We start from the raw sequence: 56,672 nt of genomic DNA, 5'->3' as shown, positions 1-56,672 counted from the left end.
CCAGTTGCTGGATGAGCTTCTGGTAGAACTCCACGCGACCCGGGTTCACGTCCGAGAAGGCCACCAGTTCGGCGGTGTCCGCGTGCTTGCCGTAGATGGCACGGATGTACATCTCGGAACGGCCGCCCGTGCCGATCAGGGCGATGCGGGTCTTCCCGCCGTCCTTGGCAGTGGCCTGCGCGGCAGCTGCGGCCGACGTCGTCTCGGCTGTGTTGACCATGGGGTCCCTTTCGAAAGCTCATTTACGGCCGTAGGAACGGCGCCTGTGGATCAGCGGCGGCACTCTGCTGCCCCGATTGGAAAGCCAGGCGAGAAAGCGTTTTCTCAGTTGTCTCTAAAAGTTGTACCAACCCGGCGAGGCATCCGTCAACCATTTCCGGTACTGGAGGAAAGCGCTTTCTTCCCAGCCGGCTCGGATCCCCGGCCGCCGGGCGGGGAACATGGCTGGGAAAAGCATAGAAATCGCTTTCCTGCCCCCGTATATGCTGTCATTCAAAGCAGGTTGCCATCACGGCCGGCCGCCCGGACACCAACTGGTCGCGGCAGCCCCGGCGGATGGCGCGAACGAAGGGTTCCCATGGCCAGGAAATCGGCAAGCGGCCGGATCGGCATCGCTGATGTCGCAGCCAAGGCGGGGGTTTCCCATGCCACGGTCTCGCGTGTCATGAACGGCAACTTCACCGTGGACCCGGACATTGCCGCCAGGGTCCGTGCAGCCGCCGCCGAACTGAAATACCAGCCCAATCCCGTGGGCCGGAGCCTGGCCCTCGGCAAGACGGACACCATCGGGATTGTGGTGCCGGACCTGGCCAACCCCACCTTCCAGGCGATCCTCCGCGGCCTAAGCCGGGCAGCCGCCCAGGACGGTTACCGCGTGCTTATCGCGGATTCATTCGAAGTGTCCAGCGAGGAGTCCATCCTCGCAGGCGAGGCGCGCAGGCGCTGTGACGGACTGGTCCTGTGCGCTCCACGCATGACCGATGCGGAACTGGAGGAGATCGCACCCTCGCTGCACCCGCTGGTGCTGATCAACCGCACCACCTCCACGCCGAACGTGCCCAGCCTGGTGGTGGACTACGGCCAGGGCGTCCAGGACATCGCGGGGCACCTTGTGGAGTTGGGCCACACCCGCCTGGCCTTCCTTGCGGGCCCGCCCCGCAGCGCCTCCAATGAGATGCGCCTCCAAGGCCTGGAAACGTTCAAGGCCGCCCACCCCGAGGTGGAGGTGACCATGCTGGACGGTGGCTCGGACTTCGACACCGGCCATGGGGCAGTGGATGCCGTCCTGGCAAGCGGGGCCACCGGAATCCTTGCCTTCAACGACCTGGTGGCCATGGGCCTGATGAGCGGCCTCCACGAACGTGGGCTGGACGTCCCCGGCGACATCTCGGTAACGGGCTTCGATGACATTCCCTTTGCCAGGTATACGACGCCGGCCCTCACCACCGGCGCGGTCCCCATCACCGAACTGGGAGAGCAGGCCTGGCAGCAGCTCCGGGCGTTGATCCGCAACGAGGCAACCGGCACCCCCGGCGGCCACTACCAGCCGCGGCTCGAAGTCCGGGCCAGCACGGGCCCCGCCAAGGCGCCCCGCAGCACGGTCCACGGCTAAGCCTCTCATTACGCTGCGCCCAGGATTATCCCGCGCCCAGCCCGGCCTCTTTGTAGAACCCCTCGATATGGTCGGCCACCAGCTGGGCTGCCCGGCTCCCATCGCCCTCCTTGACCGCGGCGAGGATGGCATGGTGCTCGGTGCGCAGGCGCGAGGCTGTGGCGTTCCAGTCCGGCAGGTTTCCGGTCAGTCGGGCCGCGTACCCCTGGATGGATTCGCGCAGCGATCCCATCATGGCGCTGACCACCGCATTGCCGGCCGCGTGGGCCAGGGCCAAATGGAACCGGACATCAAGGGCCAGGAAATCATCCACGGACAGGCCTTCGGGCGCATCCATCGCCGCCAGGAGCGTGGCCGCCTCTTCCAGCTCCGGCGCATCCCGGCGTGCCTGGGCGGCAGCCCATGACTCCAGGAGGACCCGGGTTTCCACGATGTCTGCCACCGGCAGGTGCTGGGTGGCCACATGGAGCCGAAGGGCCGAGCCAAGGGCGGCGGCAGGATCAGAGATCACGACCGTCCCGGCGTCCGGACCGGAACCGACACCGGACCGCACTACGCCCATGGCTTCGAGGATCCGGATGGCTTCACGTACCGAAGTCCGGGAGACCTGGAGCTGTTCGGCCAAGGTGCGCTCCGCCGGGAGCCTGCCGCCGACCGCCAGGTCGCCGGCTGAGAGCCTGTCCTCGATCCAGTGCAGGACCAACTGGTGGGTGCGCATAGGCCAATGGTACTTGATGTGGTTGGACCACATGCCCTAGAGTGTGGTTGGACCATAGGAGGAGCCATGACCCACACCATCCAGCCCAACAATCCGGAAGCCACCCCGGCGCCGGATGCCACGGACATTCCCGCAGCGCCGGCACCCGCCGGGGCTCCGTCGTCGTCCGCCCTGCCTGCCGCCCTGAAGCGGCGCGTCCCCAAATACTCGGACCTGGCGCCCCTGATGCAGTTCAAGAAGCCGGAGTTCAGCAGGGCCGCCCGGCTGCAGCGGGCCAGCACCATCTGGGAGCTGCGCGACATCGCCAAACGCCGCACCCCCAAGGCGCCCTTTGACTACACGGACGGGGCCGCGGAAGAGGAGATCACCCTCCGCCGCGCCCGCCAGGCATTCCTGGACATCGAGTTCCGGCCCGGCATCCTGCGGAACGTCTCCAGCATCGACCTCAGCACGGACATCCTGGGCAAGCCGTCCCGGCTCCCCGTCGGCATCGCCCCCACCGGCTTCACCCGGATGATGCAGTCCGAGGGCGAGTACGCCGGATCGCAGGCCGCCGAAGCCGCAGGCATCCCCTACACCCTGTCCACCATGGGCACCGCCTCCATCGAGGATGTGGCCCAGGCCGCCCCGAACGGCAGGAACTGGTTCCAGCTGTACCTGTGGACAGACCGGGACCGCTCGCTGGAACTCATTGAGCGCGCCGCCAAAGCCGGCAACGACACCCTCATGGTCACCGTGGACACCGCCGTGGCGGGTGCCCGCCTCCGCGACGTCCGGAACGGCATGACCATCCCGCCGGCGCTGACCCTCAAAACCGTGCTGGACGCCTCCTACCGGCCCGCCTGGTGGTTCAACTTCCTCACCCACGAGCCCCTGACCTTCGCCTCGCTGTCCCGCTACACCGGCACGGTGGCCGACCTGATCAACTCCATGTTTGATCCCACCCTCACGTTCGGGGACCTGGACTGGCTGCGCGAAACCTGGAGGGGCAAGCTGGTGGTCAAGGGCATCCAGACCGTCGAGGACGCCCGCAAGGTGGTGGACCACGGCGCCGACGGCGTGGTCCTGTCCAACCACGGCGGCCGCCAGCTGGACCGGGCCCCCATCCCGTTCCACCTGCTCCCGGAGGTCAGGCAGGCCCTCACCGCTGACAACAGTGACGCCGCCATCATGCTGGACACCGGCATCATGAGCGGCGCGGACATCGTGGCTGCGCTGGCACTGGGCGCCGACTTCACGCTGATTGGCCGCGCCTACCTCTACGGGCTGATGGCAGGCGGACGCGCGGGCGTGGACAGGACCCTGCAGATCCTTGAGAAGGATATGGCCCGCACCATGGCGCTGCTGGGAGTCAGCCGGATTTCCGAGCTCACCCCGGACCACGTGCGGCTGCTGCCCCGGTAAGTCCTACTTTTTGCGCCCGAATTTCGGCAGGTTTGGGAGGTTGGCCAGCAGGTCGGCTGCCTTGGTGGCGGCGCGGCCAACGGTCCTTCCGATTTGCTGCGGCACGGTGTCGTCGCTCAACGGGGCGGCCGTACCGCCGGGAATGACGACGGCGGGGCTCAGCTCCGCGCCTTCCCTCACCATGACGGTCGCAGGAATGTCCTCCCGGGCCGGCTGCGAAGGCCCGGCGGCCCGGGGGGCCTGCGGCGGCGGGGCTGCCGCCGCGGCGACGCTTTCCTGCAGGTGGGCCGGGACCGGCTGGTCGGCGGCCACCCGGACCGGCCCGTCCGGCGAGGCTGCGGCGCTGCCGCCGCTGCCGACGTCGAACGTCTCAAGCCAGCTGGCGATGCCCTCCAAAGGGCCCCGGTTCAGGGCGTAGTAGCGCTTCTGTCCCTGCGCGCGCATGCTGACCAGCTGTGCTTCACGGAGGACTTTCAGGTGCTTGGAAATGGTGGGCTGGCTCGCCGCCAGTTCCTCCACCAGTTCCCCCACGGCTTTGTCGCCTGCCCGAAGCGCCACCAGGATGTCCCGCCGGGTGGATTCCGCTATGACGGCAAATACGTCGTCTGTCACCATGCCTCCCACCCTAGCGACATATACGTCTAAAGGCATCAACTATTTCGGCGGCACACGGTTTCGGCCGGACTAGTCGAACCAGGGGTCCAGCCCGTGCAGCGGGAACACTGCCTTGCGGGTGGCCATGACGGTGCGGTCCACGGCGTCGTTGGGGTCGAAACCCACCTCCCAAGACCGCCACCAGAGCTCCACGTCGTCCCCCATGAGGGTGGGCGCCTCCCTGCCGAACTTCTCCATCACGTACTGCCGCCAACCCCCCGGCACGGGAGTCCGCAGCGGCACGGGACGTCCCGCAGCGATGGCCACCAGGTGGCTCCAGGTCCGCGGCACTACGTCCAGCACGTTGTAGCCTCCGCCGCCGGTGGCGATCCAGCGGCTGCCGCAATAGCGCTCGGCCAGATTACCGACGGCGCTGGCCGCCTCGCGCTGCCCGTCCACGCTGAGGTTGAGGTGCGTGAGGGGGTCGTTGCGGTGCGAATCGCATCCGTGCTGGCTGACGATCACCCCCGGTTCGAAGGCCCCCACAAGCTGGGGCACCACGGCGTAGAAGGCGCGGAGCCAGCCGGCGTCTGAGGTACCGGCCGGCAGGGCGACGTTTACGGCCGTCCCCTCGGCAGCCGGACCGCCGGTCTCGTTGGCGAAGCCGGTCCCGGGGAAAAGGGTCAGCCCCGTCTCATGCAGCGAGATCGTGAGGACCCGCGGATCGTCCCAGAAGATGTTCTGGGTACCGTCCCCGTGGTGGGCGTCGACGTCGATGTAGGCCACCTTGCCCACGCCGCCGTCAAGCAGCTTTTGCACGGCAAGGGCGGCGTCGTTGTAGATGCAGAATCCGCTGGCGCGCTCCCGGGCCGCGTGGTGCATACCGCCGCCGAAGTTCACAGCATGCACGGCCGATCCTTCCAGCAGGCGCTGGGCTGCCAGCAGCGAGCCGCCGGCCAGGCGGGCTGCGGCCTCGTGCATGCCGGCGAACGCGGGATCATCCTCGGTTCCCAGCCCTCGTGATTCGTCGGGGCGGGTGGGGTCCGCGCTGACCCGGCGGACTGCTGCCACATAGTCGGCCGAGTGGACGGACTCCAGCTCTGCGTCGGATGCCACCTCCGGAGCTGCCAGGTCAACGTGGTCCAGGTCGAAGAGCCCGAGGCTGCGTGAGAGGCGCGCGGTAAGGTCCATGCGCTCCGGTGCCATGGGGTGGCCGGGGCCGAAGTTGTAGGCTGTCATGTCAGGACTCCACGCCACCATCGTTGGCGGCGCGGGCTGGCGGAGTCCGGGCAAGTATGTCATCAATCACAGGCTACCCGAGCCTGTGCCGCCGCCGGCCCGGTCATGACGCCGGCTTTAGTGGTTTACTACTGAAGGAAGCCGTTTCAACCGAGGAAAAGCCACACATGACGCAAAGCCAGTCGAGGCCCCGGACGCCGGCCCCCTGGCACCCCCCGGCGCAGGACCGGGAGGGCCTCTGGATCTTCACCCGGCTGCGCGACTTCATTGACGACATTGCCAATACGTCCCCCGCGCGGCTGGCACTGACTGCGTTCGCCGCCGTCTGCACACTTTTTACTTTCCTGCTCACCCTGCCGGTCTCTGCCGCCGACGGAACCCCCACCCCCATCCACCAGGCGTTGTTTACGGCGGTCTCGGCGGTCTGCGTCACGGGACTCACGGTGGTATCGACGGCGGCCCACTGGTCCTTCTTCGGCCAGCTGGTAATCCTGGTGGGCATCTTCATCGGCGGCTTGGGCACCTTGACCCTCGCCTCGCTGCTCGCCCTCATGGTGAGCAAGCGGCTGGGCGTGCGCGGGAAGATCATCGCCGCGGAATCCATGAACAACGCAGGCCGCCTGGGCGAAGTGGGCACCCTGCTGCGGATCGTCATCACCACTTCAGTGGTGATCGAAGGCATCCTGGCGCTGGCATTGATCCCGCGCTTCCTTACTTTGGGCGAGCCGTTCTGGCAGTCTGTCTGGCACGGCATCTTCTACGCCATTTCATCGTTCAACAACGCCGGCTTCACCCCCCATTCGGACGGCATCGTGCCCTACGAAACGGACCTGTGGATCCTCATCCCCCTGATGGTGGGCGTCTTCCTGGGCAGCCTGGGCTTTCCCGTGGTGATGGTGCTGCAGCAGAACGGGCTGAACTGGAAGAAATGGAACCTCCACACCAAGCTCACCATCCAGGTCTCACTTATCCTGCTCGCCGCGGGCACGTTCCTGTGGGCCCTGATGGAGTGGGACAACGCCCGGACCATCGGACCGATGGGCCTCGGTGACAAGATCACCCACTCCCTGTTTGCCTCGGTCATGACGCGTTCAGGCGGGTTCAACCTGGTGGACCAGAACCACATGGAATCCACCACCAAGCTCCTGACCGACGCGCTGATGTTCGCCGGCGGCGGGTCGGCGTCGACGGCGGGCGGCATCAAGGTGACCACCATCGCCGTGATGTTCCTGGCCATCGTTGCCGAGGCCCGCGGCGATGCCGACGTGAAGGTGTACGGCCGGACCATTCCGCAAGGCACCATGCGGGTGGCCATCTCCGTGATCGTTGCCGGCGCCACCCTGGTTTCCGTCTCCGCCTTCCTGCTCCTGCAGTTCAGCGGCGCAACACTGGACCGGGTGCTGTTCGAGACGATTTCGGCCTTCGCCACCGTTGGCCTGAGCACCGGGCTCAGCGCCGAGGTGCCGCCCGAGGGAGTCTACGTCCTCACAGCCCTCATGTTCGCCGGCCGCGTGGGCACCGTAACCCTCGCCGCGGCACTTGCCCTGCGCCAGCGCAGCCAGCTGTACCACTACCCCGAAGAGAGGCCGATCATTGGCTAGTTCCACAGACGCCCCCCGGCGCCCCGCCCACAACGCTCCGGTCCTGGTGATCGGGCTGGGCCGCTTTGGATCATCCACCGCGGAGCAGCTGGTCAAGCAGGGCCGGGAAGTGCTCGCCATCGAACGGGACCGGAACCTGGTGCAGAAATGGGCGCCCCTCCTGACCCACGTGGTGGAGGCCGACGCCACCAACATTGATGCACTCCGCCAACTGGGCGCCCAGGAGTTCAGCTCCGCCGTCGTGGGCGTGGGAACCTCCATCGAGTCCTCGGTACTGATCACGGTCAACCTCGTCGACCTGGGCATCGAGCACCTCTGGGTCAAGGCGATCACCCCGTCACATGGCAAGATCCTGACCCGGATCGGCGCCAACCACGTCATCTACCCCGAGGCCGACGCCGGAGTTCGCGCCGCACACCTGGTGTCCGGCCGGATGCTGGACTTCATCGAGTTCGACGACGACTTCGCCATCGTGAAGATGTACCCGCCACGCGAAACCGTGGGCTTCACCCTGGACGAGTCAAAGGTCCGCTCCAAGTACGGGGTGACCATTGTGGGGGTGAAGTCCCCTGGTGAAGACTTTACGTACGCCCGGCCCGAGACCAAGGTGTCTTCGCGGGACATGCTGATCGTTTCCGGCCACGTGGACCTGCTGGAGCGGTTCGCCGCCCGGCCATAAAGTCCCACGGTGGTTGGGCCTGTCGAAACCGGATTTCGACCGGCCCAACCGCCGCTAGCCGAGCTGTCTGGTGATTTCGGCGGCCCGGTCAGCTGCCGCGCGTGCGCCGGCGGCGATGATGGCCGGGATGCCCTGTTCGTCAAACGTGGCGATGGCGCGTTCAGTGGTGCCGTTGGGGCTCGTGACGGCCTTGCGCAGGGCTGCAGGGTCGGCGCCGGGTTCGGCCAGCATGAGGCCGGCACCGGCCACGGTTTCGCGGGCCAGCAGGAGAGAAAGCTCGCGGTCCAGGCCCAGTTCCTCCCCTGCGGAGGCCATGGCCTCGGCCAGGTAGAAGGCGTAGGCGGGACCGGAGCCGCTGATGGCCGAGAGCGCGTCCACCTGCTCTTCGGGGACTTCCACGACAGTTCCGGCACCCTGCAGGAGGTCTTTGACCATTTGGAGCTGTTCGGGGCTGCAGTGCGTGCCGGGCGAGACGGACACGACGCCGCGGCCCAGCTTGGCGGGCGTGTTGGGCATGGTCCGGATCACCGGCTGCCCCGCGGGGAGTGCGGCCTCCAGCTGGGCGATGGACACGGCCGCGGCCACGCTGACCACCACGGTTTCCGGTGACAGGGCGGGGCTGATTTCCCTCGCCAGGTCCGCGATGCCCACCGGCTTGACGCCGAGGATGACCACCGCAGACCCCTTGGCGGCCTGCCTGTTGTTGTCGGGTTCTTCCTCACCGGCAATGGCGGTGATCCCTTGGTAGCGCTGGGCGAGTTCCGAGGCGCGCTCCGCGCGGCGGACGGTGGCCACCACATCCCCCGGGTCCTTCCCTGCCTCCAGCAGGCCGCCAAGTATGGCTTCGTTCATGGATCCACAGCCAAGGAATGCGATTCGGTTGCTCATGCCTCCATCATTACAGTCCGCAGGCATTCACAGGCAACTCCCATCCTCAGCGCAGGCAGCACACAACTTGGGGTCCTAACGTAGTTATTACCTCATTGAGGGTGCGAGTGATGCGGCAGGCATGGGGATGTCTGCCAGGGCACCGGTGGCACGGCAACAGGTTTTCCCCCATTTTCCTGTAGCCGGCCCCGGTGCTTCCGCATTTAACTGGCACCCCTTCGTCAAAGGGCTAGACAGTGGCTTCCACGGTTCGGGAGCCTGCCACGTGGGGTGCCGGCTCCAAGGGTCCGTCGAAGACCAGTTGGTCAAGGCGCCGCAGGATCAGCCCTTCACGCAGCGCCCACGGGCAGATGCGGAGCTTCTTGAACTTGAACATCTCCAAGGCGGCCTCGGCCACCAAAGCGCCCGCAAGGACCTGGCGGGCCCTGGCCTCGGATACTCCGGGAAGGTGCAGGCGGTCTTCCGAACTCATCGCCGAGATCCGCTGCGTCCAGATTCCCAGGTCCGAGGCGTGCAGTTCCCTCTTGACGTAAGGACCCTCGGCACTGGGCGCAGCACCCGCGATCCTGGCCAGCGACCGGAAAGTCTTGGAGGTGCCGGCCACCACGTTTGCCCGGCCCAGGCCGTCAAATTCACGGACGGCAGGCTTGAGCGTGGCCCGGATGTAGCGCCGCAGATCCTTGACGCTCTTCGCGGTCGGCGGGTCCTCGGGAAGCCAGTCCCGGGTGAGCCGGCTGGCACCCAGCGGCACGGAAGTCGCCACCTCGGGAAGTTCGTCCTGGCCGAACGCCATTTCGAAGGAGCCGCCGCCGATGTCCAGGTTCAGGATGGGCCCGGCGCCCCACCCATGCCAGCGCCTGACCGCGAAGAACGTCATGGACGCCTCTTCGCTGCCGCTCAATTCCTGCAGGGTCACCGTGGTCTCGTGCTTGACCCTGGCCAGGACGGCCGGGCCGTTGGCGGCCTCCCGGATCGCGGAGGTACAGAAAGCCAGGAGGTCCTCGGCCTTGTGCCGGGCAGCGAATTCCCAGGCTTCCAGCACGAAGTCCGTGAGCTCCTGCTGGCCTTGGTCGCTGATGCTGCCGTCCGGCTCAAGGTATTGGACCAGCGACAGCGGCCGCTTATGGGAAGCGAACGGGACCGGCTGCGCGCCCGGGTGGGCATCCACCAGGAGCAGGTGGACAGTGTTGGACCCGATATCGAGGACGCCTAGACGCATGGGGACATTATTGCTCGTCAGCGCGCTTGAAGTCGCGCCTGATGTTGGCAACACCCTCGGGGTTGATCTCGAAACCGTAGGCCGCGCCCGGGTTGATCACCATGCCCAGCTCATCGCCGATGTTGGCGATGATGGCGGCGCCCTGCGTGCCCAGGACGTTGGGAGCGGCTTCCAAGTACTGCTGGTCCACCCTGCTGGGGTGCGAGAAGACGGCCAGGACGGGGTCGCCGTCGGCATTGGCAAGAACCAGGGGCTCCACCTGGGAGTCCACGCCCTCCACCGTGTCCGAGCTGATGATGTAGACCTCGCTGTTGAGGAACGACAGGATGACGTCCACAGGGTCTGCGTCCGGCTGGCCACCGGTGGCGAGCTTCTCCTCGAGGTCGTTGAGCGGCTGGAGGTCCGTGTGCGCGGGCTGTTCAGTCATTCCCCTAGCCGATCACGATACTGTGGCCGGCGCAAACGCGCCGGCCACCTGGTTACTTCTTGGCCGTGGCCTTTTTCTTGGCCGGCGCCTTGCGGGTGGTGGTCCGCTTGACCGGTCCCTTGGCGCGCTTCTCGGCGAGCAGTTCCACCGCCTGTTCCCGCGTGAGTTCCTCGAGGGAGGTGGCACGGGGCACTGTGATGTTCGTGATGCCGTCCGTGATGTAGGGGCCGAACCGGCCTTCCTTCACCACGATGTTCTTCTCGGACACCGGGTCGGGGCCGAATTCGGCCAGCGGGGGCACGGCGGCGCGGGCGCCGCGCTGCTTGGGCTGCGAGTAGATCTCCAGTGCCTGCTCCAGGGTGATCGTGAAGATCTCCTCTTCGGAGCCGATGGAGCGTGAGTCCGTCCCCTTCTTCAGGTACGGGCCGAACCGGCCGTTCTGCACCGTGATGAGGTTGCCTTCGGCGTCCTCTCCCAGTGCCCGGGGCAGGCTCATGAGTTGGAGCGCTTCCTCCAGGGTCACGGATTCAACGGTCATGGATTTGAAGAGCGAACCCGTGCGCGGCTTGGCCTTCACCGGCTTTTTCGGCGGCTTGGGCTTGCCGTTCTTGTAGTACTCCACCGGCTGGTTGGCCAGTTCCTCGTCGGTCATTTCCGGGATGATCTCTGTGACGTAGGCACCGTAGCGGCCATTCTTGGCCACCACGGTATGTCCGGTGTGCGGATCCGCGCCGAGCACGCGTTCCTCGGGCGCCGCCGTCTCCATCAGTTCGATGGCCTTTGCAGCAGTCAGTTCGTCCGGGGCCAGGTCCTCGGGGACGTTGGCACGCGCCGATTCGACGATCTCGCCCGTTTTCGGGTCCACCACGGCGGCAGAGCTTTCCAGGTAAGGGCCGAACTTGCCCACCCGGAGGGTGATCTCGTCGGTGATGGGGATGGAGTTGATTTCGCGGGCATCGATTTCGCCCAGGTTGTTGACGATGCTCAGCAGGCCCGGATCGGAATCCTCGCCGAAGTAGAAGTGCCGCAGCCAGGAGGCGCCGGCTTCCTGGCCGTTGGCGATCTTGTCCAGGTCGCCTTCCATGTCGGCGGTGAACTCATAGTCCACGTAATCGGAGAAGTGCTGTTCCAGGAGCCGGATCACGGAGAAAGCGATCCAGCTGGGCACCAGGGCCGAGCCCTGCTTCCGGACGTAGCCGCGGTCCTGGATGGTTGAGATGGTGGAGGCGTAGGTGGACGGACGGCCGATGCCCTTCTTCTCCAGCTCCGCTGTCAGCGAGGCCTCCGTGTAGCGCGGTGGCGGGGAGGTCTCGTGGCCCACGGCCTGGATGTCGGAAGCCGTGAGCGAGTCGTCCTTGGCAACGTTGGGCAGGCGGCGAGCTTCGTCGGAGTCGTCGTCGCCGCGGGTCTCGTCCTTGCCTTCCTCGTACGCTGCGAGGAAGCCGGGGAACGTGATCACCGTGCCGGAGGCGGAGAACTCTGCGTCCCTCCCGTCGGTGGACACGGCACCGAGCCGGATGGTCGCCGTCGAACCCTTGGCATCGCCCATCTGGGAAGCGACGGTGCGCTTCCAGATGAGTTCGTAGAGGCGGAACTCGTCGCCGGAAAGCTGCTTGGCCACCTGGGCAGGCGTGCGGAAGGAGTCACCGGCGGGGCGGATGGCCTCGTGCGCTTCCTGCGCGTTCGCGGCCTTGTTGGAGTAGACACGCGGGGACTGCGGAATGTATTCGGGGCCGTACAGTTCGGAGGCCTGGCGGCGGGCTGCCGTGACGGCTTCGTCGCTCAGCGCGGAGGAGTCTGTACGCATATAGGTGATGTAGCCGTTTTCATACAGGCGCTGGGCGATCTGCATGGTGCTCTTGGAGGAGAAGCGCAGCTTGCGGCCGGCCTCTTGCTGCAGCGTGGAGGTGGTGAAGGGTGCAGCGGGACGGCGTGTGTAGGGCTTGGTGTCCACCGAGCGGACCCGGAAGTCGGCGTTCTGCAGCCCTGCCGCCAGGGAGGTGGCCAGTTCCTCGTTGAGGTGGGCCACGTTCCGGGAGGTGAGTTCGCCGTTGTCGTTGAAGTCGCGGCCGGTGGCCACCTTGGCGCCGTCCACGGCGGCAAGCTTGGCCTTGAAGGAGCCCGAGTCCGCACCGAACTGGCCGGTCAGGTCCCAGTAGGAAGCAGCCTTGAAGGCCATGCGTTCGCGTTCGCGGTCCACCACCATGCGGGTGACCACGGACTGCACGCGGCCGGCGGAGAGGCCGCGGGCCACCTTGCGCCACAGGACAGGGGAAATCTCGTAGCCATAGAGGCGGTCCAGGACGCGGCGGGTTTCCTGGGCGTCCACCAGGTCCTGGTCAACATCGCGCAGGTTGCCCATGGCGCGCTGGATGGCTTCCTTGGTGATTTCGCCGAACGTCATCCGGTATACGGGGACCTTGGGCTTGAGCACCTCGAGCAGGTGCCACGCGATGGCTTCGCCTTCGCGGTCCCCATCGGTTGCGAGATAGAGTTCGTCGGCGTCCTTGAGCGCGGCCTTGAGCTCGGTCACCTTTTTCTTTTTGTCCGGAGACACCACGTAGTAGGGCTTGAAGTCGTGGTCGATGTCGACGGCGAACTTGCCCACGGAGGTTTTCTTCAGCTCGGCGGGGAGTTCCGAGGGCTGCGGCAGGTCGCGGATGTGACCGATGGAGGCCTCTACGATGAAGCCCTCGCCGAGGTACTTGGCGATGGTCTTGCTCTTGGCCGGAGACTCCACAATCACGAGTTTCTTGCCGGTTTTGGCCTTGCTTGGCACGGTGCTCCTACAGAAAAAGGTTGCTGGGGCAGATGAGCCCATGTCCGCCTAGTTCACCATATTTTGGGCAATCGTGCGCATTCCTGTGGAAAAGACGGGGCTCCGATGAGGGCTTGAGGGGGCCTATTCCAGGGCCGGATTTCCGGCCGGGACCAGGAAGCCGTCCCGGACCAGGTTGGCCACGTCGGCGAGCAGTGCACCCTGGAAGGTCCCGGCGTCGAAGCCTTCGCCGCCGCCCAGGAGGGCCTCCAAAGCCCCGGCGATCTGCCCGGCGGTGAGGTCGCCGTCGCACGCGGACACAAAGCCGGCCAGCTCGGTGCTCATCAAGTTGGTCCGCCGCAGCCCGGCACCCTGCCGGAGCAGGATCACGCCAGGATGTTCTGCGCCTGGGCGCTGGTGGCGTTCCTCGGTGACGTCGTCCGCCACGAGCAGGTGCGTGCCGGCAAGGTCGTGGGCGGCGAGCCAGTCGCTGCGTTCGACGGCGGCACCCAGGTGGGGGCCGATTGGCTGCTCGATGGGGTAGGTGATTTCCTCGAAGCGGCTGATGGCGGCAGGTTTTCCGTCTGCGGGGCGGCGCAGCCAGACCATGCCGAAGCCAATGCCGGCCACATCCCGGGAGCCGAAATCGGCGAGGTAGGCGGCGTAAGCGTCCCGGTAATGCTGCCGGTCGCGGGACTCGGAGGCGTCCCGCAGCCAGGTTTCGGCGTATTGTTCCGGACTGACCAGCTCACGCTGGATGAACCAGGCATCCGTGCCCTGCCGCACCCAGGACTGTGGCCGTTCTTCCCAGCTGCTGCCGGCGGCGACTTCCCAGTTGCCAAGCATCTGGGCCCACCCGCCGGGTGCCAAAACGCCTGGCAGGCCGGCCACCAGGGAGGCCACGATCCCGTCACCGGGCAGGCCGCCGTCGCGGTAGGTGAACTGGTCCGCCGCGTCCTCGCCGGCACTGCGCGGGGTGATCACGAACGGCGGGTTGGAGACCACCAGGCCGAATTCTTCACCGGCCACCGGCTCCAGGAGTGAACCCAGGCGCAGGCTGACCCTCTCTTCGAGGCGCGCAGGGTCCACCGAGAGCGCCTCGGCATTGAGCAGGATGTTGAACCTGGCGTAGGCCAGCGCACGCGCGGAGATGTCGGTGGCCGTGACGTGCTGGCAGTGGTGCAGCAGGTGGAAGGCCTGGATGCCGCAGCCCGTCCCGAGGTCCAGGGCGCGCTCGGTGTGGCGGCGGATGGTGGTCTGCACCAGGGTGGTTGATGCCTGGCCGATGCCCAGGACGTGGTCGTGCCGGAGCACGCCGGCCTGCTGGTGGGCAGCAAGGTCGCTGGCGACCCACAGCTCCGCACCGCCGCTGCCGTCGCCGTTCCTGTCCCAGCCGTACGGCCGCAGGTCGGCTTTTGCCGTGAGCAGCCCGGAGCGGGGGACGGGCTGCACCAGCCCCAGCTCAACGAGTCCGTCGGCGCCGGTGCCCGGCAGCGCGGCGTCGAGCGTTTCCTTTTCCTGCGGCTCTGCGAGGAGCCACAGGCGGACGACGGCGGCGAGCGGCACAGTGCCGGCGTCGGCCCGCACTGCCTGTTCAACAGCGAGCACCGCGGGGATGAGCTGGTCCCTGTTCAACGCCGACGAGGCCTCAGGGCCGAGCAGCTGCGCCACGCCGTCGAGCGTGTAGTCCAGCCCGCGCAGGTCGGCGGCGAGCGCGGACAGCAATGCGGGGAGGTCGCTGCGGGGAGCGTCGGGAGTGTTTCCGGCGGTGAACTCATAAGGGGATGCAGGCACCGCTCAAGTTTAGTCCGGGGTGGGTGCGGGGTACGGTGGTCCCATGCCTTCCCGCCCCGCCTTCCTTCCGCGCGCCCGCACGGCGGCCGCTGTTCGCCGTTCGCTGCCGGGGGCAGTGGCTGCCGCCGGCCTCTGCCTTGCCGTGGCAGGGTGTTCACCGTCGAATCCGGTGGAGAACGCAGATGTATCGGCGTGGCGGGCCACCGCGATGCCATCCTCCCCGGCGGGTGTTGTGCTGCAGGATTCCGGCAAGATCCTCAACCGGGACCGCATTGTGCAGGAGGCCGCTAGGGTTCCCGCGGGCAGCTACACGCTCACTGCGGTGTGCGACGGCACCGGCAAAGCCTTCTTCGCCGTGTCCCTGGACGGCAAGGCCGTAACGGAAGCCGGAGCCGCCTGCAACGGCCGGCAAGAGACCACCAGGATCAGCCTGCCCGCTGCGGGCCGGGTCGAAATCAGCAGCTCCAGCGTGGACGCTCCGCTGCTTTACGCCTACCAGCTGGCACCGGCGCAATAACGCCCGTTCCGGCTCTGGCCTGCCGCCCGGCGGGGGCTTAAAGTCGGACTATGCCCAGCGTGCGGGGAACCTCCGCGTCCCTTCCGGAAGGGACAGCACGGGCGCCGCTGGCACCGAAGGCGGCCGCCGCCGTCGCCCTTGGACTTGTGCTTGCGGCAGGTGCCCTGTCCGGCTGTGAATATTCGTACGACGACGGCCGGGCCTCCAGCGCGCGGGGCACCACGACCGCTGCCCCGGCGCCGGCGTTCACCCGCGACCCGCTGCAGCAGGATCCGGTTGGCGAGGCCGATCTTGAGGACTGGGAATCACGGGCGCTTCCGGGCACCACGGGTCCCGTGGTCCAGGCCGAGGCAGGACTGCTCGCTGCCGGTGAAGTCCGGACGGTCCGGTCGCCGGTGCTGGAAACCGGGACCTACATGCTGGCCATCGCGTGCCGCAGCCAGCGCCGGGTGACCTTCACGGTCAGTACGGAAACCCTCACCCTGGTGGACCTGGGCCTGCGGTGCGGCATCAACCGCCAAAACGTCATTTATGTATCGACGGACAGCGTGCTAACGGTCAGGGTGGAGGCCCGGACCGCTGCGAACTACGCGTTCCGTGTGCAACGGCTCTGACGCCCTGCCGTTACCGGGACAGGCGCGGTAACCTTACCGGCGCTGTCCGGTGCCGGGGTCAGGCCGCGGCGCACCCGTCCGGGCAGCGGAGCGTCTCCGGGCTCGCGGCACAATCGGCGCAGTACAGCGTTAAAGTGCGGCAGCTCGGGTTGGAACAGTTCTCGAATTTGCTGGTGGGCGCCGAACACCGGGCGCACTGGCCAATGGTCTTGGCGTCATCGCTGAACTCCAGGTGCATGCGCTTGTCAAAAACGTACAGCGACCCCTCCCAGAGGCCCTGATCCTTGAACGCCTCGCCGTAGCGGACAATCCCGCCGTCCAGCTGGTAAACCTCTTTGAAGCCGCGGTTCACCATGAGGCTGGACAGGACCTCGCAGCGGATGCCCCCGGTGCAGTAGGTCACCACCGGCTTGTCCTTCAGGGAGTCGTACTTGCCGGATTCCAGCTCCTTGATGAAGTCGTGGGTGGTGGCGACGTCCGGCACCACGGCGTCCTTGAACCTGCCGATCTGGGCTTCGAAGGCGTTCCGGCCGTCGAAGAAGACCACGTCCTCGCCGTCCCTCTTCCTGGAGTCAACGAGCTCGTGGAGCTGCTCCGGCTTCAGGTGCTTCCCGCCGCCCACCACGCCCCCGGCGTCAACCTTGAGTTCCCCCGGCGCGCCGAAGGAGACGATCTCGTCCCGGACCTTCACGCTGAGCCGCGGGAAGTCTGCCGCGCCGCCATCGGACCATTTGACGTCGATGTCCCGGAACCCGGCGTACTCCCGGGTGGTCTTGATGTACTGCTTAACTGCACCGATTTCCCCGCCCACGGTGGCGTTGATCCCGTCTCTGGAAATGATAATGCGGCCGGTCAGTCCCAGCTTTTCGCACAGGGCACGCTGCCAAAGGCGGACAGCCTCCGGGTCTGGAAGGGGGGTAAAACCGTAAAAGAGCACAATCTTGTTCAAAGCCACGTGTTTAAGGGTACCGGCTGGGTTTGCCCCTCCCAGGCGTGGCACCGGCTGAGCGGGCCCGGCACTGATCACAATTGCATAAGCACTGCGGCCCCCTCTGTTGCTTCCGATCGGGCTGGAATAGTCTTCTTGCCATGAGCCCGGAAACCCTGGTTGAAGACATCACTGGCCTGCTCGAAGTGTGGGTTGCCGGCTGGGCCGGATGTCGCGGCTACCGGACCTCCACGGAGGGCCGTTTCCCCGCTGCGCTCCGCTCTGACACCAGCGGCGAGTGGGAAATTTTCGCGTCCGAGCCCACGGATGACGAGTTCGCCACCCTCGCGTCCAGGACTGCGGAATCCCCGGCGCGGGTACTGACCATTCTCACCAATGACCCCTCACGGTACGCCGCCCTGGCAGCCCGTCAGGGGCTGAACGTCACGTCTGATTCGCAGACGATGATGATCGTGGACATGGAGACGCAGGACGCCGAGGACCCGTGGTTGTCCGACGACGACCTGAGCCTGTCCACTTACGAGCAGGACGGCGTGCATTACGCGGAGGTCCGCTCCGGAGACGCCCTCGCGGCCAGTGGCCGGGTGTTCGTGGTCGGTGACACCGCAGTGTTCGACAAGATCATCACCGAGCCTGCCTTCCAGCGCAGGGGACTGGGCAGTTTCATCATGCGTGCGCTGGCGGCCCAGGCCTTCGGGCATGATGTCCGCGCCGGTTTGCTGTTGGCTTCCCTGGACGGGCAGAAGCTCTACTCCCATCTTGGCTGGACCACGGTGGCCCGGGTCCTGATGCTCTCGGCGTCCCACGACGGAGCGGACCTCTCCCTGAGCTGAAAGGGTTCAGCCGGGGCATCCCGATTGTTTTCCCCGTTGGCGAACCGCGGGCGGGCGGCACAGTTACGGGTGGAAGAATGGTGGGGTGAACCCCCATGACTCCCTGATTCCCTTGCTGGGCCGCGGCCCGGACCCGGAACAGCTCCGTCATGTGCGCACCATACCGGCGCGGGAGGCAGTCCACGCGCCGTGGCCTGCATGGGTTCATCCGGACATTGCTGCCGCGTACGGGACGCTGGGCATCCGCGAGCCGTACCAGCACCAGGTCGATGCGGCCGATGCAGCGCATTCGGGCCAGCACGTTGTGGTGGCTACCGGCACTGCGTCCGGAAAGTCGCTGGCGTACCAGCTGCCGGCGCTGGATGCGATCCACCGGTCCGAGCTCCGCGTGCTCGCGGACCCGGGCAAGATCCACGACGACGGCGCCGTCACCCTTTACCTCTCCCCCACCAAGGCGCTGGCGGCGGATCAGCTCAATGCCATCCGCGCCCTGAAGCTGCCCACGGTCAGGGCGGAAACCTACGACGGCGACACCGACCCCTCCGCCCGCCGGTGGATCAGGGACCACGCCAACTTCATCCTTGCCAACCCCGACATGCTGCACTTTGGCATCCTCCCCAACCACGCGTGGTGGGCGGGTTTCTTCCGCCGGCTTCGCTACGTCATCGTGGACGAAGCGCACAGCTACCGGGGCGTGTTCGGGTCACACGTAGCCAACCTGATGCGCCGCCTCCGCCGGATCTGCGCCTACTACGGTGCCGGAACGGCGTTCCCCGAGCCCGTGTTCATCGCTGCCTCCGCCACTGCGTCCGAGCCCCACGTGTCCTTCTCCCGCCTCATCGGGGCGCCCGTCAAGGCGGTGTCCCGCGACTGCTCGCCGCACGGGGCCACCACCGTGGCGTTGTGGGAACCGGCGCTGACCGATGTCAGGGGCGAGAACGGCGCCAAGGAGCGGCGGACGGCCGTGGCCGAAACGGCTGACCTGCTGGCCAACCTGGTGTCCGCCCGGGTCCGCACCATCGCCTTCATCAAGTCCCGCCGCGGCGCGGAGACCATCTCAGCCATCACCAAGCGCCTCCTTGACGAGGTGGATCCGAGCCTGCCGCAACGGGTCGCCGCCTACCGGTCGGGGTACCTGCCGGAGGAACGCCGGGCAGTGGAGAAATCCCTGCGTTCGGGCCAGTTGCTGGGTGTTTCCAGCACGTCTGCGTTGGAACTCGGGATCGACATCTCGGGCCTGGACGCCGTCCTGGTGGCCGGCTGGCCCGGTACGCGGGCGTCGCTGTTCCAGCAGATCGGCAGGGCCGGGAGGGCAGGCCAGGATGCCATTGCGGCATTTGTGGCCAGCGATGACCCGCTGGACACTTTCCTGGTCAACCATCCCGAGGCCATCTTCGACGTGTCCGTGGAGGCAACCGTCTTTGACCCCTCCAACCCCTACGTTCTGGGACCGCACCTGTGCGCGGCGGCGGCTGAGCTTCCGCTGGGGCCGGCCGAGCTGGACCTCTTTGGGCCTACCGCTGAAATGCTCCTGGACCGGCTGGTAGCCCAGGGCTACCTCCGGCGGCGGCCTGCGGGCTGGTTCTGGACCCACTCGCAGAGTGCGGCGGCGATGGTCAACCTCCGGGCGGACGGCGGCGGCCCCGTGAGCATCGTCGATGCCGAGACCGGTTCCCTGCTGGGCACCATGGACTCGCCGCAGACCCACTACCAGGCCCACACCGGTGCCGTGTACGTCCACCAGGGCGACACCTACGTGGTGGAGGACCTGAACGAGGACGACCACTGCGTCATGGTCCGCCGGGCCAACCCGGACTACTACACCACCGCCCGGGACGTAACCCAGATCGAGGTCCTGGAGACCCTGCGGACCATGCAGTGGGGCGACGTCACCGTTCACTTCGGCGATGTGAAGGTGACCACCCAGGTTGTCTCCTTCCAGCGCAAGGCCCTGATCTCCAATGAAGTCCTGGGCGAGGAGCCGCTGGAATTGGGTGCCCGCGACCTCTTTACGAAGGCGGTGTGGTTCGTGGTGGACAACCGTTCGTTGACCGGGGCCGGCCTCATCGAAGCGCAGTTCCCGGGCGCCCTGCATGCCGCAGAGCACGCCGCCATAGGACTCCTGCCGCTGGTGGCGTCCAGCGACCGGTGGGACATCGGCGGGGTGTCCACTGCCTTGCATGCCGACACCGGGGTGCCCACCATATTCGTCTATGACGGGCACCCTGGCGGAGCCGGCTTTGCCGAACGGGGATTCGACAAAGCCATGGTCTGGCTGGCGGCGACCCGCGATGCCATCAAGGCCTGCGAATGCGAAGCAGGTTGCCCATCCTGTGTCCAGTCCCCTAAATGCGGCAACAAGAACAACCCGTTGGACAAGGCGGCGGCGGTCACCTTGCTGGGCGTGCTGCTCAAGGACGCTACCGAACCGGCTCCGGTGGATCTGGAAGCCCGGAGCTGACACCGGCCCGGGGAACTGTCTCCCCTAGGGCGGAGGACCTGCCCGTGCCCGTCCGGTCGCGGCACCCAGCAGCGGCCGTTCGCCGAGCTCAGCCAGCACTTCAACAGTCTGTCCCGAACCCTCGGAGCAGCTCAGCACCGTCGCATCATGGCGGGCAGCCACGTCGGCGGCGACCGTGCAGGGGTCCCCCGTGGTGATGCCGCGGAGGGCATCCGCCCCGGCGAGGGCTGCGAGGTCCGCTGCCGTTGCGGCCCTCCCGGCGAGCACCGCAGCCTGGGCAAGCAGCAGCATGACAGCCATGGCCGTGATGACCACCAGGGCCAGCCCCGCCGCAAGGACCGTTCCTGAGCCGCGTTCACGGCCATCCGCAATGGTTTGCATCACCTGAAGCCCCCGGCGTCGCTCGGGCTTTCGCCGGCGCCGGAACCGCCGGTCCCTGCAATCTCGCTGCGCGTGGAAGCCCGGGCGGTGAGGGTCCACGGAATCGAAGAACCGAGGGGGCCCGGGACCTGGTCGGTAACAGTGACATTGAACCACCCGGCGTCGGCGGAGACTGACGCGGATGCCGAAGCTCCGGCGAGCGTCCTGACCGTCCGTTGCACCGTTGCGGGATCCTCGCCCCGGGCCAGGGCCCTGGCGCCGGCCCGGGCTCCCTCTTCGATCCGAAGCTGTGTCATGCCCGCGGCTGCCCCGGCGAGCAGCATGGCCAGCAGTCCAAGCACGGCAGGCAACGCCACTGCGAACTCGGCTGTTACTGTGCCCCGGGCGTTCACCGTCCTGTCCACCGGTTCCGGGTCCCCGTTGATGCGGGCGGCCGTGGAGGCCACCACTCCAGGTGGCTTCCGTGGCGTCAGCACTCCGGCGGAACGTGTCATGGCAGCGCCAAGGCGGTGCGGATGAGGTTTAGGAGGAAACCACGCACTTCGTCGCTCCGGAGGATGAACACCAACAGCCCTGCGAATCCCACGGCGGCCAGCGTAGCGATGGCGTATTCGGCCGTGGCCATGCCGGCTTCGGAGCCCAACAGCCGAACGCTGCGGCGGACCCTGGGGGCGGCAGCTCCGGCTCCGGCCCCGGGATAGAGCTCCACCACGGTGCCGGGCCGTGCCAACGTCGCTGCTGGTGAGGGCAACCCCGTTCCCCTGACCTGCGGATCGAATACGCCGGGAACGGATGCGTCCGCCGGGAATGCGGCGGCGTAGGGGTAGGGCGTCCCGGAGGCGCGGCCACGGCTGCCGGTCCGTCCCGATGAAAAGCGCCGGGAAGCGGCCACAGCGGATGTTCCGGCGGAGTAGTTGCGGCGGTAGTAGTTGATGGACATCTGGTTTCCTTTCCGATGATGCCGGCAGTGTTCCGGCGCTCCTGACTCTTCCCGGCGCAGCAGTTGCCGGTAAGTGAGGGGGTGGGCTAAGTGGATAAGCCGTGCCCTTCCGCCGCTGTGGAGGAGGGGACGTGCAGCCGCCAGGGGACGGCTAGGACCCGGACGGCACCAGGGCCAGCAGAACCGGAACGACGCCAAGGCAGATGAAGGCCGGCAGCGAGCAAAGGCCCAGGGGTATCACCAGCTTCACACCGAGTGAAGCAGCCCGCTTTTCGGCCTCCCGGAAGCGTTCCCGGCGAAGCCTGGCGGCCTGGGCATACAGAATCGCCGAGGACGGCGCACCTGTCAGTGCAGCGAAGCCGAGGGCGTCCCTCAGCTCCAGGATTTCGGGGAGCCGGACGGCGGAGCTGCGCCAGGCCGTGTGCCAGTCGGCGCCGATGGCGAGCGCCGAAACCACCGGCCGCAGCGAGTCCCGGTACTGGGGTGCTGCCGCGGCGGCCACCAGGTCGAGGGACCGGCCAATTCCGGCGCCCGCGTCCAGCATCGCGGCCACAAGTTCGAGCATCATGGCGGTGTCCTTCAGCCCGCTGTCCTCATGGGCCGACGCCTTCTTTGTACCCATTGCCTGCTGGGTCCTGGCAGCAGCAGGAAACAGCCGGTGCAGCCGCCGGAGCGGCACGGCATGGCTGGAACAGGCAAGCCAGGCCCCGGCCGCCAGCAGGAGGAACAAGGCCAGTCCCGGGGCCCAACCCATACTCACGGCATCCCTGCCCCGGCAGCGGCAGAAACCAGCCTGGCGGACCAGGCCCTTCCCGCAGCGGTGAGGACAACCCCGCCAAACAGCGCGGCCTGTCCGAGGGGTGTCCCCAGCAGGGTGGCCAGCGGATCCACGCCCAGGGCGGCACCGAGTCCAAGGCCCATCAAAGGAAGCCAGGTCAGGAGCCGGACCGTTGCCTTGGGACCGGCGATAGCCGTTTGCCGGGCCGCGTCTGCATCATCTTCCGCTTCCAGCTGGGCCGCGAACCGGGTCAGTACGTCGGCGAGTGGACAACCGCTGGCCTCGGCGATGTCAAAGCAAGCGGCAAGCTCCAGCCAGGTCCTTGCTTCCCTGTCCCGGGGAGGGAGTGCCGTGGATACCGCCCGGCGAATGGTTTCCGAAACGGGTGCCCCCGTGGCGGCAGCGGCCCTCGCGGAAGCCAGGACGGCAGCAGAACCCCCCGTCATGACCGACCCGGACGGCACCGCACCGGGCAGGGGTGCGGCCCCCGGGCGCCGGCTGGCAACGTTACCCGTGCCATACACCGTCCACAGCTCATCCCACAGGCGTGCGGGCGTCCGCCCGCCCCGCAGCAGCGCCGCCAACTGCTGCACTATGAGGGTCAGGCCTGGGCTCCGTGCCTGCGGCGGGCGGCCGCCTGCAGCCCTGTGCCACGGCAACGCCCGCCCCTTCCCGGGCCCGGACACAGTGGCCCTGTTGCCGGTTGCCGCGCGCAGCCTGGAGGCGGCGTCCAGGGGAGGCTTGAGGAGCACCAGCGCAGCGCAGGACAGGAGCATGATGAGGAGGAGCGTCACAGGGCACTCCCGGCGTCCATTCCCAGCCGGGCAGCGAGCGCCGGCCAGGCTGGACCGGGGGTGCCCGATTCTCCCACTGCCGGCAGCACGGCCAGTCCCTGCGGTCCATCGGCGATGAGTCCGATGCACTGGATTTCCCTGCCCCTCGGCGTCCTGCCAACGTGGATAACGACGTCAAGGGCGCTGGCAGCCTGGAGGCGGACCGCTTCCGGAGCGAGCCCGGCGAGTGCGCCCAGCGCGTTGAGACGGGCGGGGACCGCGGCGGCCGTGTTCGCGTGGATGGTTCCGCCGCCGCCGCTGTGCCCGGTGTTCATTGCGGTCAGGAGCTCCCGGACCTCGGCGCCCCGGCACTCCCCCACCACCAGCCTGTCCGGGCGCATGCGCAGTGCCTGGCGGACCAGTTCGCCCAGGTCAACGGCGCCACCGCCTTCAAGGTTTCCATGGCGTGATTCGAGGGCCACCACGTGCGGGTGGACCGGGTTGAGTTCCGCCGCGTCCTCGATCAGGACCAGCCGCTCGTCCGGGGAACACAGGCCCAGCAGGGTGGAGAGCAGCGTGGTTTTCCCGGAACCGGTGGCCCCACTGACCAGGAAGCTCAACCGCCTCTCCAGAATCCGTTCCAGCACGTCCTGCACCCGCTGGGTGAACATGCCGCCCGTCCGCAGCTCCCCCATGGCGAAGACCCGCTCCCTGCGGATCCGGACGCTCAGCAGCGTCCCGGACGTGGAAACCGGCGGCAACACGGCGTGGACACGGTAGCCGCCGGCAAGCCTGACATCGACACACGGTGAACCATCATCCAAACGGCGGCCGCCAGCAGCCACCAGCCGGCAGGCAAGCGCGCGCAGCTGGGACTCGCCATCGAACGCGACCGGGACGCGTTCGATGCCGGCGCCGCGGTCCACCCACACGGAATCGGGGGCGTTGACGAAGATGTCTGTCACGGCGGGGTCCCGCGTGAGTTCCTGCAGCGGGCCAAGGCCGTTGAGCTCCGCGCTGATCCTTTCCACTGCAGCAAGCGCCCCGGCAGTGCCCAGCAGTTTTCCGGTGGCCTGGACAGCCGCGGCAACGCGGGAGGGTGTTACTGCCCCTGCCTCGGCCATCATCGTTTCGCGGACAGATTCCAGCAGCCCTGAATCGATGCGGCCACGTCCGGCACCATCCCTTCCGCGCTCCGGGCGGACGGCCTGGCTCGCCTCCAGGATCCGGGCGCTGCGCCGTGCGCCCAGGCCTGTGGGACCAGCCGGGCTGGCAGTCTCCGGGGCAGGACTCGATGGGGCACCGGTCGCGCTCATGCGACATCCCCCGCCTGCAGGTCCTCGCCAAGCCAGTCGAGCACCGTGGCGCCGAAATGCCGGATTGCCCGCCGCTTCCCGAATTCCAGCAGCCGGCCCGACTCCATGGCGCCGGGGACAGCCCGGAGCTCCGGCATCCGGCCCTGCACCGGCAGGCCGACGGCATCAGCGATCAGGGAACTGTCCAGCGCCGCGCCGGTCCGGCCACGCACCAGCAGGGCTGCTTCCACCGGCGGGATTTCCTGGAGCAGCCGCACCGCCGCCACCGCTGCCTTCAGCTGCGCGGGCACCACCACCATGATCCGGTCGCAGTCCCAGGCCACAGTCCGGAGTGGCTCCGCACCCCTGCCCACATCCACGACCACCAGCTCATAGCCCCGGCGGGCAGCGTCAAGCACCCCGGCAGAGGCCGCAGCAGCGACGGGGGACGGCTGTTCCCGGGTTGCGGGCCAGGACAGGAAGGAGAAGCCTCCTGCGACGGGCAGGGAATCAGCCAATTGGAGGGGGTCGATGCTGCCCCTGGCCTCAGCGAGGTCCGGCCAGCGCAGTCCGGGGGTTTCCTCGGCGGCGAGCGCCAGTTCAAGGCCCCCGCCCCAAGGGTCGCCGTCAACCAGCAGTACGCGCACCCCCAGCCCAGCCGCGGCCTGGGCTATCCAAATTGCGGCAGTGGTGGCGCCGGCCCCGCCGCAGCCACCCGTGATGCCGAGGACCAGGCCACCGGGGCCCGGTGAGCGCGACCGGCTGAGGTGGTCCGCCAGCCAGGCAGCGGCATCGGGCAGCACGGCAACCCGTTCGGCACCCAGGGCGGCGGCGAGGTGCCAGAGGCTGTCCCCCTCGCCGTCAAGGCCCACCAGGACTGCGGGCGTCCGCCGCCGTGGTGGGAGTTCCCGCACGTCGCTTCCCACCAGGACGGCTGAGGCAGCGTCCCAGTAGCGTCCGCCCTCCACCGCGTCCGGAACAGCGCGCAATCGGGAGCCGGCGGCCGCTACGATGCGTTCCACTTCGGAGCGGAGGACGGCGGAGGAGGTAACCAACAGCACCTCCCCCGCACCGTCCGGCGCTGATCCATCCGGACGGGAACTGTCCGGCAGCCAAGGGGCGCCGGACGCCGGGTTGTCCTGCGACAAAGCACGGGCTGGTGCTCCCCGGCCTGGTGGGCGCCGGAAAGAATCCGTGGCCTGGTCCGGCCCGGGGTGCGGTGCATTCAGCTGGTGCCTGCTCATGCAGCCACTCTGCCGCGGCAGCCAAAGCCAGTTAAGGGGGCAGCTCCCCTATGTGGACAACCAAGCCACCGCTCCCGGCAGGGCACAATGGGAGCATGTACCTCCTGCTTGCCGCCCACGCCCGCGGCGCGGCACTGCAGGAACTGACACAAGCCGGCCACCCCCAGCAGGCCAACCCCGAACCGCGGGTGGTGGCACCCGGCGAGCTTGCCGGCGTCGTCAGCGAATTCGAAGCGCGGCGCCCGGGCGGCCAGCCGCCCCGCTGGATCTGGCACCGGACGCAGGACTGGTACCCCGCGCTGCTCGCCGCAGGCGTGGAGGTGGAGCGCTGTTACGACATCACGCTGTGCGGCAACATCCTGGCCTTTTCGCAATTCAGCGCCCACACCGACTACGCCAGGAACACCGACAGGGTCCCGGTGGAGGATCCCTTGCTTCCACCAAGGGCCCTGCTGCCCCCGCGTCCCCCTGCCGACCAGGGCGCGCTGTTCGACGAACCAGCTGCCGGGCCGGCGCCGGGGTGGGCACTGGATGAACTCCGCGCCGAGTTCGCTGCCCAGCAGGGCGCCCTGGCCGCCGTGGGGACAGCGGAGAACCGCAGGAACCGCCTGCAGTTGCTGCTCGCGGCGGAGTCCGCAGCCGCCATGGTGGCCGCGGAGATGCAGCACGCCGGCGTCCCGTGGCGGGAGGACCTGCACGAACAGATCCTGGTGGACCACCTGGGACCCCGCCCGCCCGCCGGCCAGCGTCCGCAACGGCTGGAGGCGTTGGCTGCGGAGCTGCGCGCCCTGCTCAGCTCACCAGGACTCAACCCGGATTCGCCGCAGGACCTGATGCGGGCTCTGCACCGCAACGGCATCGAGGTCAAGAGCACCCGGAAATGGGAGCTCCGGGAGTCCAGCCACCCCGTCATCGAGCCGTTGCTGGAATACAAGAAGCTCTCCAGGCTCCACACGGCCAACGGCTGGTCCTGGCTGGACGCCTGGGTGGACGGCGGACGGTTCCGTCCCGAATATGTGGTGGGAGGAGTTGTCTCGGGTCGCTGGGCATCCCGCGGGGGCGGCGCCCTGCAGATTCCCAGGCAGGTCCGTGGTGCGGTGCACGCAGACCCGGGTTACAAGCTGATCGTTGCCGATGCCTCGCAGCTGGAACCGCGTGTCCTGGTGGCCCTGGCGCAGGATTCCTCCATGGCAGAGGCAGCCCGGGACCAGGACTTGTATGCCGGTATCGCCGCGAAGGGCTTCGGCGGGGACCGTGCCAAGGCAAAAATGGCCCTGCTGGGCGCCATGTACGGGGCCACCTCCGGCGAGGCGGGGCGTCTAATGCCGCAGCTGGCGCGCACCTATCCACGCGCCGTCGACTTTGTGGAGCAGGCGGCGCGGGCGGGTGAGTCCGGCGGGACGGTGACCACCCGGCTGGGCCGCAGCAGCCCGCCGCCTTCGGAGCGGTGGTTCCTGAGCCAGCGCTCCACCTCGGCGGAGGAACAACGGCGGGCTGAGTCCATCGCCCGGTCCCGCGGGCGCTTCACCCGGAATTTCGTGGTCCAGGGCTCCGCAGCGGACTGGGCGGCGTGCTGGCTTGCGGAATTACGACGCCGGCTGCGTACCCTGCGAAGGCCGGGAGCCGCCGGTGGCGGCAGCCCTGTCGGGGCCGAGTTGGTCTTCTTCCTGCACGATGAGGTGATGGTGCATGCACCCGCGGACGGGGTTGGCGCCTGCATCGCGGCGATCGAGGATTCGGCCAAGGCCGCCAAGGAATTGCTGTTCGGTCCGGTCCCGGTCGAGTTCCCGGTAAGCCTCGCCGTCGTCGACTCCTACGACCTCGCCAAGTAGCTGCCTCGGAGGGCGTCAATACCCGCCATCGAGATGCAAGGTAACCTACCCGGCAGTAGTTCGACGGGTAGGGTGGCGGAGGTTACAGTCAAAAGCGGTGACTGAAACAGACCGGTCCACACGCTGATGCAACGACGCATAACAGGGAGGTCCCCGTCCATGGCGGGAAGATTTGAAATACACCGCACAGGCGACGAGTCGTACCGGCTGCGGCTCACCGACGCCGAGGGCAACACGGTTGCCGTTTCGCCAACCTTCAGGTCCCTGCCCATGCTCCGGGACGGCATCAAGGCCATGCGCGAAAACGCCGCCACTGCCATCGTGGTGGACCTGCGCCAGTAGGTCGAAACCTAGACCCCCATGGGGTGGAGCCGGTTCCGGTCCCAGGGAACCGACCAGCCCAACTGGTCGAAGAGGCCGCTCAGCACGATGCCGGTGAAACCCCACACCACCACGCCGTTGACGGTGAACGCGGGACTGTCGAAGGTGCGGCCTGCGCGGTGGACGGTGGCCATCACCCGGTTGTCCGGGTCCAGCAGGTCCCGGACCGGTACGCGGAACACCTGTGCGGATTCGCCGTAATCCACCACCCGGACCGGTGAGGGGGCCTGCCACCAGCCGAGGACGGGCGTCACCAGGAAGTTGCTGTGCGCCAGGCCCAGTTCCTGGAGCGTTCCGAGAACTTCAACCCCGCCGGCATCAAGCCCTGTTTCCTCTTCGGCTTCCCGCAGGGCAGCCGCTACCGGAGTTTCGCCCGTGTCGATACCGCCGCCGGGAAATGCCACCTGGCCCGGGTGGGAGCCCAGGGTGTGGGCGCGTTCCAGGAGCAGGACGTCGAGGTCCGCCGGGGCGAGCGGCTTACCGGACGCGGCGGGGACGTCGTCAAGGACGCCGAAGAGCATCAGGATGGCAGCCCTGCGGGCCCGTGCCGCGTCAACCGTCAGCGCCGCCCAGCGCGGATCCGGGGGCCCGGCCGTTCCGGTTTCGGCGCGCCGCACCAGCTCGGCGAGGTCTTCGCGTGCGCTCACGGGGTCCTCTTTTGGGACGCCATCCGGATTTCCGCGGCGCGGTGCTGCTCTGCCAGGTACTGCTCCAGCAGCTCCTCGCTGCCGGGGGCCAGTTCGTACTTAAGGAGCTTGGCTGCCTTGATGGGGTCGGTTTCGCCCAGCCCGTAACTGGGGCACCAGGTGGCCACGGGACAGGCTCCGCAGGCGGGTTTCCGGGCATGGCAGACGCGGCGGCCATGGAAAATCACCCGGTGGGACAGCATGGTCCAATCCCTCCGTTCGAACAGCTCCGCCACGTCCTGTTCGATCTGCACGGGATCCTCCGACTGCGTCCAGCCAAACCGCTTGGCCAGCCGGGCAAAGTGGGTGTCCACCGAGATGCCCGGGACGCCGAAAGCGTTGGCAAGCACCACGTTGGCCGTTTTGCGCCCTACACCGGGCAGCGTGACCAGTTCCTCCATCCGGCCGGGTACTTCGCCGTCGAACTCGTCCACCAGCCGCGTGCACAGTGCCTGGACGTTCTTCGCCTTGGCACGGAAGAACCCCGTGGGCTTGAGGATGGCCTCAAGTTCCGTGGGGTCCGCCTCTGCCAGTGCCCGTGCGTCAGGCCAGCGCGCGAACAGCACCTTGGTGACCTGGTTGACCGTGACGTCGGTGGTTTGGGCGGACAGTACAGTGGCCACGAGCAGTTCGAACGGGTTCCGAAAGTCCAGTTCCGCGTGGGCGTACGGGTATTTCTCGGCCAGGGCCCGGTGGATGCGCCGCGCCCTCCGCTTCAGGGCGAGGACTGATTCGGACGAGACCACGGGCATCCCCGTGGCCTGGCCGGTCTTGGTGCGGTCCCCGGCCACCGGCGTCAGCCGCGCTCGATGTTGCTGAGGTCGCGCAGGACGCCCAGCCGTCCGTCAGTGTGCTGGACCAGGAACTCGTGGCCGCGGTCCTCGAGCGCCAGCACCCAGCCGCCGGGCTCGATCACGAACGCGGGCGCACCGGTGCGGGGGTCGAAGGCAGTGCGGTGCTGGGCCACGGCAAACCAAAAAGCCTCGTGGACCGGCTGCCCGTCTGTTTCATCGTGGCGGCTTGCCGGGTCCACCGTTGCCCCGATGGGCTGTTCGGCACGGACCTGCTGGTGTACCGCGGTGGCCGCGGGCGGCTCCCATGCGGCCTGCGGAGCATTGGTCGCCGGGATGTCCCCGTGCCGTGTCTCGCCGGCCTCCACATCGGGGGCGGGGCGGACGACGTCGGCTGCCTGGGTGGGCGGCCCGGCCTCCACATCGGGGGCAGGGCGGACGACGTCGGCTGCCTGGGTGGGCGGCCCGGCCTCCACTTCGGGGGTCTGTTCGGATGTTTCGGGGGCGGGTGCGGTCGGTGCGGACCCGGCAGGCCCGTGGGCACCGGAAACGGCAGCCGCGGCACCGGCTCCTGCAGCTCCGGCAGTTCCCGCGTTTGATGTCCCGGCGGCAGCCACCGGAACGGCCGCGGTGGCGGGCGCATGTGCCAAGCGGACAGGTTCAGGGCTTGGGCTGGCAGATCCGGGCTGGACCGCGGAGGACCCGGAACCGGCGCCTCCGAAGACGCCGGCACCCTTGATGCCGCCGCCCTTTGACTGGCTGGGACCCGGCTCCGGCTTGGGCGCCTTGGGTGCCCTGCGCGTCGGGACCGCCGCTTCCCGTGCCACCACGTGCGCCGGCGCCTCTGGCCGGTCCTTGAAGTCGCCTGACAGATATGGCAGGAAGCGGCCCAGGACTGTTGCGGCGAACAGCACCAGCGAGCCGATCAGGCCGACCAGCAGGCTGGTCACGTAGCCGCCCGCAATGGACAGGAAGAAGAAAGCCACGGCGAAGGAGGCCACCACGGAGGCGAATTGGTCAATTGAGAGCGAACCCACCCGGATTTTCGTCGCGGGGGCGAGCCTGCGCGCGGCGAACAGCGCACTGGCGATCAACGGCAGGATGATGCCCAGTCCCAGGAAGAACAAATTGTTCAGGTTCCACAGGTTGTAGCGGGTGCCGAAGAGGGGCAGCAGGGACGCGACGAACAGGATCAGCGTGCCGGCGAAGACAGCCAGGTCCCGCACTGTAAACGGGCCCAGAACCGCCTGGTGGGCGTGGGGGTCGATCTTCCCGGAGGCAGCCTTTGGTCCTGCAGCCTGTCCCGTTGCCGCGTTACCGGCGGGGGTCGGGTGCCCTGGTCCCCCGGCGGCGGATCCGGAGCCTCCGGGACCTGTCCCGGCGTCCGGGGCCGTTCGCTGGCCGAAGCTCTGCTGGTTCATTCTGCTCTCCTTAGCGTGGCGGCACCGGGCCCGGTCCGGACCCGAAAAACTGTGCCGTCTTGACATGCGGTCCTGCCCCGGCCTGGCACTGTTTATGCATGGGCGGGGCGGCCCAAAGTGAAGTCACAATTCCATCTCAGCCTAGTCAACAGCCTGGATGATCACTAGCTGGAGGGGGCCCGGAGGGGACAACTGCAAGTAACGAAGACGCCATTCACCGCTTAAAAAATGCCGCTCGCGGTCGTCTTTGTGACGGGGAGCACAGGGGGTGCGTGGCAAGCATTAGGCTAGTTTGCGGAACAGCTCTTTGCGGTATGTCCGCCCGGCTGGCGCCCAGTGCCGTGCGAACGGAGGGCCCGGCGGAGGTGGCGTTCCGCGCGGCGACGATCGATGAATGATGAGGTTCACATGTCCCAGGACACCCCAAGCTCCACGGCCACCGTTCCGTCCGCTTCCGCCCAGCCGGCCGGCCACGGCCATCAGGGCGATGCCTTCGCGAACCTGCTGCATGAAACCCGGGCTTTCCCGCCCTCCCCGGAATTCGCGGCCGACGCCGTTGTCACCGCCGCCGAGTACGGGGAAGCGGATGCCGACCGGCCGGCATTCTGGGCCAAGAAGGCCCGGGAACTCCTGACCTGGAACAAGGACTTCACCCAGGCGCTGGACTGGTCCAATCCGCCTTTCGCCAAGTGGTTTGTGGGCGGGGAACTCAACGCCGCCTACAACGCCCTGGACCGGCATGTCGAGGCCGGCAACGGGGACCGTGTGGCCATTTACTTCGAGGGCGAACCCGGCGACACGCGGACCTACACGTACGCGCAACTCACCGAGGAAGTGAAGAAGGCGGCCAACGCGTTCGAATCCCTGGGCGTGGCCAAGGGAGACCGCGTGGCCGTGTACCTGCCCATGATCCCGGAGGCCGTGATCACCTTGCTGGCCTGCGCCCGGATCGGGGCGGTGCATTCGGTGGTGTTCGGCGGTTTCTCCGCCGAAGCACTGCGTTCGCGGATCGATGACGCCGAGGCCAAGCTCGTCGTCACCGCCGACGGCACCTACCGGCGGGGCAAGCCCAGTCCGCTCAAGGCCGCCGTCGACGATGCCCTGGCCCACGACGGCCACACGGTACAGAACGTGGTGGTGGTCAAGCGCAACGGCCAGGATGTGGACTGGGCCGAGGGCAGGGACCACTGGTGGGCTGACACGGTGGACTCCGCCTCCGCCGAGCACGCTGCGGTGGGCCACGACTCCGAGCACCCGCTTTACATCCTCTACACCTCCGGGACCACCGGGAAGCCCAAGGGCATCCTGCACACCACCGGCGGCTACCTCACCCAGGCGGCCTACACCCACAAGGCAGTCTTCGACCTGCACCCTGAGACGGACGTCTACTGGTGCACGGCCGACGTCGGCTGGGTCACCGGGCACTCGTACGTCGCCTACGCGCCGCTCATCAACGGCGCCACTCAGGTCATGTACGAGGGCACCCCGGACTCCCCCCATCAGGGCCGTTGGTGGGAGATCGTGGAAAAGTACAAGGTCTCCATCCTCTACACCGCCCCTACGGCCATTCGTACCTTCATGAAGTGGGGCTCGGAGATCCCCGCGAAGTACGACCTCTCTTCGCTCCGCGTGCTCGGCTCGGTGGGCGAACCGATCAACCCCGAAGCCTGGATGTGGTACCGCAAGGTCATCGGCGGCGACAAGGCACCCATCGTTGACACCTGGTGGCAGACCGAAACCGGTGCCCAGATGATTGCCCCGCTGCCCGGCGTGACGGCCACCAAGCCCGGTTCGGCCCAGGTGCCGCTGCCCGGTATCGCCGTGGACGTCGTCGACGAGATGGGCGAGTCCGTCCCGAACGGGCACGGCGGTTTCCTGGTGATCCGCGAGCCCTGGCCCTCCATGCTGCGCGGGATCTGGGGTGATCCGGAGCGCTTCAAGGAAACCTACTGGTCCCGTTTCGAGAACATGTACTTCGCCGGCGACGGTGCCAAGCGGGACGAAGACGGCGATATCTGGCTGCTGGGCCGGGTGGATGACGTCATGAACGTTTCCGGGCACCGGCTCTCCACCACCGAGATCGAGTCCGCCCTGGTGAGCCACCCCGCCGTGGCGGAGGCCGCCGTCGTGGGTGCAACCGACGAAACCACCGGCCAGGCCGTCGTCGCGTTCGTGATCCTCCGTGGCGACGCCGCGAACAACGGCGACGCCACCGTCCAGGAACTCCGGAACCACGTGGGCAAGGAAATCGGCCCCATCGCCAAGCCGAAGAACATCCTGGTGGTACCGGAACTGCCCAAGACCCGTTCCGGCAAGATCATGCGCCGCCTCCTCAAGGACGTCGCCGAAGGCCGCGACCCGGGCGATGCCACCACCCTGTCCGACCCGACCATCATGCAGCAGATCGCCGCGTCACTCCGGAAATAGTGGCATCAGACTGACGACGGCGCCGCCCTCCCCGGGCGGCGCCGTCGCCGTATGCTGGAGCAAACCCGTATCCCCGGTAAAGGAACCCGTTCACATGCTTGCAGCCGCCCGACACCAGGCCATCGTGGACGCTGTCCAGCGGGAGCGGGTGGTCCGGATTTCGGACCTGGCCGCACAGCTGGGCGTGTCCCTGATGACCGTGCGGCGGGACATTGAGCAGCTCGAAGAGGGCGGGAAGCTGGAGCGCATCCACGGCGGCGCGAAACTGCCCGGGGACGCCAGCACGCATGAACCGGGTTTCGAGCTGAAGTCCACGCAGTTGACCGCGGAGAAACGGGCCATTGCCGTGGAGGCGGCAGGCTTGGTCCACGAGGGCATGGCGGTTGGATTAGGCGCCGGCACCACTACGTGGGCCCTGGCCCGGGAGCTGGCCGACGGTCCCCGCATTACCGTGGTTACCAACTCGATGCGGATTGCGGATCTCTTCCACCCCGGCGGGTCCACCGTGATCCTGATCGGCGGCGAGCGCACGCCGTCGGACGCCCTGGTCGGGCCCATCGCTACGGCAGCCCTCAAGCAGCTGCACCTGGATGTCCTTTTCCTGGGCGTTCACGGCATGGACGCCCAGGCCGGGTTCACCACGCCAAACCTGCTCGAAGCCGAAACCGACCGCGCTTTCGTGGCAGCCGCCCGCCGCACGGTGGTTCTGGCTGACCATACCAAGTGGGGCCTGTTGGGTATCAGCTCCATCGCCGCATTTGATGACGTGGACGAGGTCATTAGCGATGAAGGCCTCAGCGCCGAAGCCCGGCGCGTCCTGGGCGAACGCTCGAAGCTGCGCGTGGTCCCCGTATAGCACGGCTACGCTGATCCGCGCCGCATGTTGCCGGTCTTACTGTCTTATGGGCAGCCGCAGGACTGCCGGACGTGGAGCTGGGTGGGGAAGATCGCGTGTTTCGGTTTTCCTCCGCGCCGGGCTTCCACCAGGGCATTCACCGCGGCTTCGGCCATCGCAGCCACGGGCTGCTCCACCGTGGTCAGGGGCGGCCAGGAGTATTCGGCCTCAATCGATCCGTCGAAGGACACCACGGCGATGTCCCCCGGAATTGCCAACCCTGCCTCGTGGACGGCCCGGAGCAGACCCACTGCCTGGGTGTCCGACGTGGAAAAGATGGCCGTTGGCCGGTTGACCGAGGCCACCAGCCGCTGGCCTGCGGAATAGCCGCCGGGCCAGGTGAAGCCGCTGTAGACGACAGGTCCTTCGGGCAGCCCGGCTTCCTGCAGGGCCTGTCGCCAGCCCACCTCACGACCGTCCATGCTGCCCGAAACGTTGGTGCCCATAGCCAGTCCAATGTTCGTGTGCCCGTGGCTGATGAGGTGCTGGACAGCAATCCGGGCTCCGGCAGCCAGGTCAACGCCGATGCTGTTGAAACCTGGGGCAGCCCGCTCCTGGTTCAGCAGTACGGCAGGGATGTCCGCAGTCTCCAGTGCTTCAAGGTCGGGTTCAAAGAGGACGCTGGCCAGCAGCACTCCATCCACCTGGCGCGCGGCAAGATTGCGGATGTTGCGCCTCTCCTTGGCCAGGTTCCCGTCCGAGTTGCTGAGGACCAGGGCGTACCCCAGATCCGCGGCGGCATCCTCGACAGCGTGGGCGAGCAGGGAGAAGAACGGGTTGGTGTTGTCCGGGATGATGAGCCCCAGGGTCTCGCTTGACCCCAGCTTGAGTGCCCGGGCCGCCGCGTTGGGCCGGTAGCCGAGCACGCGGATGGCATCCTGGACTTTAGCTTCGGTGGCGGGTGCCACCTTCTTGGGGCCGCCATTGACCACATAGCTGACGACGGCGGTGCTGACGCCGGCATAGCGCGCCACGTCCTTGCGCGTCACAGGGCCGCCACGGGGAGCCTTTACTGCCGGTGATGTCATGGTCTCCATGCTAGCTACGAGTCGGCCGGAGCATCGCCGAAGTCGCGGATGGGGAGCCGGGCGCCATTTTGCCGGGCTGATTCGTGAGCCACAATCCCGGGAAGGGTGAAGCGGGCGGCAACCCATGCATTCACAGGCGGCAGAGTCCGGTTGTTCACCGCGGTGACGAAGTCGTCCACCAGGAAATGGTGGCTTCCCTCATGGCCGTTGGGGGCGCCGCGGAACTCGGCGGGCAGCCGCTCGGCATCATGGACCGGGGCGAGTCCCGATACGAAGGCGTCCCGGAGTTCCGGGGCGACGTTGGCCAGCGACGGATCGTCCAGCGGAATGCTTGGCCGGGTTTCCATCTGCTCGGAGATGTCGTGGACGTCCTGTTTGTCCTGCCACACGGTGACCTTGGCGAGCTGCTCAAAGCTGGCCTCGGTGCCGAAGAACCGGAACCTGGATTCGCGGATGTGTGACGGATAACCGACGCGACGCATTTCGTTGGTGCGCATCACGCCGCCGTCGTTCAGTTCGAAGAGCGCCGTGGCGTTGGAGAAGTCATTGCCGAACATGCTGATGTCCTTGTCGAACACCCCGTCGTTCCGCTGGTCCTTGACGCCCACGCAACTGACGCTGACGGCGTGCGCCGGGATGGCCCCCAGTACCCCGCCGATCGCATGGGTGGGGTAGAGCATTGGCGGGTAGCTTGCCGTCTCCTTCCACCGCTCGCCGCCGCTGTACTGGTAGGCGTCATAAAAGCCGAGGTCCATGTCGTGGACGTAGTCGCCTTCGGAGTAGAAGACCCGGCCAAACCTGCCGGCCGCCTGCTGTTCGCGGGCGTAAACGGTGGCGGGGTTGTAGTAGCTGGTCTCGCCCATCATGTACACCTTGCCCGTGTCCCGGACGGCCTGGATGATGCGGGCGATCTCCTCTTCGGCAACAGCCATGGGCACGGCTGAGTAGACGTGCTTGCCGGCGCGGAGCGCACGCTCCACCAAGGGTCCGTGCGTCCAGCGCTGGGTGAAGATCGCCACGGCATCGACGTCGGAGGCCAGGAGGGCGTCAAAGTCGGACACGACGCCGGCTAGCTCCAGCCTTCGGACCACGGATTCAGCCCGCTCCGGCAGCTCGTCCACAACATAGACCGCACTGACGCCGGGATGCAGGCTGAACAGGTGTGCGAACTGGCTGCCGAACTGGCCCGCGCCCACGATGCCGATGGAGAACGTCATTGTTTGCCTTCCGATTGAAGTTTCTCCGAGTGTTTCACCCGCATCTACTCGAGTCAATATCCAGTCACTGGCGTAATTGCCCTGGTTTTGAAACATTGAAATAAGCCCTTGCCGTCCAATATCTACTCGTGTAGATTTCTTTCCAGCCTGTTACTTCCATCACACTCAGGAAAGGGTCGACGATGACCACCCTTACCAGGAACGCCAGCCCGGCAGTGCACGCAGCGCACCGGCCGCTGAAGCGCCGGGGACAGAGCGACCTGAAGATCGCATTGTTCTTCATAGCCCCGGCGATGATCGGATTTATCGTTTTCTACCTGGTGCCCACCCTGCGGGGCATCTACCTCAGCTTCACCGAATACAGCATCCTCGGCGACCCGACCTGGATCGGCAGCGCCAACTACGAGGCCATCGCCAAGGACCCCCTGTTCTGGAATGCGCTGGCAGTCACCGGGCAGTACGTCCTGATCAACATCCTCCTCCAGACCACGCTCGCGCTGGGTCTTGCACTGCTGATGCACCGGGTAGCCAAATCAACCGTGATCCGCGGCGCGCTCCTGCTGCCGTACCTGATGGCGAACGTGATCGCCGCCCTCCTCTGGTTCTGGCTCCTGGACTACCAGATCGGCATCGTCAACTACTTCATCGATGCCATCGGCCTGCCCAAGGTGGCATTCTTCGGCAGCGAGGAATGGGCCATCCCCACCCAGGCCCTCATCAACACCTGGCGGCACATGGGCTACACCGCCCTGCTGTTGTTCGCCGGCCTGCAGGCCATTCCCAGCCACGTCTACGAGGTGGCCAACCTGGACGGCGCCTCGCCCTGGCAAACATTCCGCAAGATCACCATGCCGCTGCTGCGGCCGGTGCTCGCGTTGGTCCTGATTGTCACCGTCATCGGTTCCTTCCAGGTGTTCGACACCGTTGCCGTCACCACCCTGGGCGGACCCGTCAATGCCAGCCGGGTGCTGCAGTTCTACATCTACCAAAAGGCCTTCACGGAATCGGACTTCGGCTACGGCTCCGCCCTGGCGGTCATCCTCTTCGTCATCCTCGCCCTGGTGGCCTTCATCCAGATGAAGTTCCTCAAGGGCAACGAATCAGACCTGGATTAAGGACACTTCAATGACCACCGCAAAAGTCTCCGCACCCGCCCGGCCCGCCACCCGCCGTCGTCCGTTCAACTGGCGCCGCACCGCCGCCTGGTTCCTTGTGGCCATCGCTGTGGCCGTCTCGGTCCTCCCGTTCTACTGGATCCTCCGGACGGCACTGTCCACCAACGGGGCCTTGGCCGGCAACGCCACCAACCTGCTCCCCGCAGAATTCAGCCTGGGCGCATTCCAGCGCGTCTTCGGCCTGCAGTCCCCCGAAGACGCAGTGGCCCAGGGCGGATCCGGCGCGCAAATCGACTTCTGGAGCTACCTCCGAAACTCCGTGCTCTTTGCCTCCATCACCACCACCGGGGCCGTGTTCTTCAGCGCCATGGCGGCGTACGCTTTCGCCCGGCTTCGCTGGCGGGGACGGAACGCCGTTTTTAGCCTCTTCCTGGCCACCATGATGGTGCCGCCGATCTTCACCGCGCTGCCCAACTTCCTCCTGATCAAGAACCTGGGCCTGCTGAACACGATGGTTGGCCTGGTGCTGCCCTATATCTTCATGACCCCCTTCGCCATCTTCTTCCTCCGCCAGTTCTTCCTGAACATGTCCCGCGAAGTTGAAGAAGCAGCAATGCTCGACGGCGCCAAGCACCTGAGGATCTTCTTCCAGATCATCCTGCCCAACGCCGCAGCCCCGCTCGCCACCCTGGCGCTGCTCACCTTCATCGGCCAGTGGAATGAATACTTCTGGCCTCTACTGGTGGGCCAAGACGAATCCGTCCGCGTCCTCACCGTCGGCCTGGGCGTCTTCAAGTCCCAGTCGCCCCAAGGTGCACCGGACTGGTCCGGGCTCATGGCCGCAACCTTGGTCTCGGCCCTGCCGGTCCTGATCCTGTTCGCCGCCTTTGGAAAGAAGATCGTCAACTCCATCGGCTTCTCCGGCATCAAGTAGGACCCCTCCCCTCGTAATTCCCCCCTCCCGGCGCGCGCCATGGCGGCGTGCCCTGAAGCACACCCTGAAAGGACCCCCATGAACAAGAAGAAAGCACTCGGTTCCCTCGCTGCAGCCGCGGCCGCCGTCCTGGCACTCTCTGCCTGCGGAAGCGGTGGCTCCGCCGAAGCCGGCAAGGGCGAAATCAATTACTGGCTCTGGGACGCCAACCAGCTCCCGGCCTACAAACAGTGCGCCGACGACTTCCATAAGGCCAACCCGGACATCACCGTCAAGGTCACCCAGCGCGGCTGGGACGATTATTGGGGCACCCTGACCAACGGTTTCGTGGCAGGCACCGCCCCGGACGTCTTCACCGACCACCTGGGCAAGTACCCGGAATTCATCAAGAACAAGCAGCTGCTCGCCCTGGATGACGCGGTCAAGAAGGACAACATCGACACCGGGATCTACAACTCCGGCCTGGCGGACCTCTGGGTGGGCCAGGACGGCAAGCGCTACGGACTTCCCAAGGACTGGGACACCATCGCGCTGTTCTACAACACCAAACTTGCCGCGGACGCCGGCGTCACCCAGGAGCAGATGGCCAACCTGACGTGGAATCCCCAGGACGGCGGTTCATACGAAAAGACCATCGCCCACCTGACTGTGGACAAGAACGGCAAGCGCGGCGATGAGCCCGGCTTCGACAAGAACAACGTTGCCGTCTACGGGCTCGGCCTCAATGGGTCCGGTTCCGGCCAGGGCCAGACCGAATGGAGCTACCTGACCGGCACCACCGGCTGGACGCACACGGACAAGAACCCGTGGGGCAAGCACTTCAACTACGACGACCCCAAGTTCCAGGAAAGCATCGACTGGTTCGCCGGGCTGGTGGAGAAGGGCTACATGCCCAAGCTCGAAACCACGGTGGGCGCCAGCATGGCCGATACCTTCGCCGCCGGCAAGTCCGTCATCAACGCCAACGGCTCCTGGATGATCGGCCAGTACACCGGCTACAAGGACGTCAAGGTGGGCATCGCCCCCACCCCGGTGGGTGTCAACGGCAAGCGCGCCAGCATGTACAACGGCCTGGCGGACTCCATCTACGCCGGCACCAAGAAGCCCGAGGCCGCCATCAAGTGGGTCGAATACCTCGGCTCCGCCGCCTGCCAGGACGTGGTGGCTTCCAAGGCCGTCGTCTTCCCCGCCATCAAGACCTCCGCAGACAAGGCCGTGGAAGCCTTCAAGGCCAAGGGCGTGGACGTCACCCCCTTCAGCCAGCAGGTCAAGGACGGCACCACGTTCCTCTACCCGATCGCTGACAACGCCGCGAAGGTTGACGGCATCATGAAGCCGGCCATGGACTCCGTGGTCTCAGGCAAATCCAAGGCGAGCTCCCTCACGGCCGCCAACGACCAGGTCAACGCCCTCTTCAAGTAACCCCCGCACGTGGCTGCGTATGTGGTCGCAGCCACCCGGCCGGGTGCCGCCGTCCCCTCCTCGCGGCGGCGGCACCCGGCCTCCCCTTCCCGTGATTTTCCTTTTGCGCGTTCGTGACGACGCAATCCCTGAACACTGAAAGAGACTTCCCTATGGATCCCTTGCACCTCCGTTCCGCCGGCACCAGCCTGGTGATCAGCTTCGACAGCGGAGAGGCCGAAGTCATCCACTGGGGCGCCGAGCTGGGCGCAGACCTGCCGGACCTGGCCATCCTCACGGCTGCGGTGCCGCCCTCGTCGATCGACGTCCGCGTTCCCGCGGGCCTCCTCCCCCAGGCTTCCTCGGCCTGGCGCGGGCGCCCGGCCCTGCGTGGCCACAGGATCACGGACAGCGGCGCCGGCCTTGACTTCTCCTCCCGCCTCCGCGTCACCTCCGTCAGCACCGAAGGATCCTGCGCCACCATCGTGCAGGCCGACGGCGACACGGGCCTGAGCGTCGCAACGTCCCTGGCGCTTCATGCGGGCGGCCTGCTGGAACTGCGCCACACCATCACCAATGAGGGAACCACGCCTTTCCAGGTGGACGAGCTGGCGACCGTCCTGCCCGTGGCACCGGACGCCGTCGAACTCCTTGACCTGACCGGGCGCTGGTGCCGCGAGCGGCACCCCCAGCGCCGCCCCATCCAGCAGGGGACATGGGTTCGCACCGGCCGGCACGGCCGCACCGGCCACGATTCCTCCCTGCTGTTCGCCGCCGGCACCAAGGGCTTCGGCAACCGGCGCGGCAGGGTGTGGGCCACCCACCTGGCCTGGAGCGGCAACCATGAACAGTTCGCCGACACCATCGGCGACGGCCGGACCATGATCGGCGGTTCCGAGCTGCTGGGCCCCGCCGAAGTGATCCTGGACCCTGGCGCCCACTACACCACCCCCGCGTTGTTCGCCGCCTACTCCGACCGCGGCCTGGACGGCATTACCGAGGCGTTCTACAGCTGGTTCCGCTCCCGGCCCCACCACGTCCTGCCCGCCGCGTCCACCGGCCTGCCCGCAGGCAAGCCGCGGCCCGTCGTCCTCAACGTCTGGGAGGCCGTCTACTTCAACCACAACCTGGACATCCTGACCGAACTGGCGGAATCGGCCGCCGACCTTGGCGTGGAGCGCTTCGTGCTCGACGACGGCTGGTTCCGCGGCCGCCGGGACGACCACGCAGGTTTGGGCGACTGGTACGTGGACGAAACCCTGTGGCCCGACGGCCTGGCCCCCCTCATCGACGCTGTCACCTCCCGCGGCATGGAGTTCGGGCTGTGGGTGGAACCGGAGATGGTCAACCTTGACTCGGACATCGCCCGTGCCCACCCTGACTGGATCGTGGGCCCGTCGGCAAAGGCACACAAGGACGGCGGCCGGCTGCCCCTGGAATGGCGCAACCAGCACGTCATCGACCTGGTGAACCCCGACGCATGGCAGTACATCTACGACCGGATCGACGCGCTCCTGTCCGGAAGCAACATCAGCTACCTGAAGTGGGACCAGAACCGCGACCTCGTGGAACACGGCCACGCCGGCGCCCCTTCCGTCCACGCGCAGACCCTCGCCGCGTACCGGTTGTTCGACGAGCTCCGCAAGGCACACCCCGGCGTCGAGATTGAAAGCTGCTCCTCCGGCGGCGCGCGCGTGGACCTGGGCATCCTGGAGCGGACGGACCGGATCTGGGCCTCGGACTGCAACGACGCGCTGGAACGGCAGGCCATCCAGCGCTGGACCGGCGCGGTGGTCCCGCCCGAGCTGGTGGGCAGCCACATCGGTCCCACCACGTCGCACACCACCGCCCGCACGCACGACCTGTCCTTCCGGGCCATCACCGCCCTGTTCGGCCACTTTGGCATGGAGTGGGACGTCCGGAGCGTCCAGGGCAAGGAGCGCGACGAACTTCGGCGCGTCGTGGGCCTGTACAAGGAACACCGGGACCTGATCCACAGCGGCCGCCGGGTCCACGCGGACGTCGCCGATGATGCCTTCCTGCTGCACGGCGTGGTGGCGGACGGGTCCATCGCGGACAGCACGACGGCGGCCCTGTTCGCCGTTGTGGGCACGCGCACCTCTGCCGCGGAGCAGCCCGGACGCATGGGCCTCCCCGGCCTGGCGCCGGAGCGGAATTACCGGGTTGAGGTCCTCGCCCCCGTCCAGGAGGACGCCGACTACGCGCACACCTTCACGCAGGCGCAACCGCCGGCGTGGCTTGCCGGCGGAGCCGTTGCCAACGGCCGTTTCCTGGCGGAGGTAGGGCTGCCGATGCCGGTGCTGAACCCCGAGCATGCACTGCTGCTGAAGGCGACGGCCCTCTAAACAGCCATTGGCCCGCCCGCCGCGCATCCGGACGTAAGAATGCGCGGCGGGCTGCGCCAACCGATAGATTTGCAGGCATGACTGAAGCCTCCTCCACTGTCGAAGCCGGCCGCGGCACCATCCTGGTCATCAATGGCCCCAACCTGAACCTGCTGGGTACGCGGGAGCCCGAAAAGTACGGCACCTCCACCCTTGCCGACGTCGAACAGCTGGCTGCGGCCACCGGGAAGGACCACGGATTCGCCGTGGAGTGCGTCCAGTCCAACCATGAAGGCGTCCTGCTGGACGCCATCCACGCAGCACGCGGCACCGCCGTGGGAATCGTCCTGAACGCGGGCGCCTTCACGCACACCTCCGTGGCACTTCGTGACGCCCTGGCAGCCGTGCAGCTTCCCGCCGTCGAGGTCCACATCACCAACGTGCACCAGCGGGAGGAATTCCGGCACCACTCCTACCTTTCCCCGGTCTGCGCGGCAGTGATTGTGGGTGCGGGAGTGTTGGGCTACAAGCTCGCCATCGACTACCTGGCGGAGGTCCTGTAGCCGGAAGAGGCTACTTCTTGATGCATTGCCCCGAGGAAACCGGCGAGGACAGCGACGGCGCCTGCTCGGCTACCGGGTCCAGGTCACCCATGGTGATGGCGAACCCCACCTCGGCGTCCGAGGTTGCCTTGGCGAAGACCACCCCTGCCACCTGGCCGTCCGTGGTGAGCAGCGGGCCCCCCGAATTTCCCGGCTGGACGTCACCGGCAAGGCGGTAGATGTCCTCCGGGGAGGGATTGTTGCCGTAGATGTCGGGAACCAGGACGGTGGCAATGTCCTGGACGGTGGCCGGCTTGGACTGGAACGGGCCGCCGTGCGGGTACCCGGCGAACGCGGCCTGGCTTCCGCCGGGCAGGTCGCGGCTCAACTGCAGCGGCTGCGAGGGCAGGTTGTCCACGGCCAGGACCGCAAGGTCGCGACGCGTGTCGAAGTAGACCACCCTGCCGGGCATCGCGCCGCCGTCGGGCATTTCCACCACCGGCTGCGACACGCCGGCCACCACATGCGCGTTGGTGACCACGCGGTCCTCTGAGACGACGAACCCGCTGCCGGTCTGGTTCTGACCGCACTCATAGGCAGTGCCGGCGATCCTCAGGACGGACTGGGCAGCCTTGTTAAGCGCCGGCGTGTTCGTGCTGGTGTTCGGCACCTGGACTGCCTGGCCCTGGTCGAGCCCTTCCAGCAAGGTGGGGATGCCATTGCCGATCACCGTGGACCGCAGCTCCGCCATGGTGGCCTTGACCGGCGTGGGCGTCAACCCGTCGATGAAGCGGATTACCTTGGATTCGGCCAACTGTTGGGACACAACGGGCACGCCGAGTGAACTGACGCTGAACGCCAGCATTGACATCACCAGGGCGGAGACCACAAGGTTCAGCGCCCCGCCCACCAGCCGGTCCACCGCCCGCAGCGGCCGGATCCGCACCACTCCGCGAAGCTGGCGCCCCACCATGGTTCCCAGGCCGTGCCCCAGCGCCATCAGGACGACGGCGGCAGCGATGATGGCGGTGAGCCTCCACCCGGAGTCCTCAACGAAAGTGCTGACCAGGGGGACGGCAAAGAACGCGGCGATGGCGCCGGCGGCAAAGCCCACGAGGCCGCCGACGGTGACCAGGAACCCATTGCGGAGGCCGTAGATCAGGTATGACAGCAGCGCCAGGATCAGGACAATGTCCAGGACAGTCAGGCCGACCACAAAGGCTCCTTATTTACAGTTGAACCCCCATTCTAGTGGCGGACGCTGACAATCTTCTGTGGGCTGCCGCGGCCTGCGGAAGGCCGGCTGCGGGCGGCCTGCCCGTGTTTCCCATGCCAAGTTCGTCACAGAACCTTGAAAATTCTGAAACAATGGCAAAAGCGCCCACAGCCGATACTTTTACTCAGGAGATTTCATGGACATCGAGGTACTGCGCCGAGCACCCCTTTTCGCCACGCTCGACGACGACGCATTCCGGCTGCTGACGGACGAGCTCACCGAGGTGGACCTATCCCGCGGCGCATCAGTGTTCCGCGAAGGCGACCAGGGTGACCAGCTGTACTTCATCGTCTCAGGCAAGGTGAAGCTCGGCCGCACTTCCCCGGACGGCCGCGAGTCCCTCCTGGCCATCCTCGGCCCGGGCGAGCTCTTCGGCGAGATGGCGCTGTTTGATCCCAGCCCCCGCACTGCCACCGCCACCGCGGTGTCCGAAACCCGGCTGGCCGGGCTCAAGAACGAGAGCCTGAACGCCCTGCTGCGCACCCGCCCCGAGGTCTCGGCCCAGCTGCTGCAGGCCCTGGCCCGCCGCCTGCGCCGCACCAACGACTCCCTCTCGGACCTCGTCTTCTCGGACGTCCCGGGCCGCGTGGCCAAGGCCCTGCTGGACCTTGCCGACCGCTTCGGCCGCCCGGCCACCGACGGCGTCCTGGTGGCGCACGAGCTCACGCAGGAAGAACTGGCGCAGCTGGTGGGCGCCTCCCGCGAAACCGTCAACAAGGCCCTGGCCGAGTTTGTCCAGCGTGGCTGGCTCCGGCTCGAGGCCCGCGCCGTGGTGATCCTGGACATGCAGCGCCTCCGCCAGCGCTCCCGCTAAGACCAAGCAAAAAGGCCGCCCCGAGGGGCGGCCTTTTTGTTGCGCAGCCGCGGGAGTCAGTTCTTCACCACGTCCAGTTCGACGACGGCCCACGACAACGCAGGAAGGCTGAGCCGCAGCTCAGAGCCGTTCGCCTTGGCACCCTCCAGCGGCTTCAGGCCCACGCGGTCCTGGTTGTCCTGGTTGTTGATGGTGAACCGGTCACCGCCGTCAGGGATTTCCAGCACTTCCGCCCTGACCACCCGCTGTGCGTCGAAGCCACGCAGGCTGACCTCCACATCCGCCGCCTCCTCGAGCCCGCGGTTGGCAAGGAACAAGGCCACCCGGCCCGTCTCCTCGTTCCAGGTGGCGCTGACATCGACCAGGTCCGTATCGCCAAACCGGGTATTGGCGTACTTGTCGGAGTCGACGGACAACCGCAGGATCTGGCCCTTCGCCAGTTCCGCCATCCTGGAGAACGGGTGGAAGATCGTTTGCCGCCAGGCCGGACCGTTCTCCTCGCTGAAGATGGGGGCGATGACGTTGACCAGCTGCGCCTGGTTGGCGATCTTGACCCTGTCGCCGTGCCGGAGCAGCGAGTTAAGCAAAGTTCCGACGACGACGGCGTCCGTCACGTTGTACTTGTCCTCGATGACCCGGGGGTGCTCACGCCAGCCGGCCTTGGACACATTGTGCGGCTGGTCCTCCGTGTCCAGGCCCCGCTGGTACCAGACGTTCCATTCGTCGAAGGACAGGTTGATGTGCTTCTTGTGCTTGCCCTTGGCGCGGACCGCGTCTGCGGTGGCAATGACCGATTCGATGAAGTAGTCGGTGTCGACGGCGCTGGCCAGGAAGCTGCCGACGTCCCCGTCGTGCTCCTGGTAGTAGGCGTGCAGGGAAACATAGTCGACTTCGTCGTAGGCGTGGGTCAGGACGGTCTGCTCCCAAGCCCCGAAAGTAGGCATTCCCGAGTTGGAGCTTCCGCAGGCCACCAGTTCGATGTCCGGGTCGACGAACCGCATGGCCTTGGCCGCTTCCTGGGCCAGCCGGCCGTACTCCTCTGCCGTCTTGTGGCCGATCTGCCAGGGGCCGTCCATTTCATTGCCCAGGCACCAGAGCTTGATGTTAAAGGGGTCCTTGTGGCCGTTTTTGGCGCGCAGGTCCGAAAGGCGGGTGCCGCCCGGGTGGTTGGCGTATTCGACGATGGCCCGGGCGGCGTCCACTCCCCTGGTTCCCAGGTTGATGGCTTCCATGATTTCGGTACCGGCCTGGCGGGACCAGTCCACAAATTCGTGGAGGCCGAAGGCGTTGGTTTCCAGGGTGTGCCAGGCCCCGTCAAGCCTGCGCGGCCGGTCTTCGCGGGGGCCAATTCCGTCTTCCCAGTCGTAGCCCGAGACGAAGTTGCCGCCGGGATAGCGGACCACTGTGGCGCCGAGCTCCTTTACGAGCTTGAGGACGTCTTGGCGGAAGCCGTTTTCGTCGGCCTCCGGGTGGCCCGGTTCGTAGATGCCGGTATAGACGCAGCGGCCCATGTGCTCCACGAAGGAGCCAAAAAGGCGCCGGGGCACTTCGCCGATGGTGAAGTCGCGGTCGAGGGTGATTCTGGCGCGGGACATAAGAATGATCTCCTTGGTTGTACGTCAGGCAGGTGGTGGAAAGCGACGGTGGGCGTCAGGTGCCGGCGAGTCCCGTCGTCGCAACGCCCTTGATGATCTGGCGCTGGAAGAACAGGAAAAGCAGGATCAGCGGCAGGGCCGCGAGCAACGCGGACGCCATGTTCTGGGCGTACTGGATGCCGTAGGCGCTCTTGATGGTCTGCAGCCCCACGGGGAGGGTCAGGACGGACCCGTCGTTGGTGGCAATGAAGGGCCAGAGGAAGTTGTTCCAGGCGCCGATGAACACGAAGATTGCCACCGCCGCGAGGATGGGGCGGGACAGCGGAAGGATGACCTGGAGGAAAATCCGCATCCGGCTGGCGCCGTCCATGACCGCGGCTTCTTCGAGTTCGCGCGGGATCTGGTCGAAAAACTTCTTGAGCACGAACACCATGGCCGGATGGATGACCTGCGGCAGGATGATGGCCCAGGAGGTATCGATCATGTGCAGTGCCACCATTTGGTAGAACAGCGGGATGATCAGGACCGGCGGGGGAACGATGATGGACGCGATGATCACGGTCATCAGGACCTTCTTGCCCCGGAAGTCGATGCGGGACAGCGCGTAGGCCACCAGCGCGGAAATGACCAGCGTGATCATTGTGATGGCCGCCGAGGTGTACAGCGAATTCCAGGTCCAGAGCGGGATGTTGCCGTCCTGGAACACCTTGACGAACGCATCGGCGGTGAAGCCCGACGGCGGGATCCAGCTGACCTTCGGAGCGGCGGCATCAGTTTCGCTCTTGAAAGCGGTGACGGTTGCCCAGGCGAAGGGCACCATCCAGAGGACGGCCAGCAGGGCGGCGACTGCCAGGACCGCAACGCGGCCGGGGCTCATCCTGCGGCCGTTCCTGCCGCCGGCGGATGGCGTGGCCGTGGAGGGAAGAGGGCGGGCTAGGGTTTCAGTTGCCATGGCTATGCACTCCTGCGGCGGGTGATGAGGAACTGGATGACCGAAACGGCCACGATCAGTCCGAACAAGATGTAGGAGATGGCTGCCGAGTAGCCCAGCCGGTATCCGGTGAAGCCGGTTTCGAAGATGTACTGCACCACGGGCCGGGTGGCACCGCCCGGGCCGCCTGCTGTCATTTGGTAGACCTGGTCGAAAATCTTCAGCGACGCCAGGATCTGGAGGAGCACGATCATCACGGTGGTCGGGGCCAGCTGCGGCAGGGTGATGGAAAAGAACTGCCGCCAGGCACCGGCGCCGTCCAGCGACGCCGCTTCATAGTGCTGGGCGGGGATGTTCTGCATCGCCGCCAGGTACAGGAGGAAGTTGAAGCCCACCGTCCACCACAGGGTGGCGATGACGATTGCCCACATGGCTACGCCGGGGTCGTTCAGCCACGCAACTTTCGGCAGCCCGATTTTGGCCAGTGAGTCGTTGATCAGGCCCAGCTGGGGGTTGTACATCCAGGTGAAGAACAGGGAGACAACGGTGGAGGCCAGCAGGTACGGGGCAAAGTAGGACAGCCGCCACAGCCATTGCGCGGGCAGTCCGACATTGACCAGGGCGGCCATGACCAAGGCAACGACCACCAGCGGGACGGTGCTGATGACCGTGAAGTAAAGGGTGTTGCCCAGCGAATGCCACATGTCGGAGTCGGCGAGGGCTTCGCTGTAGTTTGCCAGCCCAATCAGGCTGTCGTTGGCCCCGGTAAGGGACTTGCCGGTCAGGCTCATGTACAGCCCGTAAAGGAGGGGCCAGACGAGGAAGACCAGGAAGAATGCCAGGAACGGCGCAGCAAAGGCCCAGCCGTTGAGGTTGTCCCGGCTTCCCTGGGAACGGGACCCTGCGGTCCTGGACCCCGCCTGCCTGGACATTCTTTGGCGGGACAGCCCGGGCAGCGAACCCGCCGGACCCTCGCTGTTGTGTGACGTTGCTACGGAACTCATTTGGACTCCTGTGTCGCTTGGCGGTTCAAACCGGGTTGGGACGGGAAAGCAGGGTGTTGGTGCGCCGCACGAAGGCATCCCAGCCATCAGTTGCCTTGTCGCGGCCGAGGAGCACGTTCTGTACGGTCTCCGCAAAGTACGTTTGCCAGTCGGAGCCCGATCCGCTGAACCAGGCCTCCGGGTCGTAGGCGATGATGTCTGCGGCGTTGGCGTAGTGGATCTGGGGCGTGAGTTCGCGGTAGGCCTGGGATTGCACCACCGGCTGGAAGGCGGGGATATGTCCTGCCTCGGCCCAGGACAGCGAGCCCTTGAGGATGTCGCTGACGAATTTGTAGACGTCGCGGCGCTTGGCGTCGTCGACGTTCAGCTGCCGGGGAAGCACGAAGGAATGCGAGTCAGCGTATGCGGCCGGCGTTCCGAACAGCGTGGGGATGGTGGCGGCGTCAACGGGCAGGTTTGCCTTCTTGAAGGTGGGAAGCTCCCAGACCCCGCTGAAGAGCATGCCTGATCCCCCGCGGGCGAATTCCGCGATGCCGGTGCTGATGTCGCCGCTTTGCGCCGCGATGGTGTCATCGAACAGGGAGGTCATGAATTCCAGGGACTCAACGGCGGCCTCGTTGTCGGCCACCATTGGCTTGCCGGGGGTCAGTTCCATGCTTGCCCCGTGCTGCCGGTAGAGGGTGTAGAAAAGGCGCCACATCTGTGACCCGCTGCCGAGGTACCCGAAGGACAGACCGTGCGCCTGGGTCACTTTCTGCATTTCCCGCGCGATGCTGATGAATTCCTGCGGGGACTTCGCTTCCTGCAACTGCCCGTTGCTGCCAAGCAGTCCTGCCTTTCCCGCCACGTCACGGTTATAGAACATGACAAAGGGGTGCGAATCCAGGGCGATGGAGAAGACTTTGCCGTTGTTCCGGCTCTTGTCCCAGATCCTGGGCGCGAAGCTCTGGCTGGTGACGCCGAACTCTGACAGCAGGTCCAGGTCCCATGGGTCGATCAGGCCGCCGGGCGCATAGCCGGGAACGCGGCTGGCATGCATGATGGCCAGCTGCGGCGGACGGCCGCCGGCCGATGCCATGGCCAGCTTGGTGTAGTACGGCGGCCCCCAGGCAAGAACTGTCGGGTGCACCTTGAACGCGGGGTTGGCGTCGTTCACCTTGCTGATCATGTTCTGCATCTTGATGCCGTCGCCACCGGACAGGAGATGCCAGAACTGGATATCCCTGGGGGCCGCGGCGGAGGCATTTCCGCCGCACCCGGACAAGGCCGCCGCGGCGAACACGCTTCCCAACGCTGCGGTTCCGGACAACAGCCGGCGCCTGGACAGTTGCCTGTCGTCGAAAAAATCAAACTGCTTCACCCGTCACTCCTTTGGATGGGTCCGCTGAAAGTCATTCCGTTGCCACAACCGTTGCTGCCGGGTGTCCCTCATCGCAGTCCTGCAGGCTCCGGTGTGACGCACGCCTCACATTACATCGATGTAATGCGTCCCCGCAATGAAAATTGTTAGCGTTCGCAAAGTGATCCCGCTGTCTCGCTTCGACACCACGCCAGTGGCCGGCGCTGCGTGCAGGGCCTAGGAAGAGGTGCTTTCCCGCTCCACGACTTCGTAATCGACGGCCACCACCCGCTGCGGGCCCTCGCGGTCCTGCATGCGTTCGGTCAGGAGCCGCAGGGCTTCGCTGGCCACCCTGCGCTTGTCGAAGGAGACGGTTGTCAGTGACGGCACCGCATATTTCGCATCTGCGATGTCGTCGAAACCCGCAACGGCCACATCGTCGGGAACCCGAAGGCCGCGTTTCCACAGCACGCTCAGGGCACCGATCGCCATGGAATCGGTGAAACAGAACAGCGCCTCGGGCACCGGGTGCGCGTCAAGGTAGGCGGAAAGAGCATGGGCTGCCGTATCCGGGCTCCACTTTTCGCAAGGGATGATCAACGAGTCGTCCCAGGGGATGCCGAGTTCGCCAAGCGCGGCCTGGTACCCGCGGGTGCGGAGGACGGCTGCCGCGGAGCCCCTGCCCTCGGCGGCGCCCAGGACCGCGATACGCCGCCTGCCCGTCCTGCCGAGCGCCAGTGTCATGTCACGGGCGGCGGCGACGCTGTCCACCCACACACGGTCGGCCAGCTTCTGGGACACTTCCCCAAGCAGGACCACGGGAGGCAGGGCGACGCCCACTTTGACGGCACTCTCGTCCAGCACCACGGGGTTGAGGATCAACCCGTCTATCAGGTTGGAGCGCGCGCGGGACATCAATTCGTACTCGCGGGTGGGATCGGATCCCGTCTCCTCGATCTGCACGCTCCAGCCCTGTTCATGGGCTACTTCCACCACGCTGTGCGCAATTTCGGCAGAATACGGCGTGGCCAGGTCCGGCAATGCCAGGGCAATGACGCCAGACCTGCCGTTGCGCAATCCCCGGGCGGAGAGGTTGGGGACATAGTCCAGCTCGGCCATGGCCTGCTCCACCCTGGTTCGGGTGGGAGCGCTGACCGGGACAATTCCGTTCATGACGTTCGAGACTGTCTTTGGCGAAACCCCTGCGAGGCGCGCTACGTCCTTGACCGTTGCGCGCAAAGGCGCCCCCTTGCTTCCGGTGTGGCATTGTTGAGGATTTTACCCGCCTCTGCAGGGCGTCAGCGTTCGCGCTGGTGGTCCCCTGCCACGGTCTTGGCCGCCTCGACTTCAAGCATGAGCCTGCCGTCTTCTTCGACCAGCGTTGGCTGGTATACGTGGTGCTTCCGCTTGTAGCTCAAATAAGCGATACAGCCGTTGGCCGTCGCCATCTTTTCCAGCATGATTTCCGAGCCCGGCACGAGCAGTTCGCCCAAGGGGCGGCCCACGGTGTTCTCCTGGCCTGCCTCGTCCCCAAGATTGCTGGTGTTCCGTTCCTGCACCACCTGCGCCGCGTTGACCCATCGGCCCCACACGCCTTTGCCCCCAAGCAGCGACGGCTCCTGGCCAAGCGGCTGGGTGGCCGCAAAGTACCGGGTATCGAACCGGCGGTGCGCAAAGTCCGGGCTGCGCCAGTTGACCAGGGACTTCAGCAGGTCGGTGCGGAGGGAAAGTCCGCGCTTGCCCAGGACCTGGGCAAGCGTCTTTTCCTGGTCCGCGACGGCCACGCGGGCCCGCATCCATTCGGACGTTGACGTGGCTTCGACCGTATTGGACATATCCGGACCAGCCAGCAGGATGCCGGTTTCCTCGAAGAGTTCCCGGATGGCTCCCACCACGTGGCGGCGCGCCAGCCCGACGTCGTCCGTTCCCATTTGCTCAGCCCAATGCTGCGGCGACGGGCCCAGCCAACCCATGGGCTCGTCGTCGGACGGGTCAAGGGACCCGCCGGGGAACGCGAGGACCCCCAGCGGCGAGGAGCCGGGTCGGTAACCCAGCCACGTCTCCAAACCGGTGGGTGAATCGCGCAGGAGGACTACGGATGATGCGTAGCGGGCGGCCCTGGGGGTCCGCTCGCCGTGTTCGAGCCAGCTTTGTGCTGCCCCTTCCAGATCCTGGGGAAGTGCAAAAAGGCGTCGTGCGAGGTGCGGCAAGGGAAGTGTCCGGTCTTAGCTGAATTCGGCGATCAACTCGACCTCTACGGGAGAGTCGAGTGGAAGTACGGCAACGCCGACGGCGGACCGCGCGTGCTGCCCGGCGTCGCCAAGGACACGGCCCAGCAGTTCCGAGGCGCCGTTGACGACGGCGGGCTGGCCCGTGAAGGAGGGATCCGAGGCGACGAATCCCACAACTTTGACGATCCGCGTGATGCGGTCAAGGTCACCGATGACGCTCTTGACGGCAGCAAGGGCGTTGACGGCGCACACTGCCGCGTAGCGTTGGGCGTCCTCCGGGGAAACCGTGGGCTCGTCGGCGAACCCTTCCGTTCCTGCCGAAACCTTGCCCGTAGCTTCGAGTTTGCCGTTAATAAACGGCAGCTGGCCCGAGGTATAGACGTGGCTGCCGGAGACGACAGCGGGAACGTAGGAGGCTACCGGGGCGGCAACCTCCGGGAGGGCAAGGCTAAGTTCCGCGAGGCGCTGCTCGACGGCGGAAACCGGCGCCGTCGCCGGGCTGGACTGGGCTTCTGCGGGGGTGCTCATGCTACTGCTTCTCCCTCTTGAGGTAGGCGACAAGGCCGTTACCGTCGGGTCCGGGGACTACCTGGACGAGCTCCCAGCCGTCCTCTCCCCACTGGTCAAGGATCTGCTTTGTAGCGTGGATGATGAGCGGAATCGTCGCGTACTCCCATTTGGTCATGAGAGAAAGCGTAGCCCTTGCCGGTAAAGTGGAAAACATGGCGACTCGCAACAACCCCTTATTCGACACTGCCACCACACTGGGTAAGATCCTTCTTTTCCTTGGTGTGAGCGCGATTTGCGGTGTCCTCGTGGCGGGCCTGTTGGTCCCTGCCGCGGCCGTCTCTGGCAGCGCGGCAAGCGGTTCCATCAATTTCTTCGATTCCCTTCCCGCCGAACTGAAGGTTGATCCCCCGAGCCAGACCACCAGGATCCTGGCTGCGGACGGCAGCGAGATCGCCAGCGTCTACACGGAGAACCGCACCAAGGTTCCGCTGGACCAGATTTCACCGAACATGAAGAACGCCATCATCGCGGTGGAGGACAGCAGGTTCTACGAGCACGGCGGTGTGGACACCACCGGCATCCTCCGCGCGCTGGTCGCCACAGCCCGCGGCAACAAGCAGGGCGCGTCCACCATCACGCAGCAGTACGTCAACAACGTCCTGAACGCCAACCTCGCAGCCGCCGGCGAAGAGGACCAGATCAAGCTCAACGGCGTCAACAAGGGCGTTGGCGACAAACTCCGCGAAATGAAGCTCTCCATCGCCCTGGAGAAAGAATTCACCAAGGACCAGATCCTTGAGGGCTACCTGAACATCGTGTTCTTCAACCGCGACGCATACGGCATCGAAGCGGCATCCCGTTACTTCTTCAGCACTACTGCCAAGGACCTCACCCTGCCGCAGGCAGCCCTGCTCGCCGGCCTGGTGAACAGCCCCTCCGCCTTTGATCCCATCACCAATCCGGAAAAGTCGAAGCAGCGCCGGGACCTGGTGCTGGGACTGATGAAGGACCAGAAAAAGATCACCGCGGAGGAATACGAGGCCGCGGTGGCCACGCCGGTGGAACCCAAGGTGACCCAGCCCAAGCAGGGTTGCGCCTACGCCGCTTCTGCCCCGTACTTCTGCAACTACGTCCTGCATCTGCTGGAAAACAACCCCGCCTACGGCGCGGACAAAGAAGAACGCCAGCATGTCCTCTACGGCGGCGGCCTCACGATTACAACCACCCTCGACCCCAAGGCCCAGGCCACGGCCCAGGAACAGGCCGATGCGGCTGCAGGCGCCAACCCCGACAAGTGGGGCGCGTCCATGGTCTCAGTGCAACCGGGCACGGGCAAGATCGTCTCCATGGCCCAGAACACTTCGTTCCTGGCTGGCCCAAGCGGCTTCAACTCGCAGTTGAACTTCAACGTTGACCAGCTGGACAAGGACGGGAACGACCTCAACGGCATCGGCGGCTTCCAGCCCGGCTCAACCATGAAACCGTTCACCTTTGCCGAGTGGCTCAATGAGGGCAAGACCATGAATACCGTGGTCAACGCTGCCCAGCGCGTCTACCCCATCGGCTACCCGTGGAAGAACACCTGCGGCAAGGTGCAGGGCGCTTACAGCACCGCCCAGAAGAACGCGAAGCTGGATGCCGCGGATGACCTGCAGAATGCTGAGCCACAGTGGTACAAGCCGCTTACGGTCCTGGAGGGCCTCTACAACTCCATTAACACCGTAACCTTCGCCTCCGCCGCCCAGCTGGACTTCTGTGGAATCCAACAGATTGCGGATGCCGTTGGGCTGCACAGCGGCCTGCCGTCGGCGGATGGCAGCGAGCCGAACCCCAAGGTGAACATGATGACCCTGGGCAACCTGCTGGGGTCCACCCAGACGTCACCCCTTACGATGGCCAGCGCCTTTGCCACCTTCGCGAATGACGGAAAGTACTGCGAACCCATCGCCATCACCTCAGTCACCGATGCCACCGGCAAGCAGCTCCCGGCCCAGTCCAGCAACTGCCGGGACGCGATCAAGCCAGAGGTCGCCCGCGGCGTGAACTACGCGCTCCAGGAGGTCCTGAACAGGGGCTCGGGCTCGCTGATTCAGCCCCGGATTTCCACCAAGACGAGCTTTCCCATCGGCGCCAAGACCGGTACGTCCAACAACAACGGCTCCACCTGGGTTGTTGGCCACACTACGGGCCTGGCTACCGCGGCCTGGTTCGGTGACCCCTTGGGGAACCAGGGCCGTGCCGGCCAGAACATCACCGTCAACGGAAAGTTCTATCAAGGCATTGACGGCTACATGATCGCCGGCCCCATGTTCTCCAACTACATGTCCAAGATCGCTCCGGCCTACGGAACCAACCCGTTCCCTGCGCCTCCGAGCAACATGGTCAGCGGCCCTACGGCGAACACGACGCCTGGCCGTACCACTCCCCAAGCCACCCAGGCGCCCGTTCCCGCCCCGCAGGCTACCCAGGCTCCAGCACCGCAGGCCCCCGCCACCCAGGCTCCTGCCCCAGCCCCCGCCCCCACCAACAACGGCAACGGCAAGGGAAACGGCTGACCGCACATGGACATGGATAACCTGGCAAGCCGCGCCCGTTCCTTCGGGCGCGGCTTTGCCGTCACTGCAGGAGCCGGAACCGCGGCCGGGATGGCCGCCTTCGGTTATGGGCTCTGGGAAAAGAACCAGTTCGTCCTCCGTGAGGAAACCCTGGCCATCCTCCCGCCCGGCAGGGACCCTTTCCGCATTCTGCACTTGAGCGATATCCACTTCGTCCCCGGGCAGAAGAAGAAAGCTGAGTGGCTTGGGTCGCTGGCGGAGCTCCAGCCGGACCTGGTGGTGAACACGGGCGATAACCTCAGCCACGTCAAGGCTGTGGACCCGCTGCTGGATGCTTTGAAGCCGCTGCTGCAGTTCCCCGGAGTCTTTGTCCCGGGCTCCAATGACTACTTCGCCCCCAGCCCCAAGAACCCTGCGTCCTACCTGCTGGGTCCGTCCAAGGTAAAGCCCAAGCCGGTCGCCCTGGACTGGCCGCGCCTCCGTTCCGGGTTCGGGATGAGCGGCTGGGTGGACCTGACCAACCGCAACCAGTCAGTGGTCCTCCACGGTATGCGCTTCGATTTTTCCGGCGTCGATGATCCGCACCTGAACCGGGAACGGTACGCCGGATGGCCCCGGGGAACGGTCAACCAGGATTCCAATGACCACCTCCGGATCGCCGTCATCCACGCGCCGTACCAGCGCGTGCTGGACCACTTCACGGAAAGCGGCGCAGACCTCCTGCTCGCCGGCCACACCCATGGCGGCCAGCTGTGCATCCCCCGTTACGGGGCCATCATCGCCAACTGCGACATTCCCACGTGGCGCGCCAAGGGCCTCAATGACTGGTCAAGCAACGGAAGGACGACGCCGGTCAACGTCTCCGGCGGCATCGGCACCTCGCGCTTCGCCCCGGTAAGGATCGCCTGCAAGCCGGAGGCCGTCCTGCTGACCCTGACCTCCCGCAACTGACCCGTTGCCCTATCAGATAGGGTCCCTAAAATGCGGTTATGGGGACCATATCTGATAGCACATCCCGCATTACGGTCTGCAATAACTGGGCAAGCAGCCGGCCGGCCCCGCAAATCCCTGTGAACCGCCTCACGCCAATGGCATAGGGTTGTTGCTAGAGGAAACTACATTCGTTTTAGAGCTTGAGAAGCGGGCATGGCCAAGCAGACTCCCTTTTTCCGATCCATCAGCCGTCTTTATCCGCATGTCCGGCCCATCCTTCCCAGGCTTGTGCTGGGGCTTCTCTGTGCCCTGCTGGCCAGCATCGTGGCGTTGACCATCCCCCAAGTACTGCGCGTCCTGGTCAATACCGCCCTTCAGCCAGGGGGTACCACAGAGGCGGTCTGGACCTCTGCAGGGGTCATCCTGGTGCTGGGCATCGCCGAAGCAGGACTGGTGGCCCTCCGCAGGCAGTTCGTCATCAACCCCGCAACCACGGTGGAAACCCGGATGCGGGTTTCACTCTACGACCACCTGCAGGAACTGACAGTTTCCTTCCACGACCGGTGGGGCTCCGGACAGCTGCTGTCCCGGGCCATGACGGACCTGAACTTCCTCCGGCGGTGGATGGCGTTCGGCGCCATCATGCTGGTGGTCACCACCCTTACCGTGGTGATCGGCATCGTTGCCATGTTTGCCATGAGTTGGCAGCTGGCCCTGATCTTCCTCGCCGCCGCCGTCCCCATCACCATCA

At 66.5% G+C, this 56,672-nt stretch carries 52 protein-coding genes (2 of these 52 only partly in view); 21 read left to right on the top strand and 31 right to left on the bottom strand.

Annotated features, from left to right (window positions below):
• Nucleotides 1-220 carry the beginning of a Gfo/Idh/MocA family protein gene (locus NIBR502771_RS08675; RefSeq protein ID WP_141159400.1) on the bottom strand. The gene continues 1,196 nt to the left of window position 1, outside the view, so 220 of the gene's 1,416 nt are visible here — the first part of the coding sequence; the start codon lies at nt 218-220; its stop codon lies off the left edge, out of view.
• Nucleotides 221-577: 357 nt separating this feature from the next.
• Here NIBR502771_RS08675 and NIBR502771_RS08670 point away from each other — a divergent pair, with 357 nt between their 5' ends.
• The gene (locus NIBR502771_RS08670; protein ID WP_141159399.1) at nt 578-1,612 is read left to right on the top strand and encodes a LacI family DNA-binding transcriptional regulator; all 1,035 of its coding nucleotides are present in this window, start codon (nt 578-580) and stop codon (nt 1,610-1,612) included.
• A 25-nt stretch (nt 1,613-1,637) separates the two neighbouring features.
• On the opposite strand, the gene NIBR502771_RS08665 is transcribed toward NIBR502771_RS08670, so the two are convergent.
• A complete protein-coding gene (locus NIBR502771_RS08665; protein ID WP_141159398.1) occupies nt 1,638-2,330 on the bottom strand; it encodes a FadR/GntR family transcriptional regulator in 693 nt (230 codons plus the stop codon).
• Nucleotides 2,331-2,396: 66 nt separating this feature from the next.
• Here NIBR502771_RS08665 and NIBR502771_RS08660 point away from each other — a divergent pair, with 66 nt between their 5' ends.
• Nucleotides 2,397-3,734, top strand: coding sequence for an alpha-hydroxy acid oxidase (locus tag NIBR502771_RS08660; protein ID WP_305775682.1), 1,338 nt, complete (start codon nt 2,397-2,399; stop codon nt 3,732-3,734).
• A gap of 3 nt (nt 3,735-3,737) precedes the next feature.
• Here NIBR502771_RS08660 and NIBR502771_RS08655 read toward each other — a convergent pair whose 3' ends face one another.
• Both NIBR502771_RS08655 and NIBR502771_RS08650 read right to left on the bottom strand, forming a co-directional pair.
• A complete protein-coding gene (locus NIBR502771_RS08655) occupies nt 3,738-4,349 on the bottom strand; it encodes a helix-turn-helix transcriptional regulator (RefSeq protein ID WP_141159397.1) in 612 nt (203 codons plus the stop codon).
• Between the two features lie 69 nt (nt 4,350-4,418).
• Nucleotides 4,419-5,630 carry an acetoin utilization protein AcuC gene (locus tag NIBR502771_RS08650; protein ID WP_141159396.1) on the bottom strand — a complete coding sequence of 404 codons (1,212 nt, stop codon included), beginning with the start codon at nt 5,628-5,630 and terminating at the stop codon, nt 4,419-4,421.
• Between the two features lie 104 nt (nt 5,631-5,734).
• Between NIBR502771_RS08650 and NIBR502771_RS08645 the strand changes: the two genes are divergently transcribed.
• Together NIBR502771_RS08645 and NIBR502771_RS08640 are read left to right on the top strand one after the other, a co-directional pair.
• Nucleotides 5,735-7,168, top strand: a complete 1,434-nt coding sequence (locus NIBR502771_RS08645; RefSeq protein ID WP_141159395.1) for a TrkH family potassium uptake protein — start codon at nt 5,735-5,737, stop codon at nt 7,166-7,168.
• Nucleotides 7,161-7,847 carry a TrkA family potassium uptake protein gene (locus NIBR502771_RS08640; protein WP_026265713.1) on the top strand — a complete coding sequence of 229 codons (687 nt, stop codon included), beginning with the start codon at nt 7,161-7,163 and terminating at the stop codon, nt 7,845-7,847. The genes NIBR502771_RS08645 and NIBR502771_RS08640 overlap by 8 nt, the downstream gene beginning before the upstream one ends.
• A 54-nt stretch (nt 7,848-7,901) precedes the next feature.
• Here NIBR502771_RS08640 and proC read toward each other — a convergent pair whose 3' ends face one another.
• The 5 genes from proC to NIBR502771_RS08615 form a co-directional block, all read right to left on the bottom strand.
• On the bottom strand, nt 7,902-8,735 hold the full coding sequence (gene proC, locus NIBR502771_RS08635; protein WP_141159394.1) for a pyrroline-5-carboxylate reductase: 834 nt from the start codon (nt 8,733-8,735) through the stop codon (nt 7,902-7,904).
• Nucleotides 8,736-8,964: 229 nt separating this feature from the next.
• A complete protein-coding gene (locus NIBR502771_RS08630) occupies nt 8,965-9,954 on the bottom strand; it encodes a Ppx/GppA phosphatase family protein (RefSeq protein ID WP_141159393.1) in 990 nt (329 codons plus the stop codon).
• A gap of 7 nt (nt 9,955-9,961) precedes the next feature.
• Nucleotides 9,962-10,381 (bottom strand): SseB family protein, encoded by a 420-nt coding sequence (locus tag NIBR502771_RS08625; RefSeq protein ID WP_141159392.1) that lies wholly within the window; start codon nt 10,379-10,381, stop codon nt 9,962-9,964.
• Between the two features lie 52 nt (nt 10,382-10,433).
• Nucleotides 10,434-13,160 (bottom strand): type I DNA topoisomerase, encoded by a 2,727-nt coding sequence (gene topA / locus NIBR502771_RS08620; protein ID WP_141159391.1) that lies wholly within the window; start codon nt 13,158-13,160, stop codon nt 10,434-10,436.
• Nucleotides 13,161-13,283: 123 nt separating this feature from the next.
• The gene (locus NIBR502771_RS08615; RefSeq protein ID WP_141159390.1) at nt 13,284-14,933 is read right to left on the bottom strand and encodes a methyltransferase; all 1,650 of its coding nucleotides are present in this window, start codon (nt 14,931-14,933) and stop codon (nt 13,284-13,286) included.
• Nucleotides 14,934-14,976: 43 nt separating this feature from the next.
• On the opposite strand from NIBR502771_RS08615, the gene NIBR502771_RS08610 reads away from it, so the two are divergent.
• Together NIBR502771_RS08610 and NIBR502771_RS08605 are read left to right on the top strand one after the other, a co-directional pair.
• Nucleotides 14,977-15,450: a hypothetical protein gene (locus tag NIBR502771_RS08610; protein WP_141159389.1), complete on the top strand. Its 474-nt coding sequence runs from the start codon at nt 14,977-14,979 to the stop codon at nt 15,448-15,450.
• A 50-nt stretch (nt 15,451-15,500) separates the two neighbouring features.
• Entirely contained in the window at nt 15,501-16,064 is a 564-nt protein-coding gene (locus NIBR502771_RS08605; RefSeq protein WP_246839841.1) for a hypothetical protein, read from the top strand.
• Between the two features lie 58 nt (nt 16,065-16,122).
• Here the strand turns inward: NIBR502771_RS08605 and NIBR502771_RS08600 are convergent, their stop codons facing one another.
• Nucleotides 16,123-17,019: a rhodanese-related sulfurtransferase gene (locus NIBR502771_RS08600; protein ID WP_141159388.1), complete on the bottom strand. Its 897-nt coding sequence runs from the start codon at nt 17,017-17,019 to the stop codon at nt 16,123-16,125.
• 134 nt (nt 17,020-17,153) lie between these two features.
• Here NIBR502771_RS08600 and NIBR502771_RS08595 point away from each other — a divergent pair, with 134 nt between their 5' ends.
• Nucleotides 17,154-17,846 carry a GNAT family N-acetyltransferase gene (locus NIBR502771_RS08595; RefSeq protein ID WP_141159387.1) on the top strand — a complete coding sequence of 231 codons (693 nt, stop codon included), beginning with the start codon at nt 17,154-17,156 and terminating at the stop codon, nt 17,844-17,846.
• Nucleotides 17,847-17,931: 85 nt separating this feature from the next.
• Nucleotides 17,932-20,307: a DEAD/DEAH box helicase gene (locus NIBR502771_RS08590; protein ID WP_141159386.1), complete on the top strand. Its 2,376-nt coding sequence runs from the start codon at nt 17,932-17,934 to the stop codon at nt 20,305-20,307.
• A 24-nt stretch (nt 20,308-20,331) separates the two neighbouring features.
• On the opposite strand, the gene NIBR502771_RS08585 is transcribed toward NIBR502771_RS08590, so the two are convergent.
• From NIBR502771_RS08585 to ssd, 7 genes are all read right to left on the bottom strand, one after another.
• Entirely contained in the window at nt 20,332-20,688 is a 357-nt protein-coding gene (locus tag NIBR502771_RS08585) for an Rv3654c family TadE-like protein (RefSeq protein ID WP_141159385.1), read from the bottom strand.
• Entirely contained in the window at nt 20,688-21,182 is a 495-nt protein-coding gene (locus NIBR502771_RS08580) for a TadE family type IV pilus minor pilin (protein ID WP_246839840.1), read from the bottom strand. Before NIBR502771_RS08580 ends, NIBR502771_RS08585 begins: the two co-directional genes overlap by 1 nt.
• The gene (locus tag NIBR502771_RS08575; protein ID WP_141159384.1) at nt 21,179-21,628 is read right to left on the bottom strand and encodes a DUF4244 domain-containing protein; all 450 of its coding nucleotides are present in this window, start codon (nt 21,626-21,628) and stop codon (nt 21,179-21,181) included. The genes NIBR502771_RS08580 and NIBR502771_RS08575 overlap by 4 nt, the downstream gene beginning before the upstream one ends.
• 151 nt (nt 21,629-21,779) lie before the next feature.
• A complete protein-coding gene (locus NIBR502771_RS08570; RefSeq protein ID WP_141161471.1) occupies nt 21,780-22,382 on the bottom strand; it encodes a type II secretion system F family protein in 603 nt (200 codons plus the stop codon).
• 2 nt (nt 22,383-22,384) lie between these two features.
• Nucleotides 22,385-23,200: a type II secretion system F family protein gene (locus NIBR502771_RS08565; RefSeq protein WP_141159383.1), complete on the bottom strand. Its 816-nt coding sequence runs from the start codon at nt 23,198-23,200 to the stop codon at nt 22,385-22,387.
• Complete coding sequence (locus tag NIBR502771_RS08560; RefSeq protein WP_141159382.1) at nt 23,197-24,495, bottom strand: TadA family conjugal transfer-associated ATPase; 1,299 nt, start codon at nt 24,493-24,495, stop codon at nt 23,197-23,199. The genes NIBR502771_RS08565 and NIBR502771_RS08560 overlap by 4 nt, the downstream gene beginning before the upstream one ends.
• On the bottom strand, nt 24,492-25,532 hold the full coding sequence (gene ssd, locus NIBR502771_RS08555; protein ID WP_141161470.1) for a septum site-determining protein Ssd: 1,041 nt from the start codon (nt 25,530-25,532) through the stop codon (nt 24,492-24,494). The genes NIBR502771_RS08560 and ssd overlap by 4 nt, the downstream gene beginning before the upstream one ends.
• Before the next feature lie 281 nt (nt 25,533-25,813).
• On the opposite strand from ssd, the gene NIBR502771_RS08550 reads away from it, so the two are divergent.
• A complete protein-coding gene (locus NIBR502771_RS08550; RefSeq protein WP_141159381.1) occupies nt 25,814-27,550 on the top strand; it encodes a bifunctional 3'-5' exonuclease/DNA polymerase in 1,737 nt (578 codons plus the stop codon).
• A gap of 159 nt (nt 27,551-27,709) precedes the next feature.
• Nucleotides 27,710-27,892, top strand: a complete 183-nt coding sequence (locus NIBR502771_RS08545; RefSeq protein WP_141159380.1) for a DUF1508 domain-containing protein — start codon at nt 27,710-27,712, stop codon at nt 27,890-27,892.
• Between the two features lie 8 nt (nt 27,893-27,900).
• On the opposite strand, the gene NIBR502771_RS08540 is transcribed toward NIBR502771_RS08545, so the two are convergent.
• From NIBR502771_RS08540 to NIBR502771_RS08530, 3 genes are read right to left on the bottom strand one after another with little or no spacing between them, the layout of a single operon-like run.
• On the bottom strand, nt 27,901-28,578 hold the full coding sequence (locus NIBR502771_RS08540; RefSeq protein WP_141159379.1) for a CoA pyrophosphatase: 678 nt from the start codon (nt 28,576-28,578) through the stop codon (nt 27,901-27,903).
• The gene (gene nth / locus NIBR502771_RS08535) at nt 28,575-29,369 is read right to left on the bottom strand and encodes an endonuclease III (RefSeq protein WP_141161469.1); all 795 of its coding nucleotides are present in this window, start codon (nt 29,367-29,369) and stop codon (nt 28,575-28,577) included. The genes NIBR502771_RS08540 and nth overlap by 4 nt, the downstream gene beginning before the upstream one ends.
• Nucleotides 29,370-29,413: 44 nt before the next feature.
• Nucleotides 29,414-30,829, bottom strand: coding sequence for a hypothetical protein (locus NIBR502771_RS08530; RefSeq protein ID WP_141159378.1), 1,416 nt, complete (start codon nt 30,827-30,829; stop codon nt 29,414-29,416).
• A gap of 408 nt (nt 30,830-31,237) precedes the next feature.
• On the opposite strand from NIBR502771_RS08530, the gene acs reads away from it, so the two are divergent.
• Together acs and NIBR502771_RS08520 are read left to right on the top strand one after the other, a co-directional pair.
• Nucleotides 31,238-33,256, top strand: coding sequence for an acetate--CoA ligase (gene acs / locus NIBR502771_RS08525; RefSeq protein ID WP_141159377.1), 2,019 nt, complete (start codon nt 31,238-31,240; stop codon nt 33,254-33,256).
• Nucleotides 33,257-33,350: 94 nt separating this feature from the next.
• Nucleotides 33,351-34,112, top strand: a complete 762-nt coding sequence (locus NIBR502771_RS08520) for a DeoR/GlpR family DNA-binding transcription regulator (RefSeq protein ID WP_141159376.1) — start codon at nt 33,351-33,353, stop codon at nt 34,110-34,112.
• 44 nt (nt 34,113-34,156) lie between these two features.
• Here the strand turns inward: NIBR502771_RS08520 and NIBR502771_RS08515 are convergent, their stop codons facing one another.
• Both NIBR502771_RS08515 and NIBR502771_RS08510 read right to left on the bottom strand, forming a co-directional pair.
• Nucleotides 34,157-35,179 (bottom strand): LacI family DNA-binding transcriptional regulator, encoded by a 1,023-nt coding sequence (locus NIBR502771_RS08515; protein WP_141159375.1) that lies wholly within the window; start codon nt 35,177-35,179, stop codon nt 34,157-34,159.
• Nucleotides 35,180-35,193: 14 nt separating this feature from the next.
• Nucleotides 35,194-36,396 (bottom strand): Gfo/Idh/MocA family protein, encoded by a 1,203-nt coding sequence (locus NIBR502771_RS08510; protein ID WP_141159374.1) that lies wholly within the window; start codon nt 36,394-36,396, stop codon nt 35,194-35,196.
• 182 nt (nt 36,397-36,578) lie between these two features.
• Between NIBR502771_RS08510 and NIBR502771_RS08505 the strand changes: the two genes are divergently transcribed.
• From NIBR502771_RS08505 to aroQ, 5 genes are all read left to right on the top strand, one after another.
• A complete protein-coding gene (locus NIBR502771_RS08505; RefSeq protein WP_141159373.1) occupies nt 36,579-37,511 on the top strand; it encodes a carbohydrate ABC transporter permease in 933 nt (310 codons plus the stop codon).
• A gap of 10 nt (nt 37,512-37,521) precedes the next feature.
• Nucleotides 37,522-38,445: a carbohydrate ABC transporter permease gene (locus NIBR502771_RS08500; RefSeq protein ID WP_141159372.1), complete on the top strand. Its 924-nt coding sequence runs from the start codon at nt 37,522-37,524 to the stop codon at nt 38,443-38,445.
• A gap of 78 nt (nt 38,446-38,523) precedes the next feature.
• Nucleotides 38,524-39,867 carry a sugar ABC transporter substrate-binding protein gene (locus NIBR502771_RS08495; protein ID WP_141159371.1) on the top strand — a complete coding sequence of 448 codons (1,344 nt, stop codon included), beginning with the start codon at nt 38,524-38,526 and terminating at the stop codon, nt 39,865-39,867.
• A gap of 152 nt (nt 39,868-40,019) precedes the next feature.
• Nucleotides 40,020-42,212, top strand: a complete 2,193-nt coding sequence (locus tag NIBR502771_RS08490) for an alpha-galactosidase (RefSeq protein WP_141159370.1) — start codon at nt 40,020-40,022, stop codon at nt 42,210-42,212.
• A gap of 77 nt (nt 42,213-42,289) precedes the next feature.
• Nucleotides 42,290-42,754, top strand: coding sequence for a type II 3-dehydroquinate dehydratase (aroQ, locus tag NIBR502771_RS08485; RefSeq protein ID WP_141159369.1), 465 nt, complete (start codon nt 42,290-42,292; stop codon nt 42,752-42,754).
• A 10-nt stretch (nt 42,755-42,764) separates the two neighbouring features.
• Here the strand turns inward: aroQ and NIBR502771_RS08480 are convergent, their stop codons facing one another.
• Nucleotides 42,765-43,949 carry a MarP family serine protease gene (locus tag NIBR502771_RS08480; RefSeq protein WP_141159368.1) on the bottom strand — a complete coding sequence of 395 codons (1,185 nt, stop codon included), beginning with the start codon at nt 43,947-43,949 and terminating at the stop codon, nt 42,765-42,767.
• A 196-nt stretch (nt 43,950-44,145) separates the two neighbouring features.
• Between NIBR502771_RS08480 and NIBR502771_RS08475 the strand changes: the two genes are divergently transcribed.
• Nucleotides 44,146-44,823: a Crp/Fnr family transcriptional regulator gene (locus tag NIBR502771_RS08475; RefSeq protein WP_011775987.1), complete on the top strand. Its 678-nt coding sequence runs from the start codon at nt 44,146-44,148 to the stop codon at nt 44,821-44,823.
• A 56-nt stretch (nt 44,824-44,879) separates the two neighbouring features.
• Here the strand turns inward: NIBR502771_RS08475 and NIBR502771_RS08470 are convergent, their stop codons facing one another.
• The 8 genes from NIBR502771_RS08470 to NIBR502771_RS08435 form a co-directional block, all read right to left on the bottom strand.
• The gene (locus NIBR502771_RS08470) at nt 44,880-46,418 is read right to left on the bottom strand and encodes an alpha-N-arabinofuranosidase (protein WP_141159367.1); all 1,539 of its coding nucleotides are present in this window, start codon (nt 46,416-46,418) and stop codon (nt 44,880-44,882) included.
• Between the two features lie 55 nt (nt 46,419-46,473).
• Nucleotides 46,474-47,370 (bottom strand): carbohydrate ABC transporter permease, encoded by an 897-nt coding sequence (locus NIBR502771_RS08465; RefSeq protein WP_141159366.1) that lies wholly within the window; start codon nt 47,368-47,370, stop codon nt 46,474-46,476.
• Between the two features lie 2 nt (nt 47,371-47,372).
• On the bottom strand, nt 47,373-48,281 hold the full coding sequence (locus NIBR502771_RS08460; RefSeq protein ID WP_141161468.1) for a carbohydrate ABC transporter permease: 909 nt from the start codon (nt 48,279-48,281) through the stop codon (nt 47,373-47,375).
• 97 nt (nt 48,282-48,378) lie between these two features.
• A complete protein-coding gene (locus tag NIBR502771_RS08455) occupies nt 48,379-49,713 on the bottom strand; it encodes an extracellular solute-binding protein (protein ID WP_141159365.1) in 1,335 nt (444 codons plus the stop codon).
• 216 nt (nt 49,714-49,929) lie between these two features.
• Nucleotides 49,930-50,931, bottom strand: a complete 1,002-nt coding sequence (locus NIBR502771_RS08450; protein WP_141159364.1) for a LacI family DNA-binding transcriptional regulator — start codon at nt 50,929-50,931, stop codon at nt 49,930-49,932.
• 59 nt (nt 50,932-50,990) lie between these two features.
• A complete protein-coding gene (locus NIBR502771_RS08445; protein WP_141159363.1) occupies nt 50,991-51,902 on the bottom strand; it encodes an NUDIX hydrolase in 912 nt (303 codons plus the stop codon).
• Between the two features lie 15 nt (nt 51,903-51,917).
• Nucleotides 51,918-52,451: a RidA family protein gene (locus NIBR502771_RS08440; protein WP_141159362.1), complete on the bottom strand. Its 534-nt coding sequence runs from the start codon at nt 52,449-52,451 to the stop codon at nt 51,918-51,920.
• Nucleotide 52,452: 1 nt separating this feature from the next.
• Nucleotides 52,453-52,608 carry a DUF4177 domain-containing protein gene (locus tag NIBR502771_RS08435; protein WP_009359196.1) on the bottom strand — a complete coding sequence of 52 codons (156 nt, stop codon included), beginning with the start codon at nt 52,606-52,608 and terminating at the stop codon, nt 52,453-52,455.
• A 37-nt stretch (nt 52,609-52,645) separates the two neighbouring features.
• Here NIBR502771_RS08435 and NIBR502771_RS08430 point away from each other — a divergent pair, with 37 nt between their 5' ends.
• The 3 genes from NIBR502771_RS08430 to NIBR502771_RS08420 all read left to right on the top strand — a co-directional run.
• Nucleotides 52,646-54,988 carry a transglycosylase domain-containing protein gene (locus NIBR502771_RS08430; RefSeq protein ID WP_141159361.1) on the top strand — a complete coding sequence of 781 codons (2,343 nt, stop codon included), beginning with the start codon at nt 52,646-52,648 and terminating at the stop codon, nt 54,986-54,988.
• Nucleotides 54,989-54,994: 6 nt separating this feature from the next.
• The gene (locus NIBR502771_RS08425) at nt 54,995-55,939 is read left to right on the top strand and encodes a metallophosphoesterase (protein WP_141159360.1); all 945 of its coding nucleotides are present in this window, start codon (nt 54,995-54,997) and stop codon (nt 55,937-55,939) included.
• Nucleotides 55,940-56,134: 195 nt separating this feature from the next.
• On the top strand, nt 56,135-56,672 hold the start of the coding sequence (locus NIBR502771_RS08420) for an ABC transporter ATP-binding protein (RefSeq protein ID WP_141159359.1). The gene runs 1,271 nt beyond the window's last position; only the first 538 of its 1,809 coding nucleotides appear in the window; the start codon lies at nt 56,135-56,137; its stop codon lies beyond the right edge, outside the window.

The sequence above is a fragment of the Pseudarthrobacter sp. NIBRBAC000502771 genome (genome assembly GCF_006517215.1).
Taxonomy (GTDB): domain Bacteria; phylum Actinomycetota; class Actinomycetes; order Actinomycetales; family Micrococcaceae; genus Arthrobacter; species Arthrobacter niigatensis.
This window is presented reverse-complemented; position numbering and strand designations above follow the sequence as displayed.

Bases quoted from the DNA above. Each gene is read 5' to 3' on its own strand.
- NIBR502771_RS08670 (WP_141159399.1), top strand. From the start codon at position 578: ATGGCCAGGAAATCGGCAAGCGGCCGGATCGGCATCGCTGATGTCGCA.
- NIBR502771_RS08665 (WP_141159398.1), bottom strand. From the start codon at position 2,330: ATGCGCACCCACCAGTTGGTCCTGCACTGGATCGAGGACAGGCTCTCA.
- NIBR502771_RS08660 (WP_305775682.1), top strand. From the start codon at position 2,397: ATGACCCACACCATCCAGCCCAACAATCCGGAAGCCACCCCGGCGCCG.
- NIBR502771_RS08655 (WP_141159397.1), bottom strand. From the start codon at position 4,349: ATGGTGACAGACGACGTATTTGCCGTCATAGCGGAATCCACCCGGCGG.
- NIBR502771_RS08650 (WP_141159396.1), bottom strand. From the start codon at position 5,630: ATGACATACTTGCCCGGACTCCGCCAGCCCGCGCCGCCAACGATGGTG.
- NIBR502771_RS08645 (WP_141159395.1), top strand. From the start codon at position 5,735: ATGACGCAAAGCCAGTCGAGGCCCCGGACGCCGGCCCCCTGGCACCCC.
- proC (WP_141159394.1), bottom strand. From the start codon at position 8,735: ATGAGCAACCGAATCGCATTCCTTGGCTGTGGATCCATGAACGAAGCC.
- NIBR502771_RS08630 (WP_141159393.1), bottom strand. From the start codon at position 9,954: ATGCGTCTAGGCGTCCTCGATATCGGGTCCAACACTGTCCACCTGCTC.
- NIBR502771_RS08625 (WP_141159392.1), bottom strand. From the start codon at position 10,381: ATGACTGAACAGCCCGCGCACACGGACCTCCAGCCGCTCAACGACCTC.
- NIBR502771_RS08610 (WP_141159389.1), top strand. From the start codon at position 14,977: ATGCCTTCCCGCCCCGCCTTCCTTCCGCGCGCCCGCACGGCGGCCGCT.
- NIBR502771_RS08605 (WP_246839841.1), top strand. From the start codon at position 15,501: ATGCCCAGCGTGCGGGGAACCTCCGCGTCCCTTCCGGAAGGGACAGCA.
- NIBR502771_RS08595 (WP_141159387.1), top strand. From the start codon at position 17,154: ATGAGCCCGGAAACCCTGGTTGAAGACATCACTGGCCTGCTCGAAGTG.
- NIBR502771_RS08585 (WP_141159385.1), bottom strand. From the start codon at position 20,688: ATGCAAACCATTGCGGATGGCCGTGAACGCGGCTCAGGAACGGTCCTT.
- NIBR502771_RS08580 (WP_246839840.1), bottom strand. From the start codon at position 21,182: ATGACACGTTCCGCCGGAGTGCTGACGCCACGGAAGCCACCTGGAGTG.
- NIBR502771_RS08575 (WP_141159384.1), bottom strand. From the start codon at position 21,628: ATGTCCATCAACTACTACCGCCGCAACTACTCCGCCGGAACATCCGCT.
- NIBR502771_RS08570 (WP_141161471.1), bottom strand. From the start codon at position 22,382: ATGGGTTGGGCCCCGGGACTGGCCTTGTTCCTCCTGCTGGCGGCCGGG.
- NIBR502771_RS08560 (WP_141159382.1), bottom strand. From the start codon at position 24,495: ATGAGCGCGACCGGTGCCCCATCGAGTCCTGCCCCGGAGACTGCCAGC.
- NIBR502771_RS08550 (WP_141159381.1), top strand. From the start codon at position 25,814: ATGTACCTCCTGCTTGCCGCCCACGCCCGCGGCGCGGCACTGCAGGAA.
- NIBR502771_RS08545 (WP_141159380.1), top strand. From the start codon at position 27,710: ATGGCGGGAAGATTTGAAATACACCGCACAGGCGACGAGTCGTACCGG.
- nth (WP_141161469.1), bottom strand. From the start codon at position 29,369: ATGCCCGTGGTCTCGTCCGAATCAGTCCTCGCCCTGAAGCGGAGGGCG.
- NIBR502771_RS08530 (WP_141159378.1), bottom strand. From the start codon at position 30,829: ATGAACCAGCAGAGCTTCGGCCAGCGAACGGCCCCGGACGCCGGGACA.
- acs (WP_141159377.1), top strand. From the start codon at position 31,238: ATGTCCCAGGACACCCCAAGCTCCACGGCCACCGTTCCGTCCGCTTCC.
- NIBR502771_RS08520 (WP_141159376.1), top strand. From the start codon at position 33,351: ATGCTTGCAGCCGCCCGACACCAGGCCATCGTGGACGCTGTCCAGCGG.
- NIBR502771_RS08515 (WP_141159375.1), bottom strand. From the start codon at position 35,179: ATGACATCACCGGCAGTAAAGGCTCCCCGTGGCGGCCCTGTGACGCGC.
- NIBR502771_RS08510 (WP_141159374.1), bottom strand. From the start codon at position 36,396: ATGACGTTCTCCATCGGCATCGTGGGCGCGGGCCAGTTCGGCAGCCAG.
- NIBR502771_RS08505 (WP_141159373.1), top strand. From the start codon at position 36,579: ATGACCACCCTTACCAGGAACGCCAGCCCGGCAGTGCACGCAGCGCAC.
- NIBR502771_RS08500 (WP_141159372.1), top strand. From the start codon at position 37,522: ATGACCACCGCAAAAGTCTCCGCACCCGCCCGGCCCGCCACCCGCCGT.
- NIBR502771_RS08495 (WP_141159371.1), top strand. From the start codon at position 38,524: ATGAACAAGAAGAAAGCACTCGGTTCCCTCGCTGCAGCCGCGGCCGCC.
- NIBR502771_RS08490 (WP_141159370.1), top strand. From the start codon at position 40,020: ATGGATCCCTTGCACCTCCGTTCCGCCGGCACCAGCCTGGTGATCAGC.
- aroQ (WP_141159369.1), top strand. From the start codon at position 42,290: ATGACTGAAGCCTCCTCCACTGTCGAAGCCGGCCGCGGCACCATCCTG.
- NIBR502771_RS08475 (WP_011775987.1), top strand. From the start codon at position 44,146: ATGGACATCGAGGTACTGCGCCGAGCACCCCTTTTCGCCACGCTCGAC.
- NIBR502771_RS08470 (WP_141159367.1), bottom strand. From the start codon at position 46,418: ATGTCCCGCGCCAGAATCACCCTCGACCGCGACTTCACCATCGGCGAA.
- NIBR502771_RS08465 (WP_141159366.1), bottom strand. From the start codon at position 47,370: ATGGCAACTGAAACCCTAGCCCGCCCTCTTCCCTCCACGGCCACGCCA.
- NIBR502771_RS08460 (WP_141161468.1), bottom strand. From the start codon at position 48,281: ATGTCCAGGCAGGCGGGGTCCAGGACCGCAGGGTCCCGTTCCCAGGGA.
- NIBR502771_RS08440 (WP_141159362.1), bottom strand. From the start codon at position 52,451: ATGAGCACCCCCGCAGAAGCCCAGTCCAGCCCGGCGACGGCGCCGGTT.
- NIBR502771_RS08435 (WP_009359196.1), bottom strand. From the start codon at position 52,608: ATGACCAAATGGGAGTACGCGACGATTCCGCTCATCATCCACGCTACA.
- NIBR502771_RS08430 (WP_141159361.1), top strand. From the start codon at position 52,646: ATGGCGACTCGCAACAACCCCTTATTCGACACTGCCACCACACTGGGT.
- NIBR502771_RS08425 (WP_141159360.1), top strand. From the start codon at position 54,995: ATGGACATGGATAACCTGGCAAGCCGCGCCCGTTCCTTCGGGCGCGGC.